55 protein-coding genes and 1 pseudogene (1 of these 56 running past the window's edge) are annotated in these 57,671 nt (G+C 71.3%); 29 read left to right on the forward strand and 27 right to left on the reverse strand.

From position 1 onward, the window contains the following. Positions 1-297: 297 nt before the first annotated feature. Complete coding sequence (locus BBK14_RS25000) at positions 298-495, forward strand: hypothetical protein (RefSeq protein WP_071065697.1); 198 nt, start codon at positions 298-300, stop codon at positions 493-495. Positions 496-1,638: 1,143 nt separating this feature from the next. Further along, complete coding sequence (locus BBK14_RS25005) at positions 1,639-6,258, forward strand: nSTAND1 domain-containing NTPase (protein ID WP_198541432.1); 4,620 nt, start codon at positions 1,639-1,641, stop codon at positions 6,256-6,258. 287 nt (positions 6,259-6,545) lie between these two features. Here the strand turns inward: BBK14_RS25005 and BBK14_RS25010 are convergent, their stop codons facing one another. Continuing rightward, entirely contained in the window at positions 6,546-7,886 is a 1,341-nt protein-coding gene (locus BBK14_RS25010) for a hypothetical protein (RefSeq protein WP_071065699.1), read from the reverse strand. A gap of 614 nt (positions 7,887-8,500) precedes the next feature. On the opposite strand from BBK14_RS25010, the gene BBK14_RS25015 reads away from it, so the two are divergent. Both BBK14_RS25015 and BBK14_RS25020 read left to right on the forward strand, forming a co-directional pair. Further along, positions 8,501-9,130 carry a hypothetical protein gene (locus BBK14_RS25015; protein ID WP_083391240.1) on the forward strand — a complete coding sequence of 210 codons (630 nt, stop codon included), beginning with the start codon at positions 8,501-8,503 and terminating at the stop codon, positions 9,128-9,130. 129 nt (positions 9,131-9,259) lie between these two features. Beyond that, positions 9,260-9,844: a hypothetical protein gene (locus BBK14_RS25020; protein WP_131802409.1), complete on the forward strand. Its 585-nt coding sequence runs from the start codon at positions 9,260-9,262 to the stop codon at positions 9,842-9,844. A gap of 470 nt (positions 9,845-10,314) precedes the next feature. On the opposite strand, the gene BBK14_RS25025 is transcribed toward BBK14_RS25020, so the two are convergent. The 4 genes from BBK14_RS25025 to BBK14_RS25035 form a co-directional block, all read right to left on the reverse strand. Beyond that, positions 10,315-11,472 (reverse strand): site-specific integrase, encoded by a 1,158-nt coding sequence (locus BBK14_RS25025; RefSeq protein WP_241831831.1) that lies wholly within the window; start codon positions 11,470-11,472, stop codon positions 10,315-10,317. A 444-nt stretch (positions 11,473-11,916) separates the two neighbouring features. Next, the gene (locus BBK14_RS35885; protein ID WP_083391241.1) at positions 11,917-12,138 is read right to left on the reverse strand and encodes a DNA-binding protein; all 222 of its coding nucleotides are present in this window, start codon (positions 12,136-12,138) and stop codon (positions 11,917-11,919) included. 306 nt (positions 12,139-12,444) lie between these two features. Further along, positions 12,445-13,299 carry a TRM11 family SAM-dependent methyltransferase gene (locus BBK14_RS25030; RefSeq protein WP_071065746.1) on the reverse strand — a complete coding sequence of 285 codons (855 nt, stop codon included), beginning with the start codon at positions 13,297-13,299 and terminating at the stop codon, positions 12,445-12,447. Further along, positions 13,286-13,888, reverse strand: a complete 603-nt coding sequence (locus BBK14_RS25035; protein ID WP_071065702.1) for a hypothetical protein — start codon at positions 13,886-13,888, stop codon at positions 13,286-13,288. Before BBK14_RS25035 ends, BBK14_RS25030 begins: the two co-directional genes overlap by 14 nt. A gap of 355 nt (positions 13,889-14,243) precedes the next feature. Between BBK14_RS25035 and BBK14_RS25040 the strand changes: the two genes are divergently transcribed. From BBK14_RS25040 to BBK14_RS25130, 19 genes are all read left to right on the forward strand, one after another. Continuing rightward, complete coding sequence (locus tag BBK14_RS25040) at positions 14,244-14,945, forward strand: hypothetical protein (protein WP_241831832.1); 702 nt, start codon at positions 14,244-14,246, stop codon at positions 14,943-14,945. Beyond that, positions 14,942-15,622 carry a pilin gene (locus tag BBK14_RS25045; protein ID WP_071065704.1) on the forward strand — a complete coding sequence of 227 codons (681 nt, stop codon included), beginning with the start codon at positions 14,942-14,944 and terminating at the stop codon, positions 15,620-15,622. The genes BBK14_RS25040 and BBK14_RS25045 overlap by 4 nt, the downstream gene beginning before the upstream one ends. 407 nt (positions 15,623-16,029) lie before the next feature. Next, positions 16,030-16,932, forward strand: a complete 903-nt coding sequence (locus BBK14_RS25050) for a TrbL/VirB6 family protein (RefSeq protein WP_241831833.1) — start codon at positions 16,030-16,032, stop codon at positions 16,930-16,932. A 66-nt stretch (positions 16,933-16,998) separates the two neighbouring features. After that, entirely contained in the window at positions 16,999-17,961 is a 963-nt protein-coding gene (locus BBK14_RS25055; protein WP_071065706.1) for a PrgI family protein, read from the forward strand. Continuing rightward, the gene (locus tag BBK14_RS25060; protein ID WP_071065707.1) at positions 17,958-19,934 is read left to right on the forward strand and encodes a VirB4 family type IV secretion system protein; all 1,977 of its coding nucleotides are present in this window, start codon (positions 17,958-17,960) and stop codon (positions 19,932-19,934) included. Before BBK14_RS25055 ends, BBK14_RS25060 begins: the two co-directional genes overlap by 4 nt. Positions 19,935-20,052: 118 nt before the next feature. Next, entirely contained in the window at positions 20,053-22,554 is a 2,502-nt protein-coding gene (locus tag BBK14_RS25065) for a type IV secretion system DNA-binding domain-containing protein (protein ID WP_083391244.1), read from the forward strand. Between the two features lie 38 nt (positions 22,555-22,592). Next, positions 22,593-23,540: a replication-relaxation family protein gene (locus BBK14_RS25070; protein WP_241831835.1), complete on the forward strand. Its 948-nt coding sequence runs from the start codon at positions 22,593-22,595 to the stop codon at positions 23,538-23,540. Continuing rightward, positions 23,537-24,463: a C40 family peptidase gene (locus BBK14_RS25075; protein WP_071065709.1), complete on the forward strand. Its 927-nt coding sequence runs from the start codon at positions 23,537-23,539 to the stop codon at positions 24,461-24,463. The genes BBK14_RS25070 and BBK14_RS25075 overlap by 4 nt, the downstream gene beginning before the upstream one ends. A gap of 820 nt (positions 24,464-25,283) precedes the next feature. After that, positions 25,284-25,589 carry a hypothetical protein gene (locus BBK14_RS25080; protein WP_071065710.1) on the forward strand — a complete coding sequence of 102 codons (306 nt, stop codon included), beginning with the start codon at positions 25,284-25,286 and terminating at the stop codon, positions 25,587-25,589. Then, a complete protein-coding gene (locus tag BBK14_RS25085) occupies positions 25,576-25,878 on the forward strand; it encodes a hypothetical protein (protein WP_071065711.1) in 303 nt (100 codons plus the stop codon). The genes BBK14_RS25080 and BBK14_RS25085 overlap by 14 nt, the downstream gene beginning before the upstream one ends. An 80-nt stretch (positions 25,879-25,958) precedes the next feature. Next, entirely contained in the window at positions 25,959-26,207 is a 249-nt protein-coding gene (locus BBK14_RS25090; protein WP_071065712.1) for a hypothetical protein, read from the forward strand. 120 nt (positions 26,208-26,327) lie between these two features. After that, the gene (locus BBK14_RS25095; RefSeq protein WP_071065713.1) at positions 26,328-27,497 is read left to right on the forward strand and encodes an AAA family ATPase; all 1,170 of its coding nucleotides are present in this window, start codon (positions 26,328-26,330) and stop codon (positions 27,495-27,497) included. Positions 27,498-27,585: 88 nt separating this feature from the next. Continuing rightward, positions 27,586-29,271 (forward strand): VWA containing CoxE family protein, encoded by a 1,686-nt coding sequence (locus tag BBK14_RS25100; RefSeq protein ID WP_071065714.1) that lies wholly within the window; start codon positions 27,586-27,588, stop codon positions 29,269-29,271. Between the two features lie 197 nt (positions 29,272-29,468). Beyond that, the gene (locus BBK14_RS25105) at positions 29,469-30,245 is read left to right on the forward strand and encodes a hypothetical protein (RefSeq protein ID WP_071065715.1); all 777 of its coding nucleotides are present in this window, start codon (positions 29,469-29,471) and stop codon (positions 30,243-30,245) included. Positions 30,246-30,445: 200 nt separating this feature from the next. Continuing rightward, entirely contained in the window at positions 30,446-31,039 is a 594-nt protein-coding gene (locus BBK14_RS25110) for a hypothetical protein (RefSeq protein WP_071065716.1), read from the forward strand. A 159-nt stretch (positions 31,040-31,198) separates the two neighbouring features. Next, positions 31,199-31,492 (forward strand): hypothetical protein, encoded by a 294-nt coding sequence (locus tag BBK14_RS25115; protein ID WP_071065717.1) that lies wholly within the window; start codon positions 31,199-31,201, stop codon positions 31,490-31,492. Positions 31,493-31,884: 392 nt separating this feature from the next. Then, complete coding sequence (locus tag BBK14_RS25120; protein ID WP_071065718.1) at positions 31,885-32,253, forward strand: hypothetical protein; 369 nt, start codon at positions 31,885-31,887, stop codon at positions 32,251-32,253. 96 nt (positions 32,254-32,349) lie between these two features. Continuing rightward, positions 32,350-33,174 (forward strand): DNA-processing protein DprA, encoded by an 825-nt coding sequence (locus tag BBK14_RS25125; RefSeq protein WP_071065719.1) that lies wholly within the window; start codon positions 32,350-32,352, stop codon positions 33,172-33,174. 162 nt (positions 33,175-33,336) lie between these two features. Continuing rightward, positions 33,337-34,185, forward strand: a complete 849-nt coding sequence (locus tag BBK14_RS25130; RefSeq protein WP_071065720.1) for a DNA-processing protein DprA — start codon at positions 33,337-33,339, stop codon at positions 34,183-34,185. 103 nt (positions 34,186-34,288) lie between these two features. On the opposite strand, the gene BBK14_RS25135 is transcribed toward BBK14_RS25130, so the two are convergent. From BBK14_RS25135 to BBK14_RS25160, 6 genes are all read right to left on the reverse strand, one after another. After that, positions 34,289-35,119, reverse strand: coding sequence for a DNA-processing protein DprA (locus BBK14_RS25135; RefSeq protein ID WP_071065721.1), 831 nt, complete (start codon positions 35,117-35,119; stop codon positions 34,289-34,291). Positions 35,120-35,194: 75 nt separating this feature from the next. Then, a complete protein-coding gene (locus BBK14_RS25140; RefSeq protein WP_157904332.1) occupies positions 35,195-36,028 on the reverse strand; it encodes a DNA-processing protein DprA in 834 nt (277 codons plus the stop codon). Between the two features lie 110 nt (positions 36,029-36,138). After that, on the reverse strand, positions 36,139-36,972 hold the full coding sequence (locus BBK14_RS25145) for a DNA-processing protein DprA (protein WP_071065723.1): 834 nt from the start codon (positions 36,970-36,972) through the stop codon (positions 36,139-36,141). Positions 36,973-37,016: 44 nt separating this feature from the next. Continuing rightward, positions 37,017-37,448 carry a hypothetical protein gene (locus BBK14_RS25150; RefSeq protein WP_071065724.1) on the reverse strand — a complete coding sequence of 144 codons (432 nt, stop codon included), beginning with the start codon at positions 37,446-37,448 and terminating at the stop codon, positions 37,017-37,019. A gap of 94 nt (positions 37,449-37,542) precedes the next feature. After that, on the reverse strand, positions 37,543-37,812 hold the full coding sequence (locus tag BBK14_RS25155) for a hypothetical protein (protein WP_131802411.1): 270 nt from the start codon (positions 37,810-37,812) through the stop codon (positions 37,543-37,545). Between the two features lie 305 nt (positions 37,813-38,117). Beyond that, entirely contained in the window at positions 38,118-38,900 is a 783-nt protein-coding gene (locus BBK14_RS25160; RefSeq protein ID WP_071065726.1) for a hypothetical protein, read from the reverse strand. A 316-nt stretch (positions 38,901-39,216) separates the two neighbouring features. Between BBK14_RS25160 and BBK14_RS25165 the strand changes: the two genes are divergently transcribed. The 6 genes from BBK14_RS25165 to BBK14_RS25190 all read left to right on the forward strand — a co-directional run bounded on the left by BBK14_RS25165 (position 39,217) and on the right by BBK14_RS25190 (position 42,974). Beyond that, positions 39,217-39,660, forward strand: coding sequence for a hypothetical protein (locus BBK14_RS25165; protein ID WP_071065727.1), 444 nt, complete (start codon positions 39,217-39,219; stop codon positions 39,658-39,660). Between the two features lie 77 nt (positions 39,661-39,737). Then, a complete protein-coding gene (locus tag BBK14_RS25170; protein WP_241831836.1) occupies positions 39,738-40,184 on the forward strand; it encodes a hypothetical protein in 447 nt (148 codons plus the stop codon). Next, on the forward strand, positions 40,181-40,879 hold the full coding sequence (locus tag BBK14_RS25175) for a DUF3846 domain-containing protein (RefSeq protein WP_071065729.1): 699 nt from the start codon (positions 40,181-40,183) through the stop codon (positions 40,877-40,879). The genes BBK14_RS25170 and BBK14_RS25175 overlap by 4 nt, the downstream gene beginning before the upstream one ends. Before the next feature lie 179 nt (positions 40,880-41,058). Then, entirely contained in the window at positions 41,059-41,283 is a 225-nt protein-coding gene (locus BBK14_RS25180; RefSeq protein WP_071065730.1) for a hypothetical protein, read from the forward strand. A 1,054-nt stretch (positions 41,284-42,337) separates the two neighbouring features. Then, positions 42,338-42,574 (forward strand): hypothetical protein, encoded by a 237-nt coding sequence (locus BBK14_RS25185; protein WP_071065731.1) that lies wholly within the window; start codon positions 42,338-42,340, stop codon positions 42,572-42,574. 28 nt (positions 42,575-42,602) lie between these two features. Next, the gene (locus BBK14_RS25190; RefSeq protein WP_071065732.1) at positions 42,603-42,974 is read left to right on the forward strand and encodes a hypothetical protein; all 372 of its coding nucleotides are present in this window, start codon (positions 42,603-42,605) and stop codon (positions 42,972-42,974) included. A 114-nt stretch (positions 42,975-43,088) separates the two neighbouring features. Here BBK14_RS25190 and BBK14_RS25195 read toward each other — a convergent pair whose 3' ends face one another. The 16 genes and pseudogenes from BBK14_RS25195 to BBK14_RS25260 all read right to left on the reverse strand — a co-directional run. Then, positions 43,089-46,007, reverse strand: a complete 2,919-nt coding sequence (locus BBK14_RS25195) for a bacterial transcriptional activator domain-containing protein (protein ID WP_071065733.1) — start codon at positions 46,005-46,007, stop codon at positions 43,089-43,091. Continuing rightward, a complete protein-coding gene (locus tag BBK14_RS25200; protein ID WP_083391242.1) occupies positions 46,004-46,438 on the reverse strand; it encodes a pilus assembly protein TadG-related protein in 435 nt (144 codons plus the stop codon). The genes BBK14_RS25195 and BBK14_RS25200 overlap by 4 nt, the downstream gene beginning before the upstream one ends. Further along, positions 46,431-47,096: a DUF8175 domain-containg protein gene (locus tag BBK14_RS25205; RefSeq protein WP_071065735.1), complete on the reverse strand. Its 666-nt coding sequence runs from the start codon at positions 47,094-47,096 to the stop codon at positions 46,431-46,433. Before BBK14_RS25205 ends, BBK14_RS25200 begins: the two co-directional genes overlap by 8 nt. Next, positions 47,093-47,620 (reverse strand): TadE/TadG family type IV pilus assembly protein, encoded by a 528-nt coding sequence (locus BBK14_RS25210; protein WP_071065736.1) that lies wholly within the window; start codon positions 47,618-47,620, stop codon positions 47,093-47,095. The genes BBK14_RS25205 and BBK14_RS25210 overlap by 4 nt, the downstream gene beginning before the upstream one ends. Beyond that, positions 47,617-47,757: a hypothetical protein gene (locus tag BBK14_RS38495; RefSeq protein WP_157904333.1), complete on the reverse strand. Its 141-nt coding sequence runs from the start codon at positions 47,755-47,757 to the stop codon at positions 47,617-47,619. Before BBK14_RS38495 ends, BBK14_RS25210 begins: the two co-directional genes overlap by 4 nt. 254 nt (positions 47,758-48,011) lie before the next feature. Then, positions 48,012-48,410 carry a TadE family protein gene (locus tag BBK14_RS25220; RefSeq protein ID WP_071065738.1) on the reverse strand — a complete coding sequence of 133 codons (399 nt, stop codon included), beginning with the start codon at positions 48,408-48,410 and terminating at the stop codon, positions 48,012-48,014. After that, positions 48,407-48,667, reverse strand: a complete 261-nt coding sequence (locus tag BBK14_RS25225; RefSeq protein ID WP_241831837.1) for a hypothetical protein — start codon at positions 48,665-48,667, stop codon at positions 48,407-48,409. Before BBK14_RS25225 ends, BBK14_RS25220 begins: the two co-directional genes overlap by 4 nt. A gap of 59 nt (positions 48,668-48,726) precedes the next feature. Continuing rightward, positions 48,727-49,623: a type II secretion system F family protein gene (locus BBK14_RS25230; RefSeq protein WP_071065740.1), complete on the reverse strand. Its 897-nt coding sequence runs from the start codon at positions 49,621-49,623 to the stop codon at positions 48,727-48,729. Next, positions 49,620-50,495 carry a type II secretion system F family protein gene (locus tag BBK14_RS25235; protein ID WP_071065741.1) on the reverse strand — a complete coding sequence of 292 codons (876 nt, stop codon included), beginning with the start codon at positions 50,493-50,495 and terminating at the stop codon, positions 49,620-49,622. Before BBK14_RS25235 ends, BBK14_RS25230 begins: the two co-directional genes overlap by 4 nt. Continuing rightward, positions 50,489-51,829 carry a TadA family conjugal transfer-associated ATPase gene (locus BBK14_RS25240; RefSeq protein ID WP_071065742.1) on the reverse strand — a complete coding sequence of 447 codons (1,341 nt, stop codon included), beginning with the start codon at positions 51,827-51,829 and terminating at the stop codon, positions 50,489-50,491. The genes BBK14_RS25235 and BBK14_RS25240 overlap by 7 nt, the downstream gene beginning before the upstream one ends. Then, complete coding sequence (locus BBK14_RS37875) at positions 51,826-52,761, reverse strand: hypothetical protein (RefSeq protein WP_131802413.1); 936 nt, start codon at positions 52,759-52,761, stop codon at positions 51,826-51,828. The genes BBK14_RS25240 and BBK14_RS37875 overlap by 4 nt, the downstream gene beginning before the upstream one ends. Next, complete coding sequence (locus tag BBK14_RS25245) at positions 52,758-53,399, reverse strand: SAF domain-containing protein (RefSeq protein WP_071065743.1); 642 nt, start codon at positions 53,397-53,399, stop codon at positions 52,758-52,760. The genes BBK14_RS37875 and BBK14_RS25245 overlap by 4 nt, the downstream gene beginning before the upstream one ends. Before the next feature lie 44 nt (positions 53,400-53,443). After that, on the reverse strand, positions 53,444-54,136 hold the full coding sequence (locus BBK14_RS25250; RefSeq protein WP_241831838.1) for a hypothetical protein: 693 nt from the start codon (positions 54,134-54,136) through the stop codon (positions 53,444-53,446). Between the two features lie 242 nt (positions 54,137-54,378). Then, positions 54,379-54,798 carry a hypothetical protein gene (locus BBK14_RS35890; RefSeq protein ID WP_083391243.1) on the reverse strand — a complete coding sequence of 140 codons (420 nt, stop codon included), beginning with the start codon at positions 54,796-54,798 and terminating at the stop codon, positions 54,379-54,381. A gap of 968 nt (positions 54,799-55,766) precedes the next feature. After that, positions 55,767-56,960, reverse strand: a complete 1,194-nt coding sequence (fxlM, locus tag BBK14_RS25255; RefSeq protein ID WP_116430146.1) for a methyltransferase, FxLD system — start codon at positions 56,958-56,960, stop codon at positions 55,767-55,769. 325 nt (positions 56,961-57,285) lie between these two features. Next, a pseudogene (locus BBK14_RS25260) lies at positions 57,286-57,671 on the reverse strand (SAM-dependent methyltransferase); its annotated part runs 136 nt beyond the window's last position; the annotation flags it as partial.

The raw sequence follows: 57,671 nt of genomic DNA on the forward strand, positions 1-57,671 counted from the left end.
ACCCCGGTCAGAACAGGACGACAGCAGGGGCTTGCTGGTAGCAAGACGACACCACACCGACACGGTCAGCTGCACATCTCGCCGGCTGATACGCGGTCGAGACCTGTGGGGTGCCAGAACTAGGCCAATGGAGCGGGGGAGGGACTGTTGCATGCCGCCGGGAGTGGAGTCCACACACGTGATGCACGGAGGGTGATCGTTTAACGGCGCGCCGGAGTGGCGGTGTGTGACGTAGAGCGATCACCGCGTGATCCTCGCGAAGAAACCCGCTACAGCAACTCGATGAGGAGATACGCGATGGCCGGGCGGCCGACTGTGACCGACGTGGAGGGGTTCGGCAAGGAACTGATGGCGGCGAGTCCGGATCTGCCGGGCTCATGGTTGATCAAGGGCGTTGCGGTGAAGGAGGTCGGCGACACGGGTTCGGCGTTGCTGGTGAAGGAGCCAGCGCGGCGGTTACTCTCGCCGCGTCGTCCTTCGGACCGGCGACGCTGACCCGGCCACTGTCCGGCAGATCGGTGGCCGGGTCGGGTCTGGTGCATCCGGCGAAGCTAGCTGATCTCGACAGGAGATCTTCCTGCGATGGGCCTTCTGACGGCCTCGTCAGCCGTGTGAGTGCGGGAAAGGCGGCAGCGACGGTGCTTCATGCGTTCGCATCGCTGGCCAGCGCGGACTCCTCGGCGGAGCCGACGGTGAGCCTCCACCGGATCTTCGTTGGTGGGGAAGACGCCGGTGCCGGACCGGCGGGTCGCGCGGACGCCGGGGTCGTGAGGGCGAGTTCACCCGGTAACAGTCAGTGACACCATCACCCACCACTCGGCCATCGGTTGTCCTCTGCGTCGATCGCCGGACGGGTCGGGCCGGTTCTTCCTTGTTCGCGATCAACTACGCGGTGTTATTAGGGCGTTCTGTACCCAGTAAGGGATGGTGTGACTGTTATGTCGTGGCGTCGCCGGCCGCACCCCGGCCGCGTGTGTGCGCATTGTGTGCGCGGATGTTCCGGCACGGCGCGGCATTTGCCGGCACGTTCCGACACGGAAAACGCCCCGACCTCGGATTTTCCGGCATTGYGCGTCATTTCCCRGCACGTTCCGATACGCGGTATTCCGTCTTGTAATCGAGCGGCTAGGGGTTCGAGTCCCCTCGCCGGCTCCAGACAGATAGCCCCTGACCTGCGGTTTTGCAAAGTCAAAGATCATTTTGACAAGATCAAACCGGGTTGGTGTGCGCATGGTGTGCGCATTTCGCGTTGGCGTGCTGGGAACGATCTTGTTTTGGGTGTCGCCTTTGTCCGTCTGGGCCGGGATCTGAGGGCCCGCCACCGCCCCACCGGTGGTTACGGTCTGTTACTTTTCTGCGGTTCTGGGGTGGGTGGGGTGTGGTAAGAGCGTTGCGCGTCGGCTGGCGGTGGCTCATCCGTGCACCCTGCCCTGGGGGTCACGCTGCGTGGGGATCGGGCGTGCACGGGGCCATTGGGGGCCGTGGCGCCGCCGTGGGCGCGAATGTGTCGGCGTGGATGACCCATCTGCACGGGGCCGGACCGAGCGTGCGCGTGTCAGCCGCGTAGCGGAGGTCGGCGGTCGGCGGTCGCATGGTCGACTGATCGGTTGCGTCAGGACAAGATGGACAATGCGGGTCATGAAGCACGACTTGAGCCGCTTGAACGAGCATGACTTCGAGCACTTGGCGCAAGCGCTGATGATGGCGGTGTTCGGCAGAGGAACCGTGGTGTACGGCGACGGGCCGGACGGCGGCCGGGACGCGACGTTTGACGGCGTGGTCCTGCTCCCCGAGGAGGCTGGGGGCGGTACCTGGGCGGGCTACGGCGTCATGCAGGCCAAGTTCCGGCGGCGTCCGCACGGGGACGCGCGAGACGCACGCTGRCTTGCTCAGCAGCTAGAGAAGGAGTTCGAGTGGTGGTCTAACCCGAAGTCTGGGCGGGCTAGCAAGGGACGTGCCCCAACGTACCTGCTGGTCGTGACCAACGTCGTGCTGTCCCCGGCTCTTGGCGGTGGGGGCATTGACATCATCGAGCAGCTGATCAGCAAGCATGCCGCCGGGCTGGGCCTGAAGAACTGGTGGGTGTGGCACCACGACACTCTGGGTCGGCTCCTCGAGATTCATCCCGGCGTCCGCCGTTCGTACGCAGGCGAGATCCTCTCAGGTGATGTGATGTCGTCGTTGCTCGAGTGGATGGCAACGGAGTCAGACACGGACGCGCGTGTCCGTCGCGGCGGGGGCGGACCATCCGCAGCGTGCCCTTACAAGGGATTGGCCGCGTTCACCGAATCCGATGAGGGTCTGTTTTTCGGCCGCGAACAACTCACGGTACGGCTTGCTGCCCGGTTGGCACACTCCTACGGTGAGGGCCGGCCGCTGGTCGTTCTCGGGGCGTCCGGCGCCGGGAAGTCGTCGGTCCTGGCAGCCGGTCTCCTCCCCGCGTTGCGTCGGGGTCAGCTCGGGATTCCCGGCTCTGCGGACTGGCCCCACGTGACCTTGACACCGACGGCAACGCCGCTACGTGCCCTCGCCACCGCATTGGCGCCAGCTCTCGATGCCGCGCAGCTATCCGCGGACGCGGTGGCTGCGGAGCTCAGGGACGCGCCCAGCCAGGTGGCGGCTCGCCTCCGCGGCCGTCACCTGACTTCGCTGCCCCCGACGAGCGCCGGCCGGGGGGTTGTCCTCGTCGTCGACCAATTCGAAGAACTTTTCACGCTGTGTAATGATTTGGGTTCCCGGCGGGCGTTCCTGGATGCGCTCGCGGTGCTGGCGGGCTGCACAGATGACACCCCGACGCCCGCCGCGGCCGTGGTGCTCGGTATCCGAGCGGACTTCATCGAGCACCTCGCGGCCTATCCGCGCCTGCGGGAGGCCGTGGAGGCGTACCCGGTGCTCGTCGGTCCGATGAGCGGGGACGAGGTGCGTTGCGCCATCGAGCAGCCCGCCGCGGCAGCCGGGTTGAACCTGGAACCGGGCCTTGCCGACGTCATCCTTGAGGATCTCGATGCCAACCCTGTGAGTACATTGTCTCGGTCGGCGCAGGGAAGGCCTGGGCACCATGTCGGCCATCTGCCCTTGCTGTCGCACGCCTTGCTTGTCACCTGTCAGCGCAGCGGCGGCACTCTGCTGACTTTGGCCGCCTACCACGCGACCGGTGGGATCCGCCGGGCCGTGGCGAGCACCGCCGAGGAGATCCTCGGCCGGTTCGATGACGCTCACCGTGAAACCGCTCGCCACCTGCTGCTCGATCTCGTGCGGGTCGGTGAGGGCACCGACGACACCCGCCGCAAGGTCCCGCTCGAACGGCTACTCACCAGCACCGCTGACCCCCGCAGGGCCCGGGACGTCTTAAACGCGCTGGCCGCGCCCGACGCCAGACTCGTCACAATCCACGAACAGCACGTCGAGATCACCCACGAGGCCCTGCTGCGTGCCTGGCCGACCCTGCGCTCCTGGATCGACAGCGACCGCGCCGGCCAGCTCCTACGCCAACGCCTCGATGACGACGCGAACACTTGGCACGACGATAAACGTGCCCCCGGCCACCTTTACCAGGGACACCGCCTCGCCACTGCCACAGCCTGGGCCGCGGACCCCCGCAACCGAGCTCAGATGAGCCCCCGGGCACGGGACTTCCTCGCTGCCAGCCGGGAACACACGCGCCGTACCCAAAGACGGGCCATCGCGGTCGTCGCCGTCCTCGCCACCCTGGTCACCGCCGGCGGCATCACCGCCCTCGTGCAGTGGCAACGCGCCCTCGACCGCGAGCAAGCCACCGAACGCGCTCGCCGGACCGCGATCGCCGAGAGCCTCCTGGCCAGAGCCGATGCGCTTCAGAACGATGACCCGCGCACCGCTCTGCGACTCGGCGTCGCCGCCAACGCGATCGCTGACGGCCCGCGCCCGCGCATGAACCTGCTCGACACGCTTGTCAACAGCAACCTCGCCGCGACACTGCCCGGCCACACCRCCACCGTCAACGCGATCGCGTTCGCGGAGACAACCGGGACTCTGGCCACCGGCAGCGCCGATGGTACGGCTTTCCTCTGGAACATCTCCGACCCCGACCGGCCCCGGCTCCTCGCCGGGCCGCTCCGCGGCAACACCGGCGGCGTCCTCGCCGCTGCTTTCACCCCCGACGGCTCCTTCCTCGCGCTCTCCGGCACGGGCACGTCGGACTTCGGCCGCGGAGGAGGCGATGGGGTGACCGATGACGCCGATGTCATCTTGTGGGACACATCCAATCCCGCCTCTCCTCGACGTATCGGACAACCGCTGACCGGCCACGTAGGCAACATCACCGGAGCGGTGTTCACCGCAGGTGGTCGGACACTCATCACGGGTTCCACGAACAACTCACAGGATGATCGGGGCACGATCATCCTGTGGGACACCTCCGATCCCGCCTCTCCTCGACGGATCAGTACCATCGACCACGGCATCGGCACAGGGCCGCGTTCCCTCGCAACCAGCCTCGACGGCGCCACGCTCGCCGTCGCGACGGAGCAGGGCACGGGGCTTTGGGATGTTCGCGTCCCGGCATCGCCACGTCCCCTCGTCACTCTGCCGCGCCCCGAGGAGCAGGTCCTTAACGGCGCCCTTCCCGCGACCGACGCCGGGGGCTTTGACGCGCCATTCGCGCAGCTCGGACGCGTCAACGCCGCAGCGTTCACCGCCGACAGGACTGTCCTCGCCACGGGTGGCACCGGCGGCGTGTGCCTCTGGGACGTTCGCGACCCGGCCGCGCCTCGACTACTGGGACAGCCAATCACCTCGGCTCCTACCAACGCGCTCACCGTCAGCCCCGATGGCAACACGCTGGCGACCGGCAACGAGGACGGCACCATTCTGGTTTGGAACATCGCCGACAGGGCATCCCCGCGCCGTCTCGCCACTTTTACAGGCCACCGCGACGGCATACATTCCATGCTCTTCGCTAGCCGTGCAGCCATGTTGGTAACCGCGAGTTTCGACGCCACCACCGCTCTTTGGCACGTCAACAACCCGGCAACGCCGCAGGCCCTCACCTCGCCGTTCGGGCCGGCATTGGAAGAGCGTCAGGCGGCCGATCGGGGCGGTGTCGCAGTTGCCGGTCAGAGTGCCAATGGCGAGGTCCTGGCGGTCATCACGCACAGCCCACTCCCCACCATCCACCAGACCGGCGCCTCCGGCGACAGCACGGAAAGTGCGGTTGAGCTGTGGGACCTTCGTCGTCCGGGAGTGCTCCCGCCAGTCTCCGCACTCCCCAGCTCAGTCGATGGCTTCGGCCAAGACGTAACTAAGCTCGCCCCCGACGGCACATTTATGATCACTAACTACACCGACGCCGCTAACCAGGAAGACCCATCACAGCAACACGCTACCTTTGCCTCGTGGCACGGTCCGGTGGACCTCTGGGATACCGCTGATATCGCATCGCCCCGCCGAATCGCTAGGCTGACACCCGACGATCAGTGGATTTCGACTATATTCGACGATAGGGCGCATAGGCTTGTAGTCGCGCACGGTGGTCAAGTGGACCTGTGGAACCTTACTGATCGCATGCAGCCACGCCGTCATGTCATTACAGAAGAAATGATGGTTCAAGGGGCCGTTCTCACGGCTGACGGCTCAACGCTGGTCATTGCCGGATCCAGCGACGACGGCAAGAGTCGCTTGGGCGTCTGGGACACATCCGATCCATCCGCCCTGCGTCGCCTTGCGACTACCAGCTGGGAGGAAGGTCTTGGTCTTGGATTTGGTCAGAATTTGCTAGCTCTCTCACCTGACGGCAGGACTCTTGCTGTCGCCCTGTTCGAAGGGTCAACCCCGGGCGTGGCGCTCTGGGACCTCAGCGACCCGACCGCGCCCCGCCGGCTGGGAGGAATCTTGAACGTCGGGCGTGAATGGATCCGGTCAGCTACGTTCAGCCACGATGGCTCAATTCTCGCGATCAACGCCGGCTCTTTGTCCTTCTGGGCCGTCGCCGACCCCGCCACACCACTTCGTCTGTCGCCCAGCATCCCGTCATCCGATTTGATGCTGGGGGATGTCTTGGCCTTTACCGGCGATGACTCCGTCCTGACTTCCACCACGGGTCTTGGTTCTCTGCAGCCGACCCGCTTGGACACGAGGGCACTTGTCAGACTCAGCAGTGACTCTATTGCCGCCTCTTGCCGCAGAGCGGGAGGCGGCCTTACTTCGGTCGAATGGACACGGTACCTCCCCGATATCCCATACCAGCCCACCTGCGAGGCAGTGTCCGGTGATGATTCTTGATGGCCGCCCATCTCGAACCTGGTCGGCCATACCGCGCATGAAATTGTGTGCAGGGCAGCGGATGGAACGGTCGCGCTGGCGCCGGCCAGCGAGCTTCCAGTCAAGACGATTTCCACCCCGAAGATCGGCAGCCGGACGATCGGTCACGTCGGAGTGACAATTCGCGCTTGGAGACGACGTCCGGCGCGCGGCGGTAGAGAACGGTGAGCCGTCACAGCCAATGGCGAGGCGCCCTTCGCGCGCCGCGTCGTACGAACGGCTGCGCGAGGGCCGAGCCGAGTTCGGGATCAGACTGTGGCCACCCGGGCGTTGAGCTCTCGTACCAGCGGTTCGGATTCCCAAGCGGATAGTTCGCTGGCGAGGCGACGGGCCCGGCCGTGTACCTCGGCGTTCGGGGCGTGGCGAACCACGTCGAGAGCGGCGATAGCCGCTGCGGCGGCGTTGTCCGGGGTGGGGCGGTCGCCGCGGAGGTGTCCTGCCGCGGTTGCCAGGTGGGCGAGTGCCATGCCCTGACAGGGGCGTTCAAACGCCTCGACCGCCCTCGTGCCGTGGATGACGGCGACGGTGGCGCGGCCGGGTGTCTGGGCTGCGGTAAGCGCGACGAAAAGGTCCTCGTTCGCTGTGCCCCACGGGATCGCGGGCCGGCCGGCGATGGACGCGCTCCTGCCCTCCCTCATGGTCGTGATCGCGTTCTCGGCGCGGCCATACAGGCCAGCAACTGCTGCGGCTTCGGCTTCGTAGGCGGCGAGGCGGGCGCGGTCTGCCGGGTCCGCGCGTAGCCGGGCCTGTGCTGCGATGTCCGCCGCGTTGAGGGGGAGATTGGCCTCAAGTGCCTGCCAGGACTGGATTCCCGCGACGCGGGCGAGGAGGGCGGGTTCTCCGGCGGCGTTGGCGTGAACCTCCGCGATGCCGGCGAAGACGCGTCCGATGCTGTCATTGTCGGCGAAACTGGCCACGGTGGAGAGACCGGCCGCGAGGGTCCCAGCGAGTGAGGTCAGCTTCGGGATGTACTTGGGGTGCACGCGTTTCGAGAGGATCGTTTCGACGGTCACCCAGGCGTCGTAGGCCGGGGGGAACAGGTCCGCGGGGTCGGCCGCGTCGCGGTCCCGTTCCAGGTCCGCGAGAGCTGTCTCCGCCCCCGCGACATCTGTGATCTTCGGGTGATGGGTGCGGAGTTGATCGTCCACGCCGTCCGCGAAGGCCAGCACAGCCGCCGCGCTGAGACCCTCAACGCCGAAAAGCCGCCTGTCCGTTGGTCTCACCTCCCTCGCTTCCACTGTCCGCCCCAGCAGCGGCGGTAGTCCACCCATCCCGGGAAATGCCTTCGCGGCGATCCTGGCGAGGCGTATCTCCTCGTCCTCCCGCCGGACTTGGACCCACAACCCGAAGAGGGTTCCGTCGGCGCGTAGGCCCTGGTCGAGGGCGATGGCGACGGTATCGGAGGGGATGAGCCACTCGCGTCCGCCAGGCTGGTGACCTCGGGCCGCGGCGGAGAGGGCTTGGCGGGCGACCCCGGTGCGCTGTTCCAGCCCGGTCCAGGTGGCGTTGCGCCGCTTTCTGAGGGCGGCGAGGTGGGCGATGAACTGGTCGAGTGCTGGGCGGGGCTCGGGGCCTGGTCCAGTGTGCACGGGGGTTCCCCTCCAACCGGCCGTGTCGCTGTGTGTTTCCGCATTGCGTGCACGTGCCTGCATTGCAGGCTGCACGCCGCGTCTCGCGCAGTGTGTCATGGGTCGTGCACGGCGGGAATAATGCCGGCCACTTTCCCGGACCTGTGAGGAGCGCAACGTGAACATGGCCACGGATGCCCCCGCCGGGCCGGCTGGCTGGAGGCCTGCCGACGGCCGCCCGTTCCCCTGCGGGCCGCAGCCGCTGTTCGCCCGGCCGCGGACCTGCCAGGCGCGGGGTGGGCTGGCCGGGGTGGGGACGGAGACGGCCATTCTGCGCGTGGATGCTGCTCCCTCCCCACCTGTTCCTGTGCGGAGGTCGCCCCTGCTGGGGTCTGGTCGGGTGCCGGCCAGGTCTCCGGGGGGGTGCGCCGCGCTCCGATGCGGCCATCGCGTCCGCGTGATCGTGACCTGCTGGACACGGCTTCTACGTCGCTGCCCCGTCGGTTGTGTGACCATCCGCGGGCTGGGTGGCCTGGCACCCGTTCCGGGCGTTGCCGGCGTCCACCCGCGCCGGGGCGGGTGCCCCCCCACTTCTCTGACTGAGCTTGTCTGTGACTGAGCTTGGAGGCTCACCGATGACCAGTGACACCATCGCCCGGCTGGATTCCGACTCGGATGGTCGGGAGCGGATGCCTGATCCCTACGCGGTCGCGCCGAGGGCTGTGGAGATCTTCGACGCGGTCCGGGACCACGCCGAGTACGACCGGCTGCGCGCCAGCGCGCTGCGGCATGTGGCCCGCTGGGTGACGTTCACCGGCCTCCCGCTGATCGCGGGGTGGGACGCCGAGGTCGACGGTCCGGATCTGGTCGTCGAGGGGGTGAAGGTGCTGGCGATGAGGGCGGCGGTGTACGAGCAGATCGGGGATGAGCGGCTCGCTGGCCTTGAGGTGCCGGCGCCGGTCGAGGAGATCGTCCACGCGCTGGCCGCCCGGTTCACGGTCCTGTCCCGCGTCCAACAGGATCTGGACGTGGTGTTCGTGGACGGCACCGGCCGTGAGCCGGCCGGCCATGACGAGGGGTATGACGAGGACGGCTACACCGACCAGGTGTACGCCGCGGCCACATGGGGCGCGATACCTCGCCGCTATTGGATCGGCCAGGAGGAGACCCGCCGCCGGCTGTCGGTCCTGTTCGAGCACTACGAGTCGATCGGGATCCAGGAGGGTGGCCAGAGCCACTTCTTCACCTTCTCCGCGTCGCGGTAGCCGGTGGTGCACGGCCCCCGCGGCGCGGCACACGTCAGCGGGCCGCGCCGGGTCCCCGTGGCGTCGGACCGATTCCTGCCGCCCCCCGCCGGCCCGTCGTCGCCGGCCGCCGCGAGGGAGCCGGTGCTGGTGCGGCGGTCTGTGCTCGCGCCGCCCCGGGCGCCGGTGGTCGACGTGGCGCTGGGCCTGGCCCGGGTCTGGTGTGCCGGCCACGCTGTGGCCGGCACACCCGCGTTGGCGCACGCGGTCCGGGTTGCGCTCACCCTGGGCCGGGGTGTCCCCGACGCCGCACCTGCTCTGATCGCCGCGGTGCTGCTCCGCGACACCCCCAGCTACGCGGACATGGACGTCGTGAGTGAGCGGGTGGCCGCGCGGTGCGGTATCGACACGCTGATCGCGCTGTGGCTCCTGCATGGGGAGGAGACCATCGCGGGTCTGTTCCGCCACGACCCGCAGGCGGCGACCCGCCGGCTCACCGGGCTCCGCCCGGACATCGCCGCCGCCCTCGTCGCGGACAAGACGGTCCGGATCGGCGCTGTGCTCGCCGGTGCGCGGCAGGCCCGGGACGCCCGGGTCTACTGGGCCCAGCGCCGGGGGTTCCTGCTGACGGTGCCCTACGTCCGGGCCGTGCTGGTCGCGACCTCGGATCGGATCCCCGCGAGTCTCGCCGGTGACCTCGACCGGCTCTCCGGCAGCTCCGCCGCGCCGTCATGACGGCCACCCAGCCCCCGGTGCGGGCGCGTCGGCGACAGCCTGCCTGAGCGGGAATCTGGATCTCGTGCCCTGCAAGGGCGAAGGGATCCCCGGGCGGGTGGGCTGCCGACCGGTGAGATCACCGGCACCCGTTCGCCCGTCGGTAGGACCGTCACGGCGGGGTTGTGGGCGCCCGTCGACCGGGACCGGCTGGGTGGGGCCGGGACGCCCGGGGGTGGGTCGCTACGCGCCGATCCCGCCCGTGCTGGTGACCGGCGGAACCGCCGTCGGGGAACCGTTCCCGCGTTCGCGTGGATAGTGCCGCTTCCAGCAACGTCGGCCCGTTTTGGCGATGTCAAACGTGCTGGTCACAGGCCTGCTCAGCCACGGCTGGACCGGCCAACCTTGGCGGGTCCGGTAATAGCTGACCGGCCAGGGAGTGCGGTGGGCCCGGACAACGTGATGTTGTCCGGGCCCACCACACTCTGCGATTAGTTCTTGATGGCGGGTGCGGTTTTCTGGCGGGGGATGAGGCGGGCGACGTTCTCGGCTACTTCGCGGGCGAGTTCGGGAAGGATGTGGGCGTAGGTGTCGGCGGTGATCGCGATGCTGGCGTGTCCGAGGAGTTCCTGCACGGTTTTGATGTCGGCGCCGGCCGCGAGGGCGAGCGTGGCGGCGCCGTGGCGGAGGTCGTGCAGCCGGATCGGGGGCAGATCGGCGGCGGTGACGAGTTCCTTGAAGTGGGAGGTGACGTCGTCGGGGATGAGCGGCGCACCGTTCGGTTCGGTGAAGACGAGGCCGTTGTCGGTCCAGTGCTCACCGTGGGAGAGGCGGTGGGCRTTCTGGCGGGAGCGGCGGTGGCGGAGAACGGTGACGGTGTCGGTGTCGAGGGAGATCTGCCGGTCTCCGGCGTCGGATTTCGGGGCGCCCATCACGGTGTCCGCGCCGTGCTGGGTGATTTGCCAGCGGACGGTGAGGCTGCCCTCGTCGACGTCGAGGTTGAGGTCGGTCCAGTGGACACCGCAGGCCTCTCCACGGCGAAGACCACGGTGGGCGATGAGGTGATACAGCTCGTAATACCGGTCGTTCCGTGTCTCCGCGTGGTCGAGGAAAGCACCGGTCTGGGCCGGGGTCCAGACCATCACAGGTGAGGGGATCTCACCGGTGGCCTGCCAGCGGGCGACGCGTTCCGTCGTCCACAGCAGCGCCTTGGGGCGTTTCCCGGAGGGCAGTTCCACCCAGCTCGCGGGGTTGAACGTGATCAGTCCGATCCGGATCGCGTGGTTGAGCGCGGCGCGGAGTGTGGCGCGGATCCGCTGTTTGTAGGCGTCGCTGGTGACTTTCTGGCCCTTGAACGTTTCGCGGAGTTCGGGGTCTTTCCCGGCGCGGACCCGGCGGATCGTTTCGTTACGGATGTCGATCCGGTCGAACAGGTCATCGAGATGACCGACGGTCAGCTGATCGAGACGGATGTCCCCGATGAAGGGCGCCAGGTGCATGCGGATCGTTATCTCGTAGCCTTCGCGGGTGGACCGCCGGATGGTGCGCCGTCCCGCCAGCCAGGTGTGCAACCAGTCCGCGACAGTGATCTGTGGGTTGAGGTCCGCGCGGCGCCGGTACCGCTCCTTCACGACCGCGGGGTCCGGCAACGGATCCCCGGCCTTGAGCGCGTCGAGGATGAGCGTACGGATCTGGCCGACACCATGACTGTCACTGCCGGGAATGGCCAGGAGATCCTGGATGTGCTTGATCTCGGCGCTGGCCGCGTCATGCGAAGGAAGTCCAGACCGGCGCGCTTCCTGACGGCGACCATCGGCGGCCGGGGGAAGGTCGACACGGTAGTGCCAGGTCCCGTGATGGGAACTCCAGGTCCCGTTCTTCCTACGGAGCTTCGGGCAGCTGTTTCCCAGCTGCCGGCGGGTCTGGGGTTCACGGCAGCCGCACCGTTTGAAAATCGATCCGTTCGGGTTAGCCATGGGGCTCGTCACGGGCACTCCAGCAGAAGAATATGAAGGGTAGGGCGCCGGCCGGCCGGATAATCGGATATGCCGTCCGGCACCGCATCCGATTCAGGCTCGCCGTTTCGGTTCCTGTCAAGCCGATCCACCATTTTCTTTACGAATTCCGAGAAGGTGTTTCAGGGGTGCGGTCGGGACCTGATAGCGGCCCTTGACGCGGAGAACGGGGACGGGGAATTCGTTGCGGGCGGCGAGTTCGTAGGCTTTCGTCCGGCCTATTCCCAGGATTTCACCGGCGACGACGATGCCGACCGTCGCGCCGAGTCGTTCTATGTCCTGTTCGGTCCACGTTTTCACTCGACTCCTCGCGAGGACGCGTGGGTTCTCCTCTGGCCGGGCCTGGGAAGACTCCGCGGCGGGCGCGGAAGGATCCCGAGGACGCCCGGTGATCGAGCGGTGGGTGCCGCACCGCCCCAGGCACCCCGAGGGGCCTCGCTCGCACCGATCGGGCGACGAGTGGGCGACCCGGGGCGGCGCGGGACCCGACAGCGATCTGACGGTGATCTGACTCTGATCTGACGGTGATCTGACTGATGTTGCGTGTGCAACTTGTGTCAGATCACCGTCAGATCACGTGTGTGCAGGTCAGCGCCCTGTCAGGTCTTACTGGGCGGATCTTAGGAGAAGAATGTCCTCGTGGGCGGTGGCGTGGAGGGGGATGCCGGCGGCGTGGGCGGTGCGGGCGTTGTGGAGCGCGAAGAAGGTCGTGCGGGGTACCAGGCGGTCCTGCCGGAGGCCGGCGAGGAGGGCCGCGGCGCGCCCCGCGCGGACCAGGCCGACCCCGCTGGCGCTGTGCAGGATGGCGCCGGGGAGGTCGATGAGCTCACCGTCCTGGCGGTAGGGGCGGACCGCGATCGCGACCAGTCCACCGGGGCGGAGAAGTGCTGCGGCGCCGGTGAGAATGTCGGTGAATCCCGTGAGGAGTTCGTCCAGGTCGGCGGCGGCGAGGTTTCCCCRCCGATTGCTGTAGGTGTAGTCGCGTTTCCGGACCCCGTGTACCTGGTCGGCGTCGACCGCGCCGTGGGTCGCTTTCCCGTACGGCGGTGAGGTGAGGACCAGCGCCGCGGTCCCCCGCATGCCCTCGGGAGCGAGGGCGGGTAGATGGCGGGAGTCGCCGGTGATGAGCTGGATGGTGCCGGTGGCGCCGTGGGTGTGGGCGAGGGTGGCGTTGGTGCGGCCTATGGCGGCCCAGCGGGGTTCGTATTCGATCCCGAGGGCGTGGCGGCCCAGATGGGCCGCCTCCACCAGGGTGGTGCCGATGCCGCACATGGGGTCGACGACGAGATCACCCGGTTCGGTGAAGGTGGTGATGATGTGGCGGGCGAGGGCGGGCAGCATGCGGGCGGGGTGCGCCATGGATTCGGGGGTGTAGCGGTTTAGCCGCTGGAATCGGGGGTGGGTCTGCGACACCGCCCAGACGGTGAGCGGAACGGGTGCGTGCCGGTCAGCCACGCGCACCACCGGGCCGGGTGAACACGGCCAGGTCGGTGTGGACGGGCTCCAGCATCCCGTGGTCGGAGGAGGTCTCCGCCGGGGGGTGGAGTTCGTCGCCGTGGATTGCACTGGTGAGGACGATGATGTGTTGGAGGTAGCGCAGGCCGGTGGCGCGGGCGGCGGTAATGGAGTCCGCGAGCGGGTCGGTTGCCCCGTCGGTGGGGGTGTGGACGGTGAGGAGGTATCCCCCCGGGCGGAGTATTCCCACAAGCGTGCTCAGGTCGGGGAGGAGGTTTTCCGGGCTGGTGGTGGGCGGGTGGTCGATGATGAGTCCGGCGCCACGTTCCCGGCAGTGCGTGAGAATCGGGGTGGCGGCGGGCCGAGGGGCGCGGTGGAGTGCGAGGTATCGGCGCTGGAGGTAGTCGGCGGCGCCGATAAGGATTCCGGCGTCGTCGATACCGATAACGAGATCTCCGGTGTTGCTGAAGGTCGCGATGGCGCGGGCCGCGGCATCGGCGGGCAGAGACCCGGGGATTCCCGGGGTGATGGTGGGCCAGACAGTGAGCGGAATGATCCGCGGCTGATCGGTTCGGGTGGGACGGGGCTGAGGCACTCGGTTCCTCCGCAACAGGATGTCGCCAGTTCACCGCTCGGGAAAAGGGCGGCTGGTGACCGGGGGCTGTTCGGGTCCGAGTGAAGTCCAGGGCGTCTGACACTGATCTGACTCTGATCATCTGCAGGGTTCACGGCGATGTTTCTGATCAGAGTCAGATCACCGTCAGATCAGTGTCAGATCACCGTCAGATCGCTTCCGGACGCATCTTCGCCGCGCTGACCTGGGCGTGGACGAGTGTCAGATCACCGTCAGATGGGGTGTGGCGTCCTTGGGGCCGACCGGAACACAGGGCCTCACGGACGGGAGTCCACCCATGGCGGTACACGACTTTGGGAACACGGCGGAATCATCGTTGGATCTGGCGGAGGCGGCGTTCCTGACGCTGGCGGAGTCCTGCGCCGCGCTGGGGGTGAACGGCGCTGATGTCCCGGGCATGGCGGACCGGTGGTTCGGCCTGCGGGAATTGCGAGTGGAACTGATGCGGCCACAGATGTCGGTGGCGACCCGAAACGCGGTGTGGGCGTTTCTCCTGCGCTCGCGGAAGGTGGATGCGTGGAAGGTGGCGGCGGTGGGGATGGCGATGCCGGCGCTGCGGCATATCGCCGCCACGCTCGCGCCGGCGTATCGCGGGGACATCGCCGATCTCGACGCCGAGGTGTTGACCGGCTATGTCGACGTGCTGGCCGGGCTGCCGGCCGGGGCGCAGGGAATCCCGGTGCGGTTGGTGTTTGGGGCTTTCCGGTCGGGGCTGGTGGAGGTGGCGTCGTATCGCAGGCGCGGGGTGGAGGTGCCGGTGCTGGACGCGGTGCCGCGCTGGCCGTGGCTGGACGTGCGCTGGTTGCTGGCGCAGGCGAGCGAACGGGCGGTGATCAGCCCGGTGGACGCGCGCCTGCTGCTGGTGAACCGGGTGCGGGGGGTGGCGTTGGCGGAGGTGTCTGCCCGGGGCGGCACGCCGGGGGAGGAGTTGGCGGTGCGCCGCCGCCGCGCGGAACGGGACCTGGTGGCCGCGGTCGTGGCGGGTCGGGTCGGTCTGGGTACGGGTGGTGGCCAATGACGGGGCGAGGCCGTGCCCTGCGCCGGCACGTGGGCGGGGCTCTGCAGGCGGCGAGCACCGTGATGCGCCGCCTGCTGGGGTCTGTCCCGCCCGTGTGGCTGGGGGTGGCCGGGGGGTTGGCCGCGGCGGGGTGGCTGCTGCTCGCGCAGCCCGCCGGGGGGCCGGGCGGGATGTGGCTGCTGGTGCCGTGCGGGTCGGTGGGGGAGCTGGTCCGGGTGGGCTGCGCGGCGTTGGCTGGCTCGCTGGCGATCCTGCTTCTGCGGGCCGGCGGGGTCGCGGCGGACCCGTTTCCGCGGCGAGGGCGGCGGCGTGAGGATCTGCTGCGGCTCGCGGTCGGGTGCGTGGTGGTCGTGGTCGTGCTGGTCGTGCTGTCCGATGTGGCGGGGGCGGCGGCGGTCGTGACGGGGCAGCAGGCGCCGCCGCCGCCGGCACCGGTGTCGACCGCGCCGGATCTGAACACAGTGCTGAACAACGCGAGGAACTGGCTGATGGGCATCCTTGCGACGGTCGCGACGTTCTTCTTCACCCTCGGGGCGGCGCGGTACGGGAGCGCGAACGGTGATCCCGGCGAGGTCGAGCGCGCGAAAAGCGCGTTCCGTAACGCGGCGATCGGTTACGGCCTCGCGGTCCTGGCGCCGTTGGTGTTGCAGGCGTTGCGATCGGTGGTCGGGGCCTGATGCTCCGGCCAAGGCAGAAGCCGCGGCGGCCCCGGGTGTGGGGGTGGCGGGTCGGGGTGGTCGTGTGCGTGCTGGCGGTGGGTGCCGGGGTGCTGGTGGCATCGGCGGGGGTGGCGGGGGCGCAAACCGCGCTCCCGGCCGCGCCGTCCGTGTCGCCGGCTCCGGCTGACGCATCGGCGCAGCGGGTGGAACCCGCCGCCCCCAGACCGCAGGTCCCCCCGGCCGTGCCGGGCCCCTCCGGCGGGGATGCGCCCGCTCCCTCCGGCGGGCCCTCCCCCGAGGGCTCCGCTGGGGGACCGGCGCCGACCACAGCGCCGGGACAGGTGCCAGCGCCACCGTCCGTGCAGCCGGCCCCGACCGCCCCCGCCCTCGACGGTGACGGCGGTGGCGGGGGTGGTGGGGGAGTGGTGGGCACGCTGTTCGGCTGGGCGGACATCCCCGGCCGGATCCTTCGCGCGATCAACGGCTGGTTCGAAGGACTCGTCGAGGCAGCGCTGGAGCCGGTCATGCGTCTGCTCGGCCAGACCATTTTGAGTACCCCGGATGTGACGGAGCAGCCGCGGATCCGGGAGCTGTGGGCGGGCAGCGTGCTGATCGCGAACAGTGTGATGCTGCTGGTGCTGATGGCCGGTGGGGTCGCGGCGATGGGCTACGACAGTGTGCAGACCCGCGCTACCGCGAAAGAGATGCTGCCCCGGATGATCCTCGGGTTCGGGGAGGCGAACCTGAGCCTGCCGCTGATCGGCTGGTCGATTGATGCYGCGAACGCGCTGAGCCGGGCGTTTACGAACATGAGYGGGCTCGATGCCAGTGGGGCGTTCAGCGTGCTGCTGACGGTGCTTGCGGCCGGGCGGATCCACGGCATCTTCSTGGTCCTGCTGCTGCTCGGCGTGGTCGGGATGATCGTGATGCTGYTCGTCGGCTGGGTGATCCGGGTGATCGTGCTGATGGGGCTGGCGGTGACCGGTCCGCTGATGCTGATCTGTCGGGGCCTGCCGTGGACGGAGCACGTCGCGAACCTGTACTGGCGGGCCACAGCGGGCTGTCTGGCGGTGCAGGTCGGCCAGTCGGTGCTGCTCGTGCTGGGTGTGCGGGTGCTGTTCGCCAGCGATGACGGCGGGTTCCACCCCATCGGCGTGGCGGACAGCCTGGGCAACATCCTGACCGCCGCCGGGCTGTTCTACGTCGCGATCCGCCTGCAGTCCACCGTGATGCGCACCGTGATGGGCGGCGGCCGGTCCACCGTCGTCTCGTTGGTCAAGTACCGGCTATTGCGCCAGGGCCTCCACAAGCTCGGCATCCCCCTCTGACCGCCGCCTCCGGCGTTCTCCCTCTCTCCTTCTTGTCGCTCTGTGGCCTGAAAGGTCGTGTTTGCTATGCCCGAAACATCATCATTTGGCCGGGTTCGGATTCCATCGGATGTGGATCGGCCGGATCGGATCCTGGCCGGGTTGACCGCCCGTCAGCTGACGCTGCTGGCCCCACCGGTCCTGCTCGCGGTCGCGGTCTACTGGACCGCCTCGCCGTATCTGCCGTTGCCGGTGGTGGCGGTGCTGGTGGTGCCGCTGCTCGGCGGCGGCGTCGCGCTCGCGCTCGGCCAACGCGGCGGGGTGACCGCGGACCGGTACGCCGCCGCGGCGCTGGCCCACCACCGCGCCCCCAAGCTTCACCTCGCCGCCCCCGAAGGGATCCCCGTCCAGCCGGGCTGGCTACCTGACATCCCCGCCGCCCGCCGCCGCACGCCGGTGGCGGCGAGGCCGCTGGCTGGCGGGGTGGATGCGGCCGGGGTGATCGACCTGCGCGGCGCGGTCGGGGTCGTCGCCGAAGTGGCGGGGGTGAACCTCGCCCTCGCCGGCGACTCCGACACCGAGCGGAAAGTCGCCGGGTACGGGCGGATGCTTAACGCGCTGTCCGGCCGGATCCAGATCACCATCCGTGGGGTGCCGGTGCGCCTTGACCCGCACATGGACCGCCTGCGCAGGCTCGCCGAGCAGGCGCCTCATCCGGCGCTGGCCGCCGCGGCCCGCGACCACGCCCACTTCCTTGGGGATATCGCGGCGAGCCGGCGGTTGCGGAGCCGGCAGATCCTGCTCACCGCCTACGAACCCATCCCGGCGCTGCGTGGCGGCCGGGACACCGCCGCGGCGGCGGCGGCACGTCGTCTCGAGGAAGCCCTCGGTCTGCTCGCCGCCGCCGGCCTGCGCGGCCGGATCCTCACTGGCCCCGAGCTGACCAGCCTGCTCGCCTCCGCCGCCGACCCGGCAGGCCCACCACCACCCGACCGTGTCACCGCGGCCGGCCCCGTCCTCGGACACGCACGGACGGGAGGCCGCCGATGAGCCGCCGCAACCGGCTGCACATCGCCACGCAGGGTGCACCGTCACGCAGCCGCCGGCCCGTACGCCCCCACCGCGGACAGGGGCCGGGGCAGCTGCTGCCCGCCGAGGGCCCGGCGCTGTTCACCCCACCCGCGTTGCTGGTGGATGCCGGGCAGATCGAGGTCAGCGGGATCTGCGCGACCACGATCACCGTGGTCGGCTACCCGCGTGAGGTCGGGCCGGGGTGGATGGAGCCGCTGCTGGCCTACCCGGGCCGCCTCGATGTCGCCCTGCACATCGACCCGACCCCACCGGCGGTGGCGGCGCTGCGGCTGCGCCGCCAGCTCGGCCGGCTCGAGTCCGGCCGCCGCGCCGACGCCGCGGCCGGCCGGCTCGCCGACCCCGAGCTGGACGCCGCCGCCCAGGACGCGGGGGAACTGGCCCGTCAGGTCGCGCGTGGTGAGGCACGGCTGTTTCGCGTCGGGTTGTATCTGACGGTCTACGCCGACGGCCGCGACGAGCTCACCGAGGAGGCGGCGCGGGTCACTGCGCTGGCGCACAGTCTGCTGCTCACGGTGCGCCGCGCCCGGTACCGGACGGTGCAGGGCTGGGTCAGCACCCTGCCCTTGGGCTTGGACCTGCTCCAGATTCGCCGGGCGATGGACACCCAGGCGCTGGCCGCCGGTATCCCGTTCACCACCCCCGACCTCCCCCTGCCCGACCCGGACCGCCCCGGCGCCGCCCCGGTCGCCTACGGGACGAATCTGCACTCGGCGGGCCTGGTGATGCACGACCGGTGGGCGCAGCCGAACTACAACTCGGTCACCACCGGCGCTTCCGGGGCCGGCAAGAGCTTCCTCGCGAAGCTCGACGTGCTGCGTTCCCTGTACCAGGGCGTTGAGGTCGCCGTGGTGGATCCGGAGGACGAGTACAGCCGGCTCGCCGCCGCTGTCGGGGGCACCCGCCTCGCGCTCGGGGAGCCCGGGGTGCATCTCAACCCCCTCGACCTTCCCGCCCACTCCCACCACGACCCCGACCTGCTCACCCGCCGGGCCCTGTTCTGCCACACCCTCGTGTCCACCTTGCTCACCGACCACACCGACGACGGCGGGCTGGGCGCGGGGGGCCGGGCGGCGTTGGACGCGGCGATCCTGAGCGCCTACCGCGCTGCGGGGATCACCCACGACCAGGCCACCTGGACCCGGCCCGCCCCGCTACTCGCCGACGTCGCCGCCGCCCTGCGCAGCGCGGAGGACCCGGCCGGCCCGGCGCTCGCCGCCCGTCTCGCCCCGTTCGTTGTCGGCTCGCACGCGGGCCTGTTCGCCCATGCGACCACCACCAGCCCGACCGGGCATCTCGTCGTCTACTCCCTACGCGCCCTGCCCGACGAGCTGAAAGCCGCCGGCACGCTGCTCACCCTGGACGCGATCTGGCGGACCGTCGCCGACCCCACGAAACGACGGCGGCGTCTCGTCGTGGTCGATGAGGGGTGGCTGCTGATGGCCCATCCCGCCGGCGCCAAGTTCCTTTTCCGCCTCGCCAAGGCCGCCCGGAAGCACTGGGCGGGTCTGGCCGTGGTCACCCAGGACTCCGCCGACCTCCTGAGCTCCGAGCTGGGCCGGGCGGTCGTCGCGAACGCGGCCACCCAGATCCTGCTGCGCCAGGACCCGACCGTGATCGACGACCTGCGTCGGGTCTACAAGCTCACCGACGGCGAAGCCACCCAGCTGCTCACCGCCGGCCCCGGCGACGCCCTGCTGCTGACCGGGACCGGGCAGCGCACGGCCCTACACGCCCTGGCCTCCCCGGCCGAACACGACCTGATCACCACAGACCCGGCTGAAAGCACCCCTACCACTCCCGCCGACCCCGACGTGGGCCCGCTCGACCCGGCCTGGGTCGAACGCCCCGCCGTCGCGGCGACCGGGCCGGGTCGCGCTGCTCGCCGGCCGCCGGTCCGCCGGCCGGTGGACGACGACGCCGACCCGTTCTAACCCGGCCCGCATCCCCGCCGCGCCGGGTGGTGCCGCCGCCGGGACCCAGGCGGCACCACCCGGGCCGCCTCACCTCTGCCACGTCCTGTTTGTGCTGCTCACATGCCTGGAGGCATTCATGATCGTTGCTGTTTCGGCCCCTCCGCCGGGGCTTCCCCCCGTCCCTCCTCCACCCCCTCCGCCCCCGGCTCCGGCGCCGGAGCTGCCGGGGTGGTTCACCGACCCCGACCAGATCGTCTCCGGCCTGCAGTCGTGGCTGGCTGGCCATGCCGGCTGGTGGCCGCTCGCCCTGCTCGCCGTCGTTCTGCTGATGGCCGCCTCTTACGGCCGCGGCCGGGTCCGGGCCCATCGGCATGCGGTGCTGTGTGAGGGGGCGCGGACGGTGGAGATCCTCACCCCGCCCGAGGTGCCTGCCCACGCGGCGGAGATCTTCTGGGGTCAGATGGGTGGCCTGCAACGCCCGTTCTGGGACCGGCTGTTCCACGGCCAGCCGCATCTGGGCTGGGAGCTGGTCGCGACCCGGGCGGGGACGGTGATCCGGCTGTGGGTTCCGGGGCCGGTGCCGCCGGGGATGGTGGAGCGGGCGGTGCAGGCCGCGTGGCCCGGCGCCCGGACCACGACCCGGCCGGCGAGCGCGCCGCTGCCGGACTATGCGCTGGCGATCGGCGGGCAGCTGCGCCTGGCCCAGGTCGACGTCCTCCCGCTACGCGCCGACCCCTCCGGAGACCCGATCCGCTCCCTGCTCTCCGCCGCCTCCGAACTCGACGACCACGAAGCCGCGGTGGTGCAGCTGCTGGCCCGGCCGGTGACCGGCCGCCGGCTCACCCTCGCGCGCCGGGCGGCGGCGCGTCAGCGGGGCCAGTACGCCCCCAGCCTGCCCGGCCGCGCCCTCGACCTGATCACCCCTCATGCCGGGCCCCGCCCGGCTCCCGGGCAGGTGGTGGGCCAGGCCGGGCCGACACCGCCGGAAGACTCCGCCGCGTCCCGCGCGATCGGCCTCAAAGCGGTCGGCCCCCGCTGGGAAGCCACGGTCACCTACGCCGCCGCCCATCTCGCCCCGCCGATGACCAAGACCGGGCAGCAGGCCGCCGCGACGATGCTGCGCGGCCGAGCACACGCCCTGGCCTCCGCGTTCGCGTTGTACGCCGGGCACAACTATCTACGCCGCTTGAAGCTGCCGCGCCCCATCCCGGTGCTCGCGGGCCGGCGGCTGCGCCGTGGGGACCTGCTCGCCGTCGGGGAACTCGCCGCCCTCGCCCACCTGCCCCTCGATACCGCTGTCCCGGGGCTGTCGCGGGCCGGGGCCGCGGCCGTCGCACCCCCGGCCGGTATCCCCGAGTCCGGGCGAGGTGTGAAACCCCTCGGAGAGTCGGAGGCCGGCCGGCGCCGCCGCGTCGGATTGAACGTCGCCGATGCCCGCCACCACGTCCACGTGGTCGGGGCGACCGGGTCGGGGAAGTCGACGCTGCTCGCGAACATGATCCTCGCCGATGCGGAAGCCGGCCGCGGGCTGGCCGTCTTCGACCCGAAAGGCGACCTCGTCAATGATGTCCTGGCCCGTCTCCCCGCCGACGCGGCCAGCCGGGTGGTGCTCCTCGACCCCGAGGACGCTGCCGCTCCACCGTGTCTGAACATCCTCGACGGCGGCGACGCCGATCTGGCCACCGACCAGCTGGTCGGGATCTTCCGGCGGATCTGGGCGGACAGTTGGGGGCCGCGGACCGATGACCTGCTGCGCGCCACCTGCCTGACCCTGCTGGAACGGCGCACCCGCACCGGGATCACCCCGACGTTGGGCGACGTCGTCAAGGTCCTCACCGAACCGGACACCCGACGCAAAGCCACCACGGGAATCACCGATCCGATCCTGGCCAGTTTCTGGGAGTGGTACGGGCAGCTGTCCGACGGTGCCCGCGCGGCGGCGATCGGCCCGATCCTGAACAAACTCCGCGCCCTGCTGCTGCGGACGTTCGCGCGCCAATCGCTGGCCGCGGGTCCCTCCACCGTCGACCTGCGCGAGGTTCTGGACCGTGGCGGGATTCTCCTGGTCCGGATCCCCAAAGGCGTGATCGGGGAGGACGCCTCCCGGATCGTCGGATCGATCGTGTTGGCGAAGATCTGGCAGACCGTCCTACACCGGGCCCGCCTGCACCCCGACCAGCGCCCCGACGCCACCTGTTTTTTGGACGAAGCCCAAAATTTCTTGACATTGCCGGGGGCGGTGGAGGACATGCTCGCTGAGGCCCGCGGCTACCGGCTGTCCATGACTCTAGCGCACCAGCACCTACGTCAACTCCCCGACGATTTGGCCGACGCCCTGTCCACCAACGCGCGCAGCAAACTGTTCTTCGGCGTCAGTCCGAAAGATGCCGCGGATCTGTCCCGGCATGTCAGTCCCGTTCTGACCCAGCATGACCTCGCTCGGCTCCCCGCGTGGACGGCCGCGGCCCGCCTGGTGGTGGACCAGGCCGACACCGCCGCGTTCACCCTGCGAACCCGGCCCCTACCACCGGCCACCCCGGGACGCGCTGATGCGCTGCGGGTCGCGGCACGCCGGCACACCGGCGCACCCGACGCCGGGCGCGGCCCCCGGTCCGGTCAGGGCGGGGGTGGCCAGTGAGTGGCGGTGAGCAGACCCTGTTGGAGGTGTCCGGGCGGATGACCAGCCGGGACCGGTGGATGTTCGCGATGCTGCACGAACACCGGGTCCTGACCCGTCACCAGCTCACCCGGTTGGCGTTCACCGGTGACCGGATGACCCGGCTGCGTCTGGCGACCCTGACCCGGCTGCAGACCGTTGACCGGCTTCGCCCCTACTACGGTCAAGGCCGGGGCACCGGCCCCTACCATTACGCCCTCGGTCCGCTCGGTGCGGCGATCCTCGCCGCCGAGCGCGGTCTGAGTGTGGCCGAGCTCGGCTACCGCCGCGACAAGCTGCACGCCTGGGCGAACTCGCCGCGCCTCGGTCACCACCTCGGCGTCAATGCGGTGTTCACCGCCCTCGTCCACGCCAGCCGCCCCCGCCCGCAGCACGAAGGACTCACCGTCTGGTGGTCCGAGCAACGCGCCGCTGCCCTGTGGGGGCAGTGGATCCGCCCCGACGGCTACGGCACCTGGCAGACCGCCCGCCGCCGGCTCGACTTCTTCGTCGAGTTCGACACCGGTAGCGAATCGCTGTCCCAGGTCGTCCGCAAGATCCCCGGCTACACGCGTCTCGCCGCCTCCAGCGGCCTGACCAGCCCCGTGCTGATCTGGCTACCGTCCGCGACCCGGGAACGGGAGCTGCGCGCCCGCCTCGCCGCGACCCCGGCAGGGGTCGTCATCGTCACCGCCGCCCCCGCCCCCCTCACCACCAGCCCCCTCTCACCCTCCGCGCCCTCCACCGAACCGCCCGACCTCGCCCCCGCCCGGCCGGTCTGGCTGCCGCTGAACGCCACTGCCCGCACCGACCTCGACGGGCTCACCACCCGCTACGGCACCCCGATCGTCAGCCGTTCCCCGTTCGACGAGCCCGACCCCACCGACGACGACGAGACCGATCCGGCGCCGGCACCGCGCCCACCCGCGCCGCACTTCGGGCCGCGGTCCCCCCTCGGCCCTGCGTGACCCGGCTCGTCCTCGGACTGTGCGCGCTGCTCCTCGCCATACCGATCCTCGCCGGCGGCGTCGCGGCCGGACTCCTCGGCGGCGAGGCCGCCGGCGGCGGGCAGCCGGCACCCTCCCCGACCGCCACGGGGGAGATCCCCGTCGACTACCAGCGGCTCTACGTCACCGCGGCGGCGACCTGCCCGGGGCTGCCGTGGACGGTGCTGGCCGCCGTCGGGAAAGAAGAGACCGACCACGGCCGCAACCCGGACTGGACCTCGGACGCCGGCGGCGGGCCGATGCAGTTTCTGCCTACGACCTTCGCCGCCTATGGGGTCGACGGCGACGCCGATGGAAACGCCGACATCACCAATCCCGCCGACGCGGTCTACTCCGCCGCCCACTATCTGTGCGCCTCCGGCGCACGCGACGGTGCGGATATACCCGGGGCGCTCTATGCCTATAACCACGACACCTCGTATGTGACGCGGGTTCTCACCCAGGCCGACGTTTACACCACCCCCGACCTCACCACCAGCAGCGGCCCGTCGGACGCGGCGCTGACCGCGGTGGACTACGCCACCGCGCAGATCGGCCTCCCGTATCTGTGGGGTGGAGACGGCCCTGACTATGGGGAGAAAGGCTTCGATTGTTCGGGGCTGACCCGGGCCGCCTACGCCGCCGCCGGAATCACCATCCCCCGCGTCGCCCAAGACCAGTTCAACGCCGGCCCGCACCTGCCACCCGGAACGCCACTGGAAATCGGAGACCTCGTATTTTACGGAACGTCCGACATTGACATCACCCACGTCGGAATTTATATTGGCGGTGGGAACATGGTGAACGCGCCCCGGCGCGGGGCCCCGGTCCGGACCGAAACCTACGTCCGCCCCAGCTACCGCGGAGCCACCCGACCCGCCCCCGCGTCGGCCGGCCTTCCCTAACTCCGCGCCGCCCGCACCGCCCGGCCGGAGGTGGCACGGACGGCCCGAGGAACCCTTACAGCGGAGGCCCCTCCAGCCATGCAGGGAAAATCCGAACCCCTACCCTCCTTTATACCCTCCATTATTCCCGCCACCATTCCCTCCATTATTCCCTCCGATTAGGGACGGAGGGGGAGCGGGCAGGTAAAACCGCAGGTCAGCGGCCCGCGGGCCCCTCCGATGGTTGGCCAGGCTACGCCGCCCGGAGGCAGGAAAACACGTGCGGCGGCCCGGCGCCCGCCCGGGGGGCGGACACCGGACCACCCCACGGTTTTCCGCCTCCGGGCGGCTATCCGCCCTGGGCCCGGCGTCCCGCCGGCCCCAGGCCTGGCCCGCGCCCGCCCGCGTGCGCGGGGCCGGGCGCGGGGCGCCCGGGAAGGTGGGCGGCGGGCCGCCGCCGGTCGTGTGCGCGCACCCCACCACCCCCTTTCGTTGTCGCGTCGAATCCGTTGTCACCATTCTATCTCGATCGTCGCGCATTCACCATCCCCGTTTTCATGACTCTTTTCGCCCATTACCTATCCGCGCATACGCGGATAGCTCGCGTTCGCCATTCAGGCAAGCGCATTTCCATGACTCTTTTCGAAAACATTCCCTAAAGAGTCATGGAAAACCCCTTCCCATTGTCGAATGGGCCAGGTTAATGTTGTCCCACACCGAAAACGCACCGCCCGAACGGGAAACGCGAAACGCGAAACCCGAACGGGAAACCGGCACCGCGAACGATGCGACCGGGATGTGCGCACCGGACCCCCACCCATGGAAAGGAAGGTGACCCGTCATGTCCACACCCACCATCGCGGTGTTCCCCCACCCCAGCGGGGTCTACTACGCGCATCTGGTCGACCCCGACGCCGGAATCAACGTGGTCGCCCCGACCCCGTTCGACACCGCCGGCCTGGCCGTCGAACAGGTCGCCGCCCGGCTGCGGAAGGTGCGCGGCAATGAGGACGCCGTCATCCGACCGCACCGCACCGCCGAGAAGTGGATCAACTACGCCCGGCACGAAGGACACCTGGACGCGATCACCGAAGCGTTCGGTCACCCCACCCCCCGCGAAGGAGACGATCATCATGCAGCGTTCTGAGGGGTACCACCAGTTTCCCGCCGTCGGARACGTGGTGGTCGCGATCGACCATGACGGTTACGACGCGACGTCGGTGTCGGTCCGCACCCTGCGGGACCCGACGGCCCTGAGGATCACCCTCAACCAGCAGTCGATCTTCGACGCGGACGTGCGCTACCCCGACCCCCGCGTGGTCGACCTGGGCGGCGGTAACGCCTACCAGCCGGCGCCGTGCCTGTGCGGCGCCGTCACGGCCATCGAGAAGCCCCGGGGTGTCCGAAGGATCCTGCGCAGGCTCCGCCGCCGGTAGCAGCCCCTGGCTTTCCCCAGGTCGGGTGGCATGCGGATCCGCACGCCACCCCCCACCCCCCGGAAGGAATCCCGCACGCCATGGGCCACCCGACCGCCCCCACCCCCGACCCCAGTCCGCAGGCTGGGATCCCGGCACCGCCCGGGGCCCGGATCCTCACCCCCGACGAGGCCGCGCACCTGATCGTCACCGGTGACCATCCCGCTGGCGGAAAGGGATCCCTCGAGATCGACGCCGCCCTGATCACGCTCGTGCGTGACGGTCGGGTGCGCGTCGCGCAGTTCCCCGACGGCACGCTCGCCTTCGCCGTCGTCCCCGACACCGCCTGACCACGCACGCCCGCTGTGGCCGGTCCCGGGGACGTCTACCCGCCCCCGGGGCCGGACCCCCGCACCGCCGCACCCCACCCCCCGAGCCACCTTGCACCCCGACCCTGCCTGGAGATCAGGATGAGCAGCCCTGCCCCGACCCCGCCCGCCCCCGACGTCGCCGCCAGCCCTCGCCTTGCACCGTTCGAGTTGCGCCACCTGGTCGCCCAGTACCTGCTCGACCACCCCTCTACCTCCCATACGCCGACGGCCGTGGCGACCGCCCTGGGACGCAGCGGCGGTGCGGTCGGGAACGCGCTGGACCGCCTCGCCGCAGCAGGCCAGGCGACCCTGACGTGTGCCAASCCCCTGCGGTACACCGCCAGCCCGACCACGAAAGACGCCCTGACCGGGCGCACCGGCACCCCTCCCGTGGCAAGGCCCCGCCCGGCCCCGGCCCCAGGCCCAGCACCGGCCCCGAAGGCCCGTCCGGCCCTTCCGCCCACGACGCCGGATGGGGGGATCATCCGCCCGTCGGGGCAGGTGTACCGGCCCCGGAAGCTGGCGGACCTTCCCGACGTGGACGTCCTGCGCAAGCTACGCGCCGCCGAAGTACCGGTCCTGCTCTACGGCCCGCCCGGGACGGGGAAGACGAGCGTGATCGAGGCCGCCTTCGGCGACGATCTGATCACGATCGCGGGGGACGGGGACACCCAGGTCGGTGACCTGATCGGGGAGTACACCCAAACCCCCGACGGCCGGTACGAGTTCGTCTACGGGCCGCTCATCTGCGCCATGCAGGAGGGGAAAGTTCTCCTCGTCGACGACGCCACCCTGATCAGCCCGGCGGTGCTGGCGGTGATGTACCCGGCGATGGACGGCCGCAAGCGGATCATCGTGAAGGCGCACAAAGGCGAGACGATCACTGCCGCCCCCGGCTTCTACGTGATCGCCGGACACAACCCGGGCGTCCACGGCGCGATCTTGACCGAGGCGTTGTCGAGCAGGTTCTCCGTGCAGGTCGAGGTGAGTACCGATTTCGACCTGGCCACCCGACTCAAGATCGACAGGCGGGCGGTGACCGTCGCCAGGAACCTCGCGCGGCGCCGCGAGTCCGGGGACATCGGCTGGTCACCCCAGCTCCGCGAACTGATCGCCTTTCAGAAGATCGCGGATGTGTTGGGTGTTCCGGCGGCGGCAGCGAATTTGATCGGGATCGCCCCGGCAGAGGACCGCCCGACGGTCACGGACACCGTCGAGAAGGCGTTCGGGGCGAAGCTCACCCCCCTCGCCCTGGGCACGCAGATCTAACCCAGCCCCACCCCTCCCTTCCCACCCCATGAGGTGCGGCGGGTGGGCGAAGCCTGCCCACCTGCCGCCCCCGCAGAGGAGCCCCGCGATGCCCGCCGAGCACATCCACACCGACCCGACCATCCCCGCCCCTACCCCCGAGGGGGAGTGGCTACGGATCTCCGCCGCCATGACCCGCAACATCGCCACCATCTCCGGGCGCAAGGACCTGATCGTCACCTGCGCCCCGGGTGCCGGGCGAGGCGCCCCGGGCGTGCACATCCCCGCCCTCGGTGTGATCGAAATCGACGCGGCCAGCCTGCCCGCCGGCATGGACCCGACCACCGTGGAGGGCACCGTCCGGGACGCGAAGCGCTATCCGGCCCTGTGGGGGGTGCTCACCCACGAAGGCGCGCACGCCGCCCACACCCGCTGGCGCACCCCCACCGACATCAATACCGCTGCCGGACGAGCCGCGATGCTTTTGGAAGAGGCGCGTATTGAAGCCGCCCAGATCGGACGGCGAGCAGGCGACCGGCACTACCTGCGAGCCAGCGCCACCACGCTCATCCTCCCGTCGTTCCTTCCCGACCCCGGCGAGCCGCCGGCGGAGCCACCCGCCCCCGTGCCGGCACCTGCGGCCGGCCGCACCGTTGCGCCTACGGGCACACCGGCTCCGCCGGTGCCGATGACCCGTGCCTCCGCCGCCCGTGCCGCCGCCCTGCTCCTTGCCAGGGCCGACGCGGGGATCCTCGGCCCGCACGAAGCGGCCCCGGTGGAGGCGATCTGCGAGGACATCCTCGGCGCCGGTGACCTCGCCGAGCTGCGCCGGATCTGGCACGCCGCGCAGCACACCGCCGATGACGACACCGCCACGATGCTCCGCCTCGGCGAGCAGTGGGCCGACCTCGTCGGCGACGACGAGGAGGAGGACAGCGCGCTGACCATGCCCGCCGGACCCGGGGTGGGTACACCGCTCGGGGAAGCGATCGCCGCGACACTCGACGCGATCACCGCCGACCCGCACGGGCACGCCATGACCGGGGAAACCCTCACCGCCGGCACCCGTCCCCCCACACGCACCGAACGCGCCGCAGCGGGAACGCTGGCCCGTGCCCTGCGCCGCGCCGCCGTCCCAGGGCGGGCCCCGGTCACGGTCACCTCCCCCACACCACCAGGGAGGCTGCGAATGCGTGGCGCGTTGGCCGCCGACGCGCAACGCGCCGCCGGCGCCCTCCCGACCGCCCGGCCGTTCACCCGCACCCTCCACAAGAAGGTCCCGAACCCGCCCCTGCGCCTGGGCATCGCGGTCGACGTCTCCGGCTCCATGCGCAAGTTCGCAGGGCCCGCCGCCTCCGCCGCGTGGATCACCGCGACGGCCGCCGCCGCCGTTCCCGGCACCCACACCCAAACCGTGATCTTCGGGCGGCATGTCCGGGCCCTCACCCATCCCGGGGCCGCCCCGCAGAAGGTGACCGAGTTCGAGGCCGAGGACGGCACCGAGGTCTTCACCCAAGCGGTCGACCTCCTCACCGCCAACCTCGGCCTCGACCGTCCCGGCGGCGCGACCCGCCTGCTCGTGGTCATCTCCGACGCGGAATTCCTCGCCTCCGAGAAAGAGCAGGGCGAGATCAGGCTGCGCCGGCTCGCCGCGAGCGGCTGCCACCTGCTGTGGATCACCCGCTACGAGAAGGACGTCCCGATCCCACCCGCCCCCGGGATCACCCTCGGCACCCCCTCGCACACCGCCGACGCCATCGCCGCCGCCGCCCTACGCGCCCTGCGCCCGGCCTAACCCGACCCCGGGCGCGGCCCTCACCCCCCGGGGGGGCGCGCCCGGACCGAGCCGCACCCGCCCTATCCCACACCGCCCCGGCCAGTTCGCCTGCGCAGCCTCCGCTGACACCAACCCCCACCCGGCCCGGAGCCAGCCAGCAGCCCCCTGCGCCCCGGGCCGCCCACCACCCGCGACCCACCGTTGAAGGAGCATCCATGAACCGGCCCCCCGCACACCAGCGCGCCGATCACGAGACGTTCACCRCCGAGCAGACACCGCCACCCCCGCAGCCCCTCGAGGACAGGGAACCCCTCGGCGTCGTCATGGCGGTCGACCTCAACACCGGTGACCTCTACCGCCACGCCGACCCCGCACAGCGGGCCCGTGACCGTGCCAGGCACGGCTCGGACCTGTGGATCGTCACCAYCCCCTTCGACACTGACGCTCTCGACCGCGACGAGGATCCCGAGCTGCACGCCTGCCCGGCCGGGCATCCCCACCGCAGCGAGCCGCAGTACTTCCTGCGCTTCGACGAGGACGTGGAGCGCGTCGCCGTCCTGCACCACGAAACCTTCGGGTACATCGCACGTGGCTACGAACTCATCCGGATCTACCGCCTGCCGCAGCACACGGTCCGGGTACGGGTCTTCCGTATCTACGATCACCATGAAGACCACCAGCACACCTCGTCGGCCACCGTGGACATCCTCACCCCCGCGGGCTGGAGTCAGCTCCTGACCGAGCCGGCGGAGTGCTGGCGGCCCGACGGGCGCACCTCCATCACCGACGAGACCACGTTCACGCCGGTTGCCGCACAGCTGATCGCCGACGCCTACCGCATCCTCGCCCCCCTGACACCCCCAGCCGCCCCGTTCCCCCCGGCCGGCAACGGGAACCCGCCTCCTCTCCCAGAGCGCCATGACAGCGCCGAGCGCCGTCCCCGCGCACGCACCTCCCGTTTCCCGATCTGGCGGAGGCGGCCGGCGAAATAACACCGGAGAGAAGAGCCGTCGGCGCATTCCTCGAGCGGCCATCTCCCCATACCCGTGTAGCGGGCTCTGGTTCACCGCGCCGGATTTCCGGGTGCCACGTGCGCCGTCATCGACAGGCATGCAGGCCTCACCACCCTTTTCCTACCGCCGGGCCGGCGCTCGCGCTCCGCACCCACGACCGTTATCAAAGGGAGATCGGAATGACGACACTACCCCCGACCGGCGACGTCGAGACCATCCGTCTCCACGACGGCGTCCTGACGATCGACCGGTCCGCCGCCCGCCCGGCGGAGCACGACCACGGCGTGGAGACCCGCGCGGGCCTGCGGACCGCTGACGGGCACGACGCCGGCCGCCGGGTCCTGCTCTACCCGAGGCGGGTCCTGATGCGGATCGACGCGGACAAGACTCCCCACCGACTGACCCCGGCCGACTATCAGCAGGTCGCCGTGTGCTTCCCCGCGCCTCGGTTCCGGGTCGCTATCGAAGGGCTGGGGGCCTACCGGATCCGTGACTACGCCACGCCCACCCCGTCCGCCACCTACACCGCCTGCTCGGCCTACTACGGCAGCCCCCGGCAGGCCTGGCAGCAGGCGCAGGCCGACTGCGCCCGGCTGAACTGCGGCGACCTGACCCCGGATCCGGCCTGGTACCCGCCCCCCACCCGCCCGGCACCCGCCCTGCCCTGGACGCGGTTCCGGCGACACCGACCGGCCCGCCCGCCACACACCCCGCACACCGGCCACCCCGCACCCAAACACCGGCTCCGGCTCCGGCTCCGGCGGAGCGGATGAGGTGACGCCGGGGCCGTCACGCCGGGGGTGCGGGTCGCCGTCACCGCGCCTCCGGCCACGCCGACCCCCGCCGGGTCCGCGGGAAGGCCTGGCACGAAGCCGGCGGCACGAGCACCCCACCAGCTTGCGCGTCCGACGAACCGGAAAGAAGGGCACCCCATGCACACGTCTGATCTGTTGGCGGAGGTGAACGGCGACGAGAACCTGGCCGATGTCGTGGCCCGGTACACCCACGTCCGCCAGACCGTCCATGACCTGATGCTCGCCGACCTGCCCAGCGCGCTGGGCAGGTCACGTGAGGGAGTCGACGGCGACAGTTTCGTGGACTCCGCCGAGCTTGACTCGCTGTTCAGCCAGGTGGGCGACCTGCTCCGCGAACGCGAGGAACTCCTCGACTCCCTGCGCGCCGCCGGCGTCACCATCGCTAACGCCCGGATCGCCGCGGGCGGATGACGGCCACGCCGAACCGGGCATGTCCCCCAGGGTCGCACCGTACCTGTCTTCCGCGTCTCGCCTGGCGCGGACCGGCGGTCCCACCGCCCGGCACCACCGCCGCCGCAGAAGAATTCTGAAGCACCTCCCTTCCCTGGCGTGTTCTCGATACACATTCGAGCACCCAAAGGGAAAAGCCGCCGCAGCAGGACCAAAGAATCCTCGAATGCGCGCCTTTCGTGTTCCCGGAATGGGATGCGAAATTTGTTTACCGTGCCGGCATATCGAGCTACGATTCCATCGCGCGCCGCTATCCGACGTTCGGTCCGATACGCGCGGCGCGTATTCCGATAGTCCCCGGCGTGCGCCGGGGTACCGGAAAACCATCACCCACCGTGAAACGGAGTTTCCCAATGCGTGTTTCCGATGTCACCGGCCGTGTCCTGGTCCAGCTACGCGACGCCGGGGACTATCCCGACAACCCGACCCTCAACGCCGCCGGTCTGGTTCCGTTCTTCCCGGACGGGTGCCCGGAGGCGGCACCCACGGACTGGCCGCTCGACACGGTCGACTACGAGGCGCCTCACGCGAGCACGATCTGCCCCGGCTGTGTCGAGTCGTGGCGCGCGGAACATCTGGTGTCCCAGCCGCGCACGGTCCCGGCTGGCACGCCGCTGAGCCTGCATTTCCCGTGGGTCGCGCCCCAGCCGGCGCCCGCCACACCCGAGGGCGCCTCCCGCCCCGCCGGCACCGACCCGCAGCCGGTCGACGCGTCCGTCTGACCGTGCCCGCCCCGGGGGTGGTGCGCCCGAACGCCGGGCGCACCACCCCCGGGGGCGATCCCCCCTGCTTGCGCATCTTCGTGAAAGGCGTTGTGCATGCCTGTTTCGCCCGCCGAGCGCTGCGCCCGCGCGGTACTGACCCTGTTTCCTCGCGACAGCGCCCTACACGCCGGCGGCGCCGAGGCCGGCGTGCGGGACCTTCGCACCCGACTGGACATCGACCCCGACGACCTGCTCGCCGCCCATACGGCCGCCGGCTGGCGGCTGCTGTGCCCCGGGGACGACGAATGGCCCACCGCCCTCACTCGGTCCGGGCTCGCCCCGGTGGCCCTCTGGGCACGCGGCAACGGCCACCTCACCAGTCTCACCGCCCGGTCCGTCGCGGTCACCGGTACCCGCGCGCCGAGCCCGCACGGCGCGCGCCACACCGGCCTGCTCGCGCACGGCGTCGTCACGGCCACACCACCGGTCACCGTGATGGCGACGGCGGGGTCGGGGGTCGGGGTGCAGGCCTTGGCCGCCGCAGCGCCCGACGGACCCACCGTGGCCGTCCTGGCACCGACCTCTCTGTCCCGTCACCCCGGGCTCCTCGAGATGGTCATGGCCCATGGTGTCCTGCTGAGCGACGCTCCACCGCTGGGGCCATCGGCGCACGATGCACCGCAGCGTCGCCTGGCCATGCGCACGGCGCTACTCGCGGCGCTGGCGTCGGCGTTGCTGGTCGTCGAGGCGGAACAGACCGGCTCGGTGATGGAGGCCGCGCGGGTCGCCCACCGTCAGGGCCGCATGGTGATGGCGGTACCCCCCGAGGACCACGCCGATCTGCGCCGCTACAGCGGCTGCGGCCAGCTTCTACGCGGCGCCGTCGCCATCCCCGTCACCACGGCCACCGCCATCACCAGCCACCTGCCCGCAGCCTGACGCGGCGCGTCCGCCGTACCCACCGGCCCCCGGTCCGTCGTCGCGGACCGGGGGCCAGCCGGCCCCGTAGCCGGCGCTGCAGGACCAACCCCAGGCCACCGCCGGCCCCCCGAGGGGGGCCGGCGAGGTCATCCCGTCCGTCACCTGAAGGGACCCTGGCCGATGCCGATATCTCTCGAGCGCCGTGCCCGCGCCGCGCTGACCCTGCTCCCACCCGACCGGACCCTTGGCACCGCCGTCCACACCAGCGGTCCCGAGGCCGTATGGCGGTCCCTGTCCACCGGGTCGGACATCGATCCCGACGACCTGCTCGCCGCCCATACGGCCGCCGGCTGGCGGCTGCTCTGCCCGGGGGACGATGAATGGCCCGCCACCCTCCCCCCGGCGCGGGGCATGCCGATCGCCCTGTGGGCGCGCGGCGACGGCCACCTTGCCCGCCTGGCGGCCCGGTCGGTCACCGTCATTGGCACCCGTAGCCCGAGCGTGCACGGCGTGCACCACACCCGCAGTCTCACCCGGGGGCTGGTCACGGCCACACCCCGGGTCGCCGTCACCGCCGCCGTGTCGGCGGGGATCGGGCTGCAGGCGTTGACCAGCGCCGCGCCGCACGGCCCCACCCTTGCCCTGCTCACCTCATCGGCGAACACGTGCCTCGCCCGCTACGGCTCGCTTCTCGGCGTGGTCGCCAGCCGAGGTGTCGTGCTCAGCCTCACCCCGCCGCTGGCACCCGCCGGGTCCGGCACCGGGGAGCCGGGCCGCCGGCTCGCCACGCGGATGACGCTGCTCGGCGCGTTGAGCCCGGCGCTGCTGGTCACCGAAGCGGAAACCGCCGGGCAGGCGATGACGCTCGCGCGGGCCGCCCACGGCCGGGGCCGGGCGGTGATGGCGGTCCCGGCCGGTCCTGGTCTGGCCGTCCGCCGCCACGGGGGATGCCACCAGCTTCTGCGCGGCGGCCTCGCCGTCCCCGCCGTCACCGTGGACGACATCACCACACGGCTACCCACCGGGTAGCCCCGTTCCCCGACGGGGCGACCGCCCCACCGTCGAGGGCCCGCCTCCCCAGGTTCTGGGGAGGCGGGCCCTCGACGTGGAGGTGAGGTTGCGCGGCGGGGTCTTACGGGTGAGGGAGGTGTGCGGTGATGTCGGCGGCGGTCGCGGCGGGGTGGGCGAGGCCGCCGCGCAGCAGGTCCTGGGCGCTGTCGGGGAGGGCGAGGACGGGGCGGCCGAGGGTGCGGGCGGCCCGTGCGACAGCGACACCGGCCCCGCCGGGGGCGGATTCGCAGACCAGGGTGGTGTGGGTGAGGGTCGCGAGTAGGCGGTGGCGGGCGGTGTTGCGCCGGGACCGGTCGCGGGTGTCCGGCGACGGCGAGGCCCGCAGCGGGGGTGCGTCGGACAGGACGAGGCCCGTGGCGGCGACGGCGGCGAGCAGCTCGGGCTGGGGGGCACGGTCGGTGGTCAGGAGGCCGGTCAGGATCGCCAGCGTGGGGGCGTGGGGCACGGCGGCGGTCAGCGCGGCACGGGCGATACCCCGGGACACGGTGGCGGTGACGGTGACCGGCGGGGACGCGGTGGCGAGGTCGCGGGCGAGCCGGGTGGCGTCGGTCAGCCCCTGGGGGGTGGCGCTGCGGTTCCCGGTGACGGCGACGGCGCGGGCCGTGAGCGCGGCGAGGTGACCGGCCCCGTGGGCCCACAGGGCGAGCGGGGCGGGCCCGGTCAGGGTGAGGCTGGTGGGCCATTCGTCGTCGCCGGGGCAGATCAGCCGCCACCCGGACAAGGTGTGGATGGCCAGGAGCTGATCGGGGTCGAGGTCGGGGTGCGTGGCGGCGATGGTGTCCCAGACCGTGACCGGGCCACGGACGACGACATCGGCGTCACGGGCACGGTCGAGGGGCAGCGCGGTCAGGGCGGCGCGGGCGTGCCGCTGCGCGTCGGAACCGGTGGACATCGCGCGGGAATCCTTTCGTCGGGAGGGGCAGGGGCCGGCCCGGCACACGCGGGCGCGGGGCCGGCCCGGCGGGGGTTAGCGAGGGGTGAGGGCGGGGCGCAGGTCGTCGCCGCTGGTGACGATGCGGGCGGTGCCCTCGCGCAGCAGGGTGAGYGGACCGGCACTGAGCGGACTGGTGACCGGACCGGGCACGGCGAAGACGGGCCGGCGTAGGCGGAAGTGGGCGGCGAACGCGACGGCGAGCGGCACGTTGTCGTCGGCGCCGGCTTCGATCAGCACCGTGACAGAGGCGAGGGCGGCGAGCAGGTCGATGCGGGCCTGGACCCTTTGTGGGGTGGGGAGGGCGCCGGGGGCGGCCGGGCTGAGGACCGCGCCGCGGGCCGCGACCGCGGCGAGGAGGCGGTGTTCGCCGTCGTCGATGCGGGTCGGGAGGTCGACGACGGCGAGGGCGGTGTGCCCGCGGGCGGCGACGGTGAGCGCGGCCGTCTCCGCGCCGCTCCCACCCGCGAAGGCGACGACCGTGACGGCCCCGCCCTGGTCAGGTGTCGTCAGGTCGGTGGCGAGGTCGGCGGTGACGGTGCTGCCGTAGTCGCTGCCCGGTGCCGCGCTGGTGACGGTCACCGCCCGGGACAGCAACGTGCTCAGATGGCCGGTGCCGTGGGCCCACAGGCCGACCGGCCCGCCGGGGGTGTTCAGGGTGGCGGGCCAGTCGGGGTCGCTGGGGATGAGGAGCCGCCAGCCGATCCTGGTGGCGTGTTCCAGGACGCCGTCGGGGTCGAGGGTCCGGTGGTAGCCGGCGAGCCGGTCCCACACGGCGACCGGGCCGTGGCGACGGACCGCCTCGACACGGTTCCGGTCGGGGGGCAGGGAGGTCAACGCGGCGCAGGCACGGCGGAGCGGGTCGGTCACAGCGATCCTTTCCAACATCGGGGGGTCTGTGGTCGGGCAGGCCGGCGGAAAGGGTGGGGCCGCCCGGGGTGCAGGTGGGCTGCGGGCGGCCCCGCCCTTTCTCGGACGGGTCAGCTGCGGTCGAGGGCCGCGAACACGTCGGCGGCGCTGGTGATCAGCCGGGCGGAGCCGTCGCGTAGCAGGGCATGCGGGCCGGCACTGAGATGAGAGGTGACCGGGCCGGGCACGACCAGGACCGGGCGGCGGTACCGATGCGCGGCACGGGCCGTCGCGAACGCCGCGCCCCACCGGCCGGACTCGACCAGCACGGTGGCGCGGGTGAGAGCGGCCAACAGCCGGACCCGGACGACCTGGTGGCCGAGGGCCGGTGAGGTGCCGGGCGGGGCCAGGCAGGCGACTATCCCGCCGTCGGCCACGTCCGCGAACAGGTTCCGGGTGTAGCGGGTGAGCGTCCGGACGGAGGTCAGGACCGCGACGGCGCGGCGGTGCGCCACGGCGACCCACAGGGCGGTGGCGTTGATATCGCCCACGAGCCCGCCGACGGCCACGGTGACGGGCTCGGCCGCGAGGGGGGTGGTGAGGTCCCAGACCAGGTCGCGGGTGATCCGCGTCCCGTAGTCGGTGCCGGCCACGGCACCGACGACCGTCACGGAACGGCGGGTCACCGCGGGCAGGTCGCCGCTGCCGCGTACCCACAGCCCCACCGGAGCACCAGCGGTGTCCTCGAGGACGGCCGGCCAGCCGGGATCGCCGGGGATCAGCAGCCGCCACCCGCCGGCCGACGCGGTGTCGAGGAGACGGGCCGGATCGATACCGGGGTGGTGCGGGGCGAGACGCGCCCAGACCTCGACCGGATCGGTGCGGTCCGGGCCGTCGGAGAGCGGGGTGTGTGAGGGCAGGGCGGTCAGGGCGGCGCGGGCGTGCCGGGGGTCGTCGTCAGGCATCGGGATCCTTCACACCGGGGCGGGGTGGGTGCACGGCCAGGGGGTCAGGGGGTGCGGGGGGAACGCCACGGCGGCGGGTCGTCGGGGCCGCTGTGCAGGAGCCGGTCGAGCGCGGTGTGCAACGTCGAGGCCTCGGGATGGTCTGCGATGCCGGGGAGGTCGAGGACCGTGGCGGCGAGCAGGGTCGTGAACGCGGCCTGCACCGCATCGCGCCCTGCCCCCCCGGGGTCGTGGGCGGGCGGGACCGGGGGGACCCATCCGCCGGTGGCGGGCCCGCTGTTCCCCTCGCGGGGGGTGAACAGGAGCACGGCCGGGGCGCTGCGGGACGCGGGGGTGGTGGTGAAGACGGTGTCGGCGGGGAGGGTGAGCAGACCGCGCAGGATCGCGTCGCGGGGCGCGGTCGGGTACACGGTGACCGTGAACGTGCCGTCCGCGTTCAGCCGGGTGTCCACCCGGCTGTCGGAGAAACGGGCCATCAGATTCCCTTTCGGTGAAGGGTTTTCGGAGTTCTCAGGCCGCGGGAAAGCCGCCCACGGCCTGGGTGGGAGTCCGGAGCCGAATGCGGTGGTCTTAACTGCCGGTCGACGCAGCGGTGGCGGAGGTGAGCGTGAGACCGGTGGGCGTGATCTGGAAACGCTTCGGTCGGCCCGGGAGGAGGGTGACCTCGCCTCGGCGTGTCATCGCCAGGCCGGCCGCGTTGATCGCTCCCGACGAACGGCCCGGGATTTCCCGGCTGATCTCGGTCACGCTCATCGCGACGTCCGCGTGCGCGGCGAGCACGTCTAGGACCATCGCGGTGAGCGCGCCGGCCTGCAGGCGGGGTTTCCCGTCGGTGTTCACCGTCCGCCCCACAGATGGAGCCTTCGGGGTGCGGCGTCGTACCGGCCGGGGCGGGGGTGCCACACCGGCCCGCACCGGGCAGTGCGACGCTGGGCAGGACCACGCCGCGCACTCCACCCCACCTGCCGGGACACCCCGACCAGCCGGGGCGGGGGCGGGGGTCGGAGCGGGGTGGGTCAGCCCGTCTCCGGGTGCGGTTGCGGTGCCCGCGCTGGGCATCGCATCGACAGGCGGCGCGGGCAGCGCGGCGGGATCCGCGCCGGGCGCTGATCGCCGTGCGGGTTCACTCACGGCCTCCGTCGGCGTCACGGCGCCGAGATCCCCGCCCGGGTCGGCTGAGGGGTTCTGGACCGGCGGGTCCGCGCTGGGGACGTCCGGCGCTGCTCGGTGTCCGCTTCCGGGCCGCTGTCTGCCTCGGTGTTGATGGGGGGCGTCGCGGGCGGTTCCTGCACGGTCGGGACACCGCCCTCGGCGGTGGGGCCTTCCTGCGCCGTCGCCGTGCCCACCGCGCCGGCCGACTCGGCTGGGTCGGTTGGGTCCTCACCGGGGTCGCCGGCCTGCACCGGGGCCGTGTCCTGCTCTGTTTCTCCCGGCTGCTCCGCTTTCAGGTCGGCGTCAGCGGCCTGGGCGTGGTCGGCGGTAGCGGTGGACGGTGCGGGTGCCGAGTCGGGCGCTGCGCCGGGCGGGATGGTCTCCAGGTCGGGGGCGGTTACTGGCTCCGGCGAGCTGTCCGGCGCCCCGCCGGCCTCGGTGATCACCGGCGGGTCGCCGTCGCCCTGGGTGTGGCTGTCGGCGGGCGTGTCGCTGCCGGCCGGTGGTTCGGTGGGTGCGGTGCTGTCCGGTGCGGGCGTGTCGTGCGGGGTGGGGATCGGCTCCCACTGCGCGGGCGCCCCCCGGACCCCGGACCGCCGCGACGCCACGATCAGTCCCGCGTCCACCATCTGGTCCAACACCGGCCGCAGCTGCCCGACCGTCATCCCGGCCGCGACCCGTATCTCCGCCAGGGTCGCGGGCCCCTCATGATTCCGTAGGATTTCCAGGACACRCGCGGTGTCCGGATCGGCAGCGGATGTGTTCTCGTCGACCATTGTTCACAACCCCCATTGTCGGGTGCGTTTTCCGGGTGCGTGAACAGCTGTATCTCGATCCGAACGCATTCAGCCAGCCGTATCCACCAGCCATACCCAGTGACATGAATCACTGCCCATGGGATGCGCGGAACCCGTTGCTGAACCGAATCTGATCAAGTTACGGTGCCTGACGTTCCCGGGATTCACCGCCACATCAGATGTGCAGGCCACCCGGGCGCGTTCCCCTCATCCCCCCGCGTGGAGTAGGCGCCCGCGCGCCCCTTCACGCCCCGCGCAGAAACGGCTGCCCATGAAAGCGACGCTGAACACGCGAATGGATCCACGGCTGGATCCGCCTTTCGACCTGGAGGCTTTCCTCGAGGGCCACGGATTCACGCGGACCAGTAGCAACCCGGATGTCTACCGGCACGCCCACGTCGAGGTCGAGAACAACGGCGGACACCTGTACGTCCGCCGCTACACCTCACTGGGGCGCCGGCTCATCGACTGGGCGTGCGCCTACGGCCCCGGCGTACCACGCGAGCTGATCATCATGGCGGTCCTGGCCGCGTTCACACCTATCCCGGTCGCGCAGAGCAACGCCGGTACYTGGTCGGTCTGGGTCGCCGTTCCCCTCACCGTCGGTGTCGGACTCTCCCGCGACGCCGCCCGCGACGCCTCCGTCTGGCTCGGGGCCGAGGGCTGGCCCTACCTCACGTACCTGTCCGACGGCGACACCCCACCGGCCGGCGACCCGACCGCACACCCAGACTCATGATCACCGTTCTGGTGATTCCGGCGGACTCGACCCGCCTGACACGCCAGCACCGACTCGATCCCACCGATATACCCGCGATGGAAAAGCTCGTCGGTGGCGTCCTGCACCCGGTGAGCCTCACCGACCCGGAAAGCAGCCTGTATCTTCCCGCCGCCGATGCCCGGTTCCCGGGGCCGTGCAACATGCGCGCCACCGCGCTCGCCGCTTTCCACACCCGCCCTTCCCGGCTACCACGGACCATCCTGCGCGGCGATGCGCTCCTCACCGGCCCCACCACCACCGAAGGGCGGGACACCGACGTCCCCGACGAACTCGTCAGTCTTCTCGGGAACCGCATGTTCCGCGTCCAGACGAAACAGTCCGACGCCCACAAGTGGACCCGAGGGCGTCGCTACGTCGGCTTCGAACACGCCTACGCCCATACCTGCAACGCCGTCCGGGGGATACCGGACGACGCCATGCCCCTCATTCGCATCCTCGGTGCCTCACCCGCCACGTCAGACAGAAAAGGAAACCGGTCATGATCCGAGTGTTGACGGTGCCCGCCGACCCGGCGGCCCCGCATGCCCTGACCCAAATGAGCCCGGCGGACCTGCGTGGATTCCAGACCTTCGTCGGGGGTTCGATCGAACGCGTCCCTCTCGCTTCCGCCGGGTCGCTGTGGGCGAATGAGGACGGCCTCGGGCTGCGCCTGCCGTTCAACGAGCGCGCGACCGCGCTCGCCGCGTTCCACGCCCCCAGGTTCGCCTGGGACCTGCAGATCGCCGGTGACGTCTACCTCACCGGCCCCGTCGACGCCGACGGGCTGGACACCGACGTCCCCGACACCCTCGTCGCGCTCCTCACCGCCGGGTGGATCCGGCTGCAGGCGCGCCCGAACGGCGGGGACTGGGCGGACAACGGGGCCTATCCCGGCCTGCTCGCCGCCTACACCGCCGTCTGGGAGAAGGCCGGGCTTCTCACCGAGTACGAGCCCGGGAAGCGCTTCGCTGTCCGCGCGGTCCCCGTAGCCACCGCCGCCGGGCAGCCCACGGCTCGTTCCGCCACCGGCGGTGAGGCGGTGTGGACCGTGTGGGGAGACCGCGTCGACCCCTACGCCGTTCGCCAGACCCGCGAGCAGGCACAGGCCGCCGTCGACGCCGCAGCCACCGAAGGAGAGGACGGCGTGTACGCCGAGCACCCCGACGGCACCACCCTCACGCCCACCCCCAGCCGCTAGCCCCGGACCACCGGCAGCCCCGGTCTCCCGGGGCTGCCGGTGGTCCACGCACACCGCGACATTCCCTCCCCGGCTCCGAGCCCCATCACCAGCTCAGCCCCGTTCACCGCCGCCCGGCACTGGGCTGGCCATCGTGCGGCCCGGCCGGTCCGCCACGCCGCACCAGGAGGACTTGAACCATGAAGATGCTCGGCCGCAAGGCCTTCTACATCCGCGGCGTCGCCGGGCAGTCCTGCTGCCGACACGGCTGCTGTTCCGAGACCGCGCACCAGGGCCGGCTCGGCTACAAGCGGCACGTCAAGCGCGCGGAGCAGCGCCAGAGCGCCCGGGACATCGCGGTCGGGATCGCGGAGTACCGCCTCGCCGACGGCCCGGACACCGGCGCGTACGCCAACACACCCTGACGGCACCACCCTCACGCCATCGGTCACCCGCTAGGTTCAGGCACGGGCCCGCGGTTCCTTCCCCCCGGAGACTGCGGGCTTGCCTCTACCGCTGCCAGGTCGTCCCCCAGCCGCCGGCCGAGGCTCACCCGCTCGCAGCCCCGGCCCGCTCCGCCGACCGCATCCCCGCCGACACCGGCGACGCCCAGCGCGATCGGCCGACCCGGCAGAATCCACGACCACAGGCCCGCGCCCCGGCACTCCACGGACGCGGGCCCGTGCGTATGCCCGGCCCCTCCACCGGGTCATACGCCACTGGTCGGTGCCCCCGTTGCAAGGCTGGTAATCCCCCCGGCCCGGAGGGTCCCCGGGCCCGTGGGCCGGCCGGCGCCACGCGGGTGCGGACGGCGCTGCGGGTCCGCCCGCCGTATGGGCTGCCCGCACGGCCCTGTTCCCGACGGCACCTGTGTGACCTGCCCCCAGCCTCCGGATCGGTCCCGCCGCCGAATAGGGACTGTCAAGTTAGCGGCTCTGTCTCACATTGGGTGGTGACTGACAGTCAGCGCCGTCGACACTGCCTCTTGGGGGAATCCGTTATGAGCGTCGCGCCACCCGAGACTCCCCTTGTCCGGTGGGGTGTTGTCACCCTCGATGCGCGTGACCGGGCGGTGCGCGTGGTGGTTGGGTTCGTTACCCCGCAGCTCGCCGAGGGCTGGGCTCGCGCGCAGCCCGGCCTGGACTTTGTGGTGGTCCCGGCCGGGCCGGCGCAGGGTAGCGACTGGGTGGTGGTGGCCCTGGGCAGGCATCACCGCCCCATCCAGGTCCTCGCTTGCTTCCCGGACCAGACGAGCGCCGACCGGCACGCCCGCTCCTGCGTGCTGTCCGGCTACATCGTGGCACCCATCGACGTCTGGCAACCCCCGCCGACAGCCCGTCCCGCGTGCCAGGGGATCTGTCGTAGTCGGTTCGTCGATGCCCGGGAGGGGCTGGGTAACGGACCGATTGGCCTGGCGCAATGCTGGGACAATGTCCGCGAACGTTACGACAATCATCGTCGTGACGGCTCGACGATCCGGTGGTCTCGCTGCAGCATCATCCCACGGAGAAAAACGTCGAGGATATGGCGGTGCTGGGGATGGCGCTGATCGGTTTGAACATGGCTGCACGGCGCGCGGGAACATCGCCGTCGACCATCATCGATTGGATCGCGGGCTGCCAGCTTTCTGCTCGGTGGACCCAGCAGGGTTGGAAGGTTGATCCACGAGATGTCGATGACGTGGCGACACGGATGGGCCTGAAGGAGGCCGCCTGACCGGCCGCGGGGAGAAAGGTGGGAAACCATGCGCGCTGTGAACGGCGACGATCGTTATCGTTCCTGTCCGTCGTGGTGCCAGGAGCCTGCGGGGCATCTGCGCCCCGAGCCCGACGGCCCCGGGGACTACCACATGGCCGACATCGCCCTGATTGATCTTCCCGAGATGGATGGGATGCGGGCGGACGTATTTGAGCTCGCGGTGAGAGTCGAACAATATGTGACCCATGTCACCGTGTACCCTCCTGTGATCACTCTTGGAAGTGGAGACGTTGACGATCCCGACCGTGAAGGATTCACGGCTGACGAGGTTGAGGGTCTCGTTGTCGCGCTTCAGCGGGCGATCGCGACGTTGCGGGGCGGATCGGATGGGCCGGTTTCGTCGCCCGACGGTTCCTAACCCCTCGCTTTTCCTGGGGGTGGGTATGGCGTTGTCGTTGTGAGGTTTCAAGGCTTGTCATGGTTGTCGCCGATTGCTTCTGGTAGACGTGGCCGGAGCCGGGGCGGTTCAGTTTTACGAGCCGGGTTGTTGGGGATGGCGGATGGCGGGTCGGATGATCCGTCCGGGTCCGGTCTGGGTGGGTCCTGGCCGCGGGCTGGGCGCGCGGGTGAGGTGGGCGAGTAACGCCTGGGTTTCGGGGGTGGGGTCGACGTCGAGGCCGTGGGTGTCGAGGGCGTCGCGGAGGCGCTGGTAGGTGCGGCGGACGGCGTCGGGGCGTCCGCGGGCGGCGTGGATGCGCATGACGTGCCGGTAGAGGTCCTCGACGGTCGGGGTGAGGGTGACGGCCTGCTCGAGGTAGGCGAGGGCTTGTTCGGGATGGTCGTCGGCGTGCAGGTCGGCGAGGTCGGCGAGGGCGTCGACGGCGCGGTGTTCGAGGTCGGTGACGATCGGGGTGGACCAGTCGTAGGCGGTGTCTCCGAGGGGTGTGGCGGTGGCGAGGCCGGTGGCGCGGGTGAGCGCGGTGATGCGGGCGGGGTCGTCGGGGGCGTGTCCGGCGGTGTTCAGGGCCGCGTCGAATTCCCACAGGTCGACGGTGACCAGGGTGGGGTCGAGCCGGTAGCCGGCTTTTCCGCCGAGGATGGGGGTGAGGGTGGGGTCGCCGGTGGCGGTGCGCAGGGTGTCGCGCAGGGCGGCGACGGCGCGGTAGATCTGGTTGCGGGCGCGGGTCGGGTCCTGGTCGGGGAGGAGTTCACCGGCGAGGCGGTCCCCGGTGACGCCGCCGGGGTGGACGGCGAGGTAGGCGGCGATCTCCAGGCTGAGGGTGCGCAGCCCGTCGGCGAGGGGTGTGTGGTCGAGGTGAAAGGCGGGCCGGCCGAAGAGCACCAGCCGTACCCGCCTGCCCGGCTGGTCGGCGTGGTTGATCTGTTCTGTGGGCTGTTCGGGTGCGCTGGTGGGGGCCGGTTCAGGGGGTGGTGGGGTCGTGGGTGCGGGCGCTGGCGTGGCGGGTGGTGGAGCAACCGTCGGGGGCGCGGGGAGGGCCCCGGCCCCGGGGGTGTGCGGGGCGATGGGGGCGGGTGTCTCGACGCTGGGCGGGGCGGGCTGGTCGGCGGCGTCAGCGAGGACGTGCAGGAGGTCACTGGCCTGGGCGGGTGTGAGCTGCCAGGGCAGCGATGGCTGATCGTCGCTGGCCGGGTCGATGGTGATGGTGTAGATGCCGAGCTGGGCACCGGTGTGGGTGAGGGCGGCGAGCCGGCCGTCGTGGGGGCTGGGTGCGCTGGCGAGGAGGAGGACGGTGGGGATCATCTCGTCGGGCATCTCGTCGCGGAGCTCGTCCAGGCTGGGCGCGCTGGTGTCGTTGGTGAGCCGGGCGCGGTGGAGCGCTTCGCGGTCAGCGAGGTCGAGCGCGGCCTCGGTGCTGGCGGTGAGGGTGACCTGCGGGAGCGCGTCGAGGAGCGGGCGGGGCAGGTCCAGCAGGCTGACGGCGTCACCGGGGATGATCAGCCGGGCGGGCCAGGCTGCCCGGTCGCGGTGATGGTCGGCGAGGGCGCTCAGGACGACGGCGCGGGCTGCGGCGGGTGAGGTCGGGCCGTGCAGGTTGAGCCGGCCGGTGCGCAGCAACTCGGCAGGAAGCCCCTCAGCAAGCCCCACCAGGTCGAGGCCGCTGGGGGTGGTGCTGGTGGAGGGGGTTGTGGTCGGGCTGGGAGGTGTCTGGCTATCAGGGGCCGAAGCGTAGAGCACGGTGGCGCCGGGGCTGGTTGCCGGTGGCGGTGTCCCGGGCGGGTCGCTGACGGGTTCGGGGTCTTCGTCGTCGGTGGTGGGTGGGCGACTGGCACGCAGGATCTCGCGGATCACGAGGGGTAGCGGCGGGTCGGTGGGGGTGGGCTGGCCGGGTGGGGTGGGAACGGGGCGGCGGCGGGTGCGTAGAAGCCGGCCGATGGTGACCGCTGCGGCGAGCGCGGCGATGAGGCTGAGGGGGAGAACCGCGCCGGACGGCAGCCGGATCGGAGGGGCTTCCCGGGGCATGGTGTGCGGTGGTGCGGGTGTCTGGGACGGCGGGGCGGTGCGCGGTGCCGGCGCAGGCGTGGGGGTGGCTGGGGGGAGGGTCGGGGTCCAGCCGGGAGCGGGGGTGCTGCGTGGTGGTGTGCCGGGCGCCGAGGGCGCGGGAGCGGTGGGACGGGGTGCGGCCGGGATGTCGGCCTGCGGCCCGGCCGGGCCGGCCGGTGGGAGCGGGGTGGCGGTGCCGGGTGTCACCGGCGCTGGTGAGGTGTGGCTGGTGGGGGGTTGGGCGTCGGGGGGTAGGTGCAGGATCCAGCCGGGGCGTAGCAGGTCGGGGGTGGTGAGTTGGGTGCCGTCGGGTTGGACGCGGTCGTGGTTGAGGGCCCAGATCTCGTGCCAGCGCAGCCCGTCGTCTAGCCAGGTTTCGGCGAGTGACCAGAGGGTGTCGTAGGGGGCGACGGTGCAGCTCGGCCCGGCCGGCGCGGTGGGAGCCACGGCCGGGGTGTCGGTGTGGGGGGTGGGGTTGGCGGGGGTGGTGACGGGTGCGGGTCGCTGGTAGGCGGTGAGGACCGCGGAGGTGGGCGGGCTGGTGCTGGTGCGGGTAGCGGCGGTGAGCAGGCCGGCGAGGATCATGCCGACGAGGACAGCGGCCAGGGCTTGGGCGGGGCCGGCGGTAGGCAGCCGGGGCCGGTGCCAGCCACCGATGGCTGTGACGGTCTCGATCGCCACGGAGACCGCGATCAACGTGTAGGCGTACCAGAACAGGACGCCGATCAGACCGAGGATTAGATCCTGGGTGAGTGGTGAGCTCGCGGTGTCGACGATCTCCGTCCAGCTCGGTGTGTGGTCGGGGAGGGGCCAGCCGACGAGCTGCCACATCGCGGCGGGGGCGGCGCCCAGGATGGCGCTGGCGGCGGTGAGGCCGGCGAGGGCGCGCAGCAGCCCACCGAGACGGTGCAGCGCTCGGATCCGGCCTGGTTGGGCTCGTCGGTTCACCGGGTGGCTCCTGGACCCGAGGGGGCGGTGACGCCGTGGATGGGGGCGGCGGTGGCCTGGCCGGTGACGGTGAGCGTGTCGACGCCGACGATGCCGAGGAGCTGGGTTGCGACGGCTACGGTCACGGTGACCGTCACCATGGCGGCGGTCGCGGTGACGGTCCCCTGCGCGCCGCTGCCGGCGAGGTACTGCTCGGCACGGCGGCGGGCGGCGGCCCGGTCGAGCTGCACGATCCCGCTGCTCCGATAGGTCTCCAGGTCCAACCCTTGAGCGCCGGCGCGGGCGGCTTCGGCGGCGAGGCTGATCGCGGCCGCTTTTCGGTTCAGGGCGAGCCCGCCGTCCACGACAAGGCCGGTGACGCTGATCAGCGCGACCGTGAGCACGACGAAGAACGCCGTCACCGTCCCCCGATCCTGGTCCTGGTCAGGCACGGCGGAACCGGTCCCAGCCCGCCGCGATGATCGCGGCTGGGCTGTCGGAGGCCGGTAGTCGCAGCCGGGCGGAGGGTGGTGTGGGGTGGATGTCGTCGAGGCGCCAGTCGCCGTCGGTCCAAGTCAGCGTCCAGGTGACCGTCCCGATCAGCGGCGGGGTCGGCGTGACGCTGGGGGAGACTTCGCTGGCGTGCAGGAGCGCGACCGTGGCGTGGTCCGCCTCCGCGGAGAGGACCCGGGCGCCGAGGGGGCGGAAGAACAGCGCACCGCCCGATGGGAGACGGGGCGGGCTGTAGCCGTCGTCGACGATGCCTTCGGCTCGTGTCAGGTAGCCGCGGGTGGCGATCACCGCGAAGATGCCGGTCTGGTCGGCGGGATCGCGGGGCATCACCAGCTGGCTCCAGCGGACTGCGGCCGACACCGCTCCGGCGGTGCTGTGTGGAAAGCGCAGTGGTACTCCGTTGTCCGCGAAGGAGCGTGCCGGCGGGAGGAGCATCCGGCCCTCCGGGTCGGGACTGTCCAGCGTGGGGGAGGTAGCCGCCGGGGGTGGGCCGGAGGCGACGGTGTGCTGGCTGCACACGGCGGCCAAGACGGCGACGGCGCCGAGCAGAGCGGAGGCGCTTCGCCACCGTTTCCTCAGGGCGCGGGCTGCTGTCATGTGCGTTCACCGGCTCGGGGCAGGACCGGGCCGCCGGTGGGAAGGCGGGCGGTGATGACGCTGCGGTAGAGGTCGATGGGGGCGCTCGCCGTGGCGGTGAACGTGCGTCGCCCAGGGATGGGCAGGCCGGCCGCGAGATCGGACTGGTCGAGCTGGCAGACCACGGTGGCGCGGGCCACACCCCCGGGCCGGAAGTGGCTGGTGTCCACCTCGACGGTGACCGCGGTGCAGGGCCCTGAACCGGTGAGCTCGGGGGCGATGGCCTGCTCGGCGGCGGTAACGGCCGCAGCAGGAGTGCGGGCGATGCTCGCGGCGCGGGCGGCGGTGTGCGCGGCGCTGTCGACCTGCCCGTGGGCGTTCACCCCGCGCCCCGCGTAGACGACCAGCACCAGCATCAGCACGATCAGCGGTGTGAGTAGCGTGAGCTCGACCGCGGCCGACCCCGTCTCGCTAGCCCCTTCCGCGCTCGGTTGCGCAGGCCCGTATCGCTGCCACCGGCCGGGACAGGCGGAGGCGCGGTTCACGGAGTGAACCGCTCGACGGTTTCGGTGGCGTGACCGGTCACGGGCAGCGAGACCCCGGGCAGCAGGCTGACCGCGGTCCCGGTGACCGTGATCGTGACCGTCTCCGGGCGGGTGGCTACGCAAGCGAGAACGGGCACCAAATGTCGGCCGTCGCGAGCACCACGGAGTCGCGTCACGGCCGCCGCGATGTCGCTGGGTTCGAGCACCACCGGGCGCGCCGTGCGGCCAGCATGCCCGGTGTCCCCGGCCGCCGCCCGGCTCGATCCCGTTTCGTACCAGGCAAAAGCGCAGCGAGAAGGCGCCACGGTGACACACGCGCGCAGGCTCGCCACCGTGGTGCTCGTTCTCATCGACAYCGACTCGCCGGATCTTGGCCTGGTGCCCATCGCCGTCAACAGTTGGTGCTCATTGCGGCCGACATAGCCAGGCGGGCATCGAGGCGGATGTGGGTGGCGGTGAGGACGGTGTCGCCGAGCTGGTCGAGGGTGATCTGCGCGGCGTCGGATCCGGCGGTGGGGGTGGCGCCGTAGACGCGGGCGGCGTCCGCGCCGCGGCGTGCGGCGGTGGCGGCGATGTGGCTGGCGTGGGCCCACAGGGCGTACTGGACGACGACCAGCAGCATGGTGATCAGCAGGGGTGTGGCGATGACCAACTCGACGCTGACCGCGCCGGTGTCGGGGGCCTCTCGGCTGTCGCTGGTGCGCTCGGGGGAGCGCCCTAGGGCACGGCGGCGGGCGGACCGTGGTGAAAGCGGGCCCGGCCAGGTGTGGAGGGTGGGTGGCGGGGTCATAGGTCGATGCTGTTGGCCTTGTCGATCAACGCCCGGCCGATGATCCCGATGACGGCGAGTGCGAGGACGACCAGCAGCGCGGTGACGATGACGGTTTCGGTGCTGTAGCCGCCGTCCCGGTCCTTCTCACGGGCCTGCGTCTCCCACGCGTGGAGACGGGCGTAGGTGAGGGTCAGCAGGCTGAACACCATGACGGTGGCTGCCGCTGCTGGGCTGCGGTTGGTGGCGCGGGGGCCGGCACGGCGGAGTCGAGGCACGGCGGGAGGGATCCTTCCGGGCGGGGGTCGGAATCGGAAGAGGCGAACTCACGGACGTCTTACAGGCTGGTCATGACGCGGGCGACAGCGGGGTAGCCGATCAAGAGCAGGAATCCGAGGAAGAGCAGGGCGACGGGCAGCGACATGCGTTCGGTGGCGGCGGCGGCGTCCGCGTCGGCGTCGGTGAGGGCGCGTAGGCGGATGGAGGCGGCTTTGGCGGCGAGGGAGGCGCGGATCTTTGCGCCTTCCCCGCCGGCGAGTTCCACGCTGGCGGCGGTTTCGACGATGTCGGGGATGGTGTGGCGGTGTCCGAGGTCGGCCAGGGTGGTCCAGATCGGGGTGCCGGTGAGGACGGCGGTGTCCACGGCGCGGCGCAGCTGGGTGTAGGCGGGGCCGGTGCCGATGGACGCGGCGTCATCGAGGGCCTGCTCGATCCCGGCGCCGCCCGCCAACGCGATCACCACCAGGTCGAGGAAGCTCGAGAAGGCGGCGCGTAGGGCTCGGCGGTGGGCTGCGGCGTCGGCGCGGACGGCCAGGTCCGGTGCGAGGAACCCGACGGCGGCGAGGACGAGCGCCCCCGCCGCCGGCAGCACCACGGGCAGCCTCATCCCACCGACGGCGAGGACGACGGCCAGGAGGGGGAGTAGGAAGAAGCCAACCACCCCGCTGGTGATCTTCTCGGCGAGGTGGGTGGCGGGATCCCGGTCGAGCGAGACAAGGTCGCGGCTGATGCTGGCCGGGATGAGCGGGCCGGGAGTGAGCCGGCGGGCGAGGGGACGTCCCGCGCGGGCCGCCCACCCTCCGGGTGCTGGGGTGGGTTCGCCGGGGGTGGGTGGGGTGGGGTGTAGGTCGGCGATGAGCTGGCGCAGGTCGGGTTCGGTGGGACGCAGCCCCGTCCAGACCAGCCACAGGCCGATCCCGGTGGCGGTTCCGCAGGCAAGCAGAAGCCCGGTCATGGCCGGCTCCGCGCGGGCAGGCGGGTCAGGATCCTGCCCGAGGTTGGCGTGCGGCCCATCCGCGACAGCCAGACCAGACCGGTGGCGAAAAGGGCGGCGACGGCGAGCAGCATCAGCTGCCCGCCGGCGCTGTCATAGGGCTCGACGAAGGCGGGGGAGAGGACGACGAGGCCGAAGGCCATGGCCAGGGTGGTGGTGGCGATGACCCGGGTGGAGGTGCGGATCCGGGCGCGTGAGGCCGCGGTGCGTAGGCGTAGGGCGGTTTGGTCGCGGGCGGCGGCGGCGAGCCGGCCCAGCAGGTCGGCGAGGTTGCGGGCTTGGCGGGTCGCGGCCATCACGAGTGCTGCGACCACCAGGTCGGCGGTCGGGTCATCGACCGCGTCCGCGAACACGGCGAGGGCGTCGGGTAGCCGGGTTCCGGCGTCGAGGGCGGTGGCGAGCTGCACGACCTCGGCGCGGATGGGAGCTGGGGTGATCGGCGCGGTGGCGCGGATTGCTTGTTCGAGGCCGGCGGCGCCGGCGAGGGTGTCGCGCAGCATTTCCGTCCATACCGCGATCGCCTCGACCCGGTCGGTGTGGGCCTGCTCGGCCCGGCCCGAGGCGAGCAGACCCGGCAGGATGACCACCGCCAGCGCCGCGAGCGCCGCGGCGACTGGCCAGCCTGTGAGCAGCCCGACCGTGAGCGCGGCGGTGAGGGCGCCGAGGGTGCGGGTGGCGCGGGCCTGGCGGGACAGGCCCCCGATCCGCCGGCCCGCCCACGCGCGGATCGCCGCGGTGAACGGGGCAGTGCCGGTACCAGCCAACCAGAGACCGATCCCGCAGCCGGTCCCGCAGCCGACCGCGAGCACCACCCCGGCATCCGCGGTCACCACGGCGACCAGCCACCATCCGGGCCGCTGTCGGCACTGGGAGCGCGGTAGGGCTGCCGCTGGTCGTCGATGCGGGCGAGCAGGGCTGCGGTGTCGGGGCGCAGCGGTGCGCCAGGGACGGCGGCGCGGTCGGGGCCGGGGCGCCACACCTCATTCGTCGAGATGATCATTCCGTCGGCGCCGACGACCTCACGGACGCTGGAGACGACCCGCCGCCCGTCGGGGGTGTAGTCGAGGTGGATGACGAAATGCACCGCGCTCGCCGCGAGCAGGGTCGTGGCTTCCATGCTGAGTCGTTCGGCGGCCTGCGCGGCGTAGGCGGCGAGCTTGAGGAAGACCGCGCCGGAGGAGGAGGCGTGGAGGGTGGCCATCGACCCGTCGACGCCCATGCTCATCGCGTTGAGCATGGGGATGACCTCGGCGCCGCGCACTTCCCCGACGATCACCCGGTCGGGGCTCATCCGCAGCGCGGAGCGGGCGAGGTCAGCCTGGCTGATCTCGCCTTCGCCTTCGATGTTGGGTTGGCGGGCTTGGAGTGCGACGACGTCGCCGTGCTGGCCGTCGCGGTCGAGGCCGAGTTCGTAGCTGTCCTCGATCGTGATGATCCGTTCGGTGTAGGGGATGTCCGCGGCGAGTGCGCGTAGGAAGGTGGTTTTCCCGATGCCGGTCCCGCCGGCGATGAGCAGGTTCCGCCGGGCCAGGACCAGCCGGTTGAGGAACATCCGTAGCTCGGTGTTGAGCATGCGCAGGTCGGTGACGAGCTGGTCGAGGGTGATCTGCTGGTAGCGGTGGCGGCGGATCGACACCACCGGCCGGTGCGCCACCGCCATCAGGGCGTGGAGGCGGGAGCCGTCGGGGAGCTGGCAGGACACCTCGGGGGAGGCCCGGTCCCAGCGGCGTTCCTCCACCCCGGCGCGTGCCACGACGGTGCGGACCAGTTCGACGAGCTCGGCATCGGAGCGGGCGACTGCGGGGAGGCGTTCGCGGCGGCCGTCGAAGCGGCGCACCCACACCACATCGCAGCCGTTCACCGAGATGTTCTCGATGCTCGGGTCATCGAGCAGCGGTTGCAGCCCGCCCAGCCCGTAGAGGCTGTCGAGGACGGTTCGGCTGATCTGTTCTTCGACCTGGGTGGACAGCAGCTGCCCGCCGTCGGCGAGCTGGGTCTGGGCGTGCTGCGCCAACACGGCGGAGATCAGATCCGAGGTCAGCGCCCGCTGATCCGCCCGACCCAGCGGCGGGAGGCCCTGGTCTTCTCGGGCTTGCAGCCGCGCGGACAGCGCCGCGCCGACCTGCACCCGGACCCGGGATGCCAGCGCGTCGACGTTGTCGGTCATCGCTGGCCTTCCCGATGATGTGCCGGAGGCGCGCCGGCCCGGTCAGGGACAGCGGGAACCCACCCGGGCACCGCCCGCTCCCCCCGCTGTGGGAGGGAGAACGTCGAGCGGGGCAAGGCAGGAGGGTGAACCCCGGCCCGCAGCGGCGGTGGGCCTGGCGGCGCGACCGTGGGTGGCGGGGCGAGGGCCCGCGACGATCCGATGGGCCGGGTGGCGAGGCGACGATCCAGTGTGGTGGCGATGCCCGCGGCGGCGCGTAGCAACTGGGAGCGGCGGGCACCACGACCGAACCGGCCCCCAGCCAACCCGGCCGCCGCACGCGGATGATGCGGCAGCACCCCCACCACCGGCAGACCCACCGCCTCCTCCACCCGCCCAGTAGGCCAGGCGGGATCACCGRCAAGAATCAGCACACAGTCCCGGCGGCCCCCACCGGTCAACTCCCCCACCCGCGCCGTTACGCGGGCCAGTTCCGCGGGCACCGGGCGCACGAGCACCGCGAGGACCCCGGCAGCCCCAGCGATCGGCAACGCCGGCGAGTCGGGATCCAGCCGGCCACAGTCCGCTACCAGGAGCCGGTCGGATGCCGCCCAGGGCACCGACCCGGTCCGGGCGAGGACCGCGACCGCCCCGCGGGCCGAACCCGCTTCCACCGGCGCCGCCACCAGCCCCACCCCACCAGCCAGCTCCCACACGTACTCATCCACCAGAGCCGGCCCACCACGTGCCGCAGCCGCCCACCCCAACAACCCCGGATAGCCCCGCCGCTGATACCACCCGGCCACATCCCCACCGGACGGGTCCACCTCCACCAGCAGCGGATCGGCCTCCGCCTCACCGGCCGGCCAAACCGCTGCCAGCGCCAACGCCGCCGTCGTCACCCCCGGCGAACCCTTCACCGACCCCACCGCCACCAGACCCAGCCCACTCACCGAGACACCGCCCGGACCACCAACGCGACCCGCCCCGCCGCCGCCGCTTCCGCCACCGTCTCGGCGTCCCCCTCCGCGACCTGCAACGACACCACCACCCCACCAGCCCCGGCCGGATCCACCTCATCGCCCTGGACAGCCACGACCAGCCCCGACACCGACCGGGCCGATGAGCCCGTCGAGGGCGCGGAAACCGCGGGGTCCACCCCGCTGGGCGACGCCGCGGTGAGGATGACCGACACCCCATCGCCCCGAGCCAACTCCGGGGGGTACTGGCCCGCCTTCAACGCCGCCCCGACCATCGCCTGCCCTGCCGGCGGCACCCGCGACGCATCACCCACCGCACCTGGAGGCAGCAGGCTGCCCGCCACCAGCGGCACCACCGCCACCCGACCCACGACCGCATCCACCGCGCCCGCGGCCACCACATCCACCCCGGCCCCGGCACCCACCGACACCGGGCGCAGATCCTGCACCGTCAGCACCCGGCCCGCCGGGACGTCGCGGGCCACGACCAGCAACTCCCGCCGGCCTTCCCTCTCACCCCCAACGACAACGAACGCGGCGACGGACAGCGCGACCAGCAGCACCCCGACCAACGCCCGCCGCGCCGCCCCACCCCGAGACCCCTCCCGCACCGGCAGACGTACATCCCCACGACGCCGAGTCCGCGCCGCCGCGCTCACCGTCGAGCCCCCGGCAGCACCAGACCCTGCGACTCCCCGACCGCGACCGACGCGACTGTCTGGGATGTCAGCCCCGCGGCTTCACCGGTCTGACCAGCACCCGCCCACCCCACCTGCCAGGTCACCGTCACCGTCACCGGAAACCGGCCCCCCGGCTGACCCGCCGAACTATGAGCGAACGCGATCGAGCACTCCGATCCGGCTGCCGGATCATCGACACCCGGCCGAAACGCCCGGCCGGGACCCGCACAGCGGACCTGCCCACCCGCCCCGAAATCCCACAACACCGACACCGGCCGCGCCGTCGCCGTCACCGACACCCCCGGCACCGCCGCCGTCGCCGACACTGGCCCCCACCCACCCGAAATCCACAACCACACCGGAACCCCCACCATCTGCACCACATCCACATTCGGGGACACCCCGAGAATCGGAGCCGGCAACACCAACTGGCTAACCGCCCGCTGCGCCATCACCTCCGGCGACGGCGGGACCACCGCTCCCATCACCGCATCCGGCCGCCACACCACCGCCCCGCTGCCACTGATCCCAATGCATTTCCGTTCATACCAGGAACCCGCAACGCCAGGAGTTGCTTCCATCGCCTCTAGTGCGGGAGTCGCAACAAAATCAGTGGCGGACCGGTAGTAGCAGCCATCCGCGCTGAGCCAGCCAAGATCGGGGTCCACGCAGAGAACTTCCTCGGTCGCCGTGGGTATCCTGCACATTCGAGCGGAATTTCCTCGTTGCGGTGCGGTCGGGGGTTTCGGGTTACTGCGGTAGTCCTCGATCGGCTTTCCGTCCGTCCCGGCCCAGAGGTGGCAGGTTGTCTCGCTGCATTCGGTAGACCCGAATGCGTCGTCAGCGTGTGMTGGTGCGGCGAACAAAACCCCCATAGCGATCGCCATGACCAGTGGTAGCCGGAACTGCATTAGCAGGTGCCGAGCGCCTGCACGACGAGTTGATCGACTTTCCACTCTCCGGCCGTCTGTACGGCAAGAGCCTGAATAAAACGTCGACCACCAGGAGTGTCATTCTCCAGTTGTCCGTCTGTTCGATAGTTCAGCCAGTTAGAGCTGTCCACGCAATCTGTGATGGTGATCCGATCGGGATTGCCCGGAGGTGTCGCGGCCGACGTCTTGGGCGACAGAACTGGCTCCCCACGAGCGACGAGACCATCCCGCCAATTTGCATAGACGCCGCGATAGATGAGGGACAACGCCGGTCCGCTCGCGTGGGTCGCCAGCCGCGGGTTCTGGTAGTCGCTGGTGGCGGCGATCGCGACCCAGTCTTCCCACATGCCTCGGTAGGCGGCGAGGGCATCGCGCTCGGCGACCTGCGCCGCGGTCAACGATGCCGAGGGGCTGGCTGGAGAGGGAGTGGGCCGGGCCGTTGCTGGAGGTGCCGGCGCTGGTGGGTCGCTGGTGCCATCGGTGCAGGCGCTGGTTGCGAGCAGGGCCAGCAGGGCGACCGTGCCGCCGAGCGACCATCGGTGCCGCCTCACGTTCCGTTACCCATCTGAACCGTGCCCCTCGCGTAAGTGACCCCCTCAAGGTGTGAGAGTTATAGACCCTCTACGCCAAGTGAGGACAAGGGGTGTAAATCTCACAGGAGACACGGTGGGCGGAACGGTCTAGGCTGCGCCAGAGCAATCCGGTCAGCTACTCTGAGTAGCTTATCGTCTCAAGTGCGAAGGCTGGGCAGGCGGCCAAAGCGCTGCGGCCAGGCGGTCGGTCCCGGTGGCCGGTCCGCGGGCGACGGTGATCGCGAATGCGGAAATCTGCTGGTCAGATCCCTGGCCTTCCGCGGCCCCCTAAGCCCAGGCACTTGTCGATCTTGTTTTGTCCTCGACGTTTGCCTCAGGGTGGCCTGCTCGGCTCGGCGAGTCCACGGGTTGACCCAACGTAGTGGGCCCCGGTCGGTCCGAGGGCGTCTTCTCGTGCCGATGCAAGTGCATGGCAGGTTCCTGTTAAATTGTTTTAACCCAGAGGATCAAGAATCTGCCCTGGTCGGGGCGCTCGAAGCTTCCTGGTGCGACGGACAGTCATCTTCCTGCCTGGCCCTCCCGGAAGCGTCTGGACGACACGAGCTGATCAGCAGGCAATGTCCCGGCGGTTGTCCCTGGTCGGGATCGTGCCCGGCGCGGACATGCCGTCGCGCAGCGGGGCCGTGGCGGGCCATGATGATCTGGTCGGTGACGACGAGTTGGGTGAGCTCACGTGACGCGCGTTGTCAGCCGTGAGAGTGCGGGTCGGCGGGCCGGACGACAGCGCTGCTCCGTTGCACGCCTTGGTCGTGCTGCACATGGCGTTGCCAAGATCAGTAAGTGATCGTCAGGTGATTCTCGCCTTTGATGATCAGTCTGGTTCGGGTGGTGGCGTCGGGTGTGCCGCGGTGCAGCGTGATCGTCGGTGCGGCTGCGCGGTCCTGGTCCCAGGCGTGGATCGCGGCGATGATCCGGTCGGTGAGTTGGTGGCGTTTCGGGCCGTGTCCGATGGCGCCCAGGACGTGGGTGTACCCGTCGTGTTCGCGGGTGAGGGTGAGGTAGGCCAGGGAGTCTGCGTCCACGAGAGCCGGGCTACCCACCGGGATCGCGGGTGTGCAGAGCTGCGAGGTGACGGCGGGCTGCTGGGCGATGATGCGGCAGCAGCCTGCTTCGGTCGCGGCGAGGCGTAGCCAGATGCCGTCCACCGGGGAGCTGCGGCCCGAGGTGACACCGGAGAGCGCGACGGCCCGGTCACGGTAGAGGACTCCACTCAGAACGGCGCTGTTGATCGGCTGGTCATGATCCCAGGTCAGGGTGACGAGGCTGTCCTGGTGGATGGACGCGGTTCGTTCTCCTTCATGGTCGATCACGGGCGTGAGGTCGGCGGGTTCGATGGTGTCGGAGACCATGCGGTCACCGTGATGAGCGAATCCGATGCTCCAGCTCGCGCCGCGCAGGCGTAGGGGGACGACGAGACGGCCGCCGCGGCCGAGCTGGTCCCACCAGGCCGCGGGGATGTCCCAGGCGTCGGCGGCGACGATCCGGTGGTAGGGCGCGCCGTCGGGGTGGCCGTGCCGGCCGTCGCCGGTGAGCGCGGTGATCGTGGTGTGGCCGGTGGCGGTGAGGGTGTCGCGGGCCGCGGCGGTGATGTCGGGGTCGATGTCGAGGGTGGTGACGTGTCCGCCCTTGCCGGTGAGGTGGGCGAGGAGCACGGAGGTGTAGCCGGTCCCGGTGCCGATCTCGAGGATCGTCTGGTCGGGAAGGACGATGAGCTGTTCGAGTGTCGTGGCGACGGTCCCGGGCGCTGACGCCCAGCTCAGCACCGGGCCGTCGGCTGCGCGTTTGGTGATGATGTCCTGCTCGGAGTACGCCACCCGCGGCGGTACAGCGGGAAGAAAGTGGTGGCGAGGCACGGCCGCCATCGCGTCCGCAACGGCATCGGTGAGGACCTTCCCGGAGCGGGCGAGCCGGCGGACCATCGCCGCCTGTAGGGCGTCCGGGGAACTGTCGCGTGTGGGCAGGGTCACGAGAAACGATCTCTTTCGGTGTGGTCGCCGCTGGCAGGTGACGTGGCGGGCATCGGGGTGGCGGGCCAAGCTCGGGTCCCGTCGAGGGATGCCATGCCCGGTTACAGCCGGCCTGGGGTGAGTCGACGGCTGAGGGTGGGGAACAGGCACAGCGCGATGCCGCGGGCGATCGCCACCCCGCTCCCGCGTCCAGCGCCGGGTCAGCTCGCCGTTGCGCGAAGGTGTCCGCGAGGATGACCGGGGCAGAGCGTGGGATTCCGAGCCGTAGCGGGCCGAGACCGCACACAACGGGAAGTTACCGGCTTCGCCCGAGGCGCAAGCTCTGTTACGGCTTTCGAGCGAGGGCAGCCAAGACCGACACCTGCTCGTCCAGCAGCCCGTGGTCCACGGCGGCGTCGGGCCGCCATCGGTGCGCCGCGACGATCCCGGGCTCGACCAGCTCCAATCCGTCGACGAACCGAGCTACCTCGGCGCGGCTACGTGGCTGCGCCGCGATACCCCGGTCCCGGTAGGTCTCAGCGAGCTGCCCGATGGCTTCGGCGTCGAAATCGTTGGTCACCTGCGACAGAGCCAGGTAGCTACCCGAGGGCAACTCCTCCAGCAGCCGGCGCACCACACCGAGCGGGTCGGCCTCGTCGGGCACGAAATGCAGCACCGCGATCAGCGTCAACGCGACCGGCTGGGATAGGTCCAACGTGGTTCGGACCTCCG

The organism is Parafrankia soli, assembly GCF_001854695.1.
In the GTDB taxonomy this organism is placed as follows: Bacteria; Actinomycetota; Actinomycetes; order Frankiales; family Frankiaceae; genus Parafrankia; species Parafrankia soli.

What these genes read in the sequence shown, in the direction of transcription:
- BBK14_RS25000 (WP_071065697.1), top strand. Translation starts at nt 298, where the DNA reads ATGGCCGGGCGGCCGACTGTGACCGACGTGGAGGGGTTCGGCAAGGAA.
- BBK14_RS25015 (WP_083391240.1), top strand. Translation starts at nt 8,501, where the DNA reads ATGACCAGTGACACCATCGCCCGGCTGGATTCCGACTCGGATGGTCGG.
- BBK14_RS25045 (WP_071065704.1), top strand. Translation starts at nt 14,942, where the DNA reads ATGACGGGGCGAGGCCGTGCCCTGCGCCGGCACGTGGGCGGGGCTCTG.
- BBK14_RS25055 (WP_071065706.1), top strand. Translation starts at nt 16,999, where the DNA reads ATGCCCGAAACATCATCATTTGGCCGGGTTCGGATTCCATCGGATGTG.
- BBK14_RS25060 (WP_071065707.1), top strand. Translation starts at nt 17,958, where the DNA reads ATGAGCCGCCGCAACCGGCTGCACATCGCCACGCAGGGTGCACCGTCA.
- BBK14_RS25065 (WP_083391244.1), top strand. Translation starts at nt 20,053, where the DNA reads ATGATCGTTGCTGTTTCGGCCCCTCCGCCGGGGCTTCCCCCCGTCCCT.
- BBK14_RS25070 (WP_241831835.1), top strand. Translation starts at nt 22,593, where the DNA reads ATGACCAGCCGGGACCGGTGGATGTTCGCGATGCTGCACGAACACCGG.
- BBK14_RS25080 (WP_071065710.1), top strand. Translation starts at nt 25,284, where the DNA reads ATGTCCACACCCACCATCGCGGTGTTCCCCCACCCCAGCGGGGTCTAC.
- BBK14_RS25090 (WP_071065712.1), top strand. Translation starts at nt 25,959, where the DNA reads ATGGGCCACCCGACCGCCCCCACCCCCGACCCCAGTCCGCAGGCTGGG.
- BBK14_RS25100 (WP_071065714.1), top strand. Translation starts at nt 27,586, where the DNA reads ATGCCCGCCGAGCACATCCACACCGACCCGACCATCCCCGCCCCTACC.
- BBK14_RS25110 (WP_071065716.1), top strand. Translation starts at nt 30,446, where the DNA reads ATGACGACACTACCCCCGACCGGCGACGTCGAGACCATCCGTCTCCAC.
- BBK14_RS25115 (WP_071065717.1), top strand. Translation starts at nt 31,199, where the DNA reads ATGCACACGTCTGATCTGTTGGCGGAGGTGAACGGCGACGAGAACCTG.
- BBK14_RS25120 (WP_071065718.1), top strand. Translation starts at nt 31,885, where the DNA reads ATGCGTGTTTCCGATGTCACCGGCCGTGTCCTGGTCCAGCTACGCGAC.
- BBK14_RS25125 (WP_071065719.1), top strand. Translation starts at nt 32,350, where the DNA reads ATGCCTGTTTCGCCCGCCGAGCGCTGCGCCCGCGCGGTACTGACCCTG.
- BBK14_RS25130 (WP_071065720.1), top strand. Translation starts at nt 33,337, where the DNA reads ATGCCGATATCTCTCGAGCGCCGTGCCCGCGCCGCGCTGACCCTGCTC.
- BBK14_RS25135 (WP_071065721.1), bottom strand. Translation starts at nt 35,119, where the DNA reads ATGTCCACCGGTTCCGACGCGCAGCGGCACGCCCGCGCCGCCCTGACC.
- BBK14_RS25145 (WP_071065723.1), bottom strand. Translation starts at nt 36,972, where the DNA reads ATGCCTGACGACGACCCCCGGCACGCCCGCGCCGCCCTGACCGCCCTG.
- BBK14_RS25150 (WP_071065724.1), bottom strand. Translation starts at nt 37,448, where the DNA reads ATGGCCCGTTTCTCCGACAGCCGGGTGGACACCCGGCTGAACGCGGAC.
- BBK14_RS25170 (WP_241831836.1), top strand. Translation starts at nt 39,738, where the DNA reads ATGGAAAAGCTCGTCGGTGGCGTCCTGCACCCGGTGAGCCTCACCGAC.
- BBK14_RS25175 (WP_071065729.1), top strand. Translation starts at nt 40,181, where the DNA reads ATGATCCGAGTGTTGACGGTGCCCGCCGACCCGGCGGCCCCGCATGCC.
- BBK14_RS25180 (WP_071065730.1), top strand. Translation starts at nt 41,059, where the DNA reads ATGAAGATGCTCGGCCGCAAGGCCTTCTACATCCGCGGCGTCGCCGGG.
- BBK14_RS25190 (WP_071065732.1), top strand. Translation starts at nt 42,603, where the DNA reads ATGCGCGCTGTGAACGGCGACGATCGTTATCGTTCCTGTCCGTCGTGG.
- BBK14_RS25205 (WP_071065735.1), bottom strand. Translation starts at nt 47,096, where the DNA reads ATGACAGCAGCCCGCGCCCTGAGGAAACGGTGGCGAAGCGCCTCCGCT.
- BBK14_RS25220 (WP_071065738.1), bottom strand. Translation starts at nt 48,410, where the DNA reads ATGACCCCGCCACCCACCCTCCACACCTGGCCGGGCCCGCTTTCACCA.
- BBK14_RS25230 (WP_071065740.1), bottom strand. Translation starts at nt 49,623, where the DNA reads ATGACCGGGCTTCTGCTTGCCTGCGGAACCGCCACCGGGATCGGCCTG.
- BBK14_RS25240 (WP_071065742.1), bottom strand. Translation starts at nt 51,829, where the DNA reads ATGACCGACAACGTCGACGCGCTGGCATCCCGGGTCCGGGTGCAGGTC.